Below are 57280 nucleotides of genomic sequence, written 5' to 3'. Positions count from 1 at the left end.
TTTTTCCCGCAGGAACGGAAAAGCGAGCCCGCCGAAGTTGGAGCCACCGCCGGTGCAGCCAACGAGCACGTCCGGGGTGTCGCCGGCCAGTTCGAACTGTTTGAGCGCTTCCTCGCCGATCACCGTCTGGTGCAGCAGCACGTGATTGAGCACGCTGCCCAGCGCGTACCGCGCGCCCGGATCCGCGGCGGCCTGCTCGACGGCCTCGCTGATCGCGATCCCGAGGCTGCCCGTCGACTGCGGGTTCTCCGCCAGGATCGCCCGGCCCGCAGCGGTGCGGTCCGATGGACTCGGGTACACCTGCGCGCCGAAGGTCTCCATCATCAGCTTGCGATACGGCTTCTGGTCGTACGACGCGCGCACCTGCCAGACCTCGCAGGACAGCCCGAACGTCGCGCACGCGAACGCCAGCGCGCTCCCCCACTGCCCGGCGCCGGTTTCGGTGGTGAGCCGCGTGACGCCCTCGGCCGCGTTGTAGAACGCCTGCGGCACAGCGGTGTTCGGCTTGTGCGAGCCGACCGGGCTGACGCCCTCGTACTTGTAATAGATCCGGGCCGGGGTGCCGAGCGCCTTCTCCAGCCGACGGGCGCGGTAGAGCGGGGACGGCCGCCAGAGCCGGTAGACGTCCCGGACTTCCTCGGGAATGTCGATGTAGCGCTCGGTGGTGACTTCCTGCTCGATGAGCGCCTGCGGGAACAGCGGGGCCAGGTCCGCGGGCCCGACGGGCTCGCGGGTTCCCGGGTGCAGCGGCGGGGGCGGTGGCTCGGGCAGGTCCGGCACCACGTTGTACCACTGCGCCGGGAGATCGGCCTCGTCCAGGATGTATTTCGTCCGTTCTGCCATGACGCCTCCTCGGTCGGCGGACCCCAACGTAAGCCGGGCGGCGGGAGAAGCCAAGCGCCGGAGCGCGCGAGGGGACCCCTCGCGCCGTTAAAGCCGCAGGTCCACCCATGTGGGCGACCTGTCCACAATGGAGGGTGTGGCTGATTCCCCGAAAGCCGTTTCCGGCGGGCGCCGGTTTTTGTCGGTGGGTGCCGGTACGTTCGGTGGCATGGCGACATTGGTGACGTTCCACGCCCACCCGGACGATGAGGCGATCATGACCGGCGGCGTGATGCGCAAAGCGGCCGACGAGGGGCACCGGGTGGTGCTCGTGGTGGCCACGCGCGGCGAAAAAGGCGAGATCCCCGAGGGCCTGCTCGACGACGGCGAGCAGCTCGCGGACCGCCGGGTGCAGGAGACGCAGGCGGCGGCCGAGGTGCTGGGCGTCTCGCGAGTGGAGTTCTTGGGATACCAGGACTCCGGGATGATGGGCGACCCTTCCAACGACGGCCCGGAAACATTCTGGAGCGCGCCGGTCGAGGAAGCGGCGAAGCGGCTGGCTGCGATCCTGATCGAGGAGTCGGCCGACGTGCTCACGGTGTACGACGACTTCGGCGTCTACGGCCACCCGGACCACATCCAGGTACACCGGGTCGGCATGCGCGCGGCCGAACTCGCGGGCACGCCGCGGGTTTACCAGGGCTCGACGAACCGCGACCAGATCCGCCGAGCCGCCGAAGCCGCCCGCGCAGCAGGCGAGGAAGGCGGCCCGGACGCGGACATGATCATCGGGAAACCGGAAGCCGAGCTGACGGCCGAAGTGGACGTCACGGCATACCTGAAGGTGAAGCGGGCGGCGATGCGCGCGCATCGGAGCCAGATCAGCGAGGAGTCGTTCTTCCTGGCGCTGCCGGACGACAAGTTCGGCGAGGCCTTCGGGACGGAATGGTTCATCCGGGAAGGACAGGGGCCGGGGGTGACGGAGACGGACCTGATGAAGGGCCTCTGACCGGGCCGGACGAGCCGCGAGGCCTACGACATGTTCGGCATCGGTGCGGGCACACCGCCGGGAGCGCGCGTTGCCGCTGCAAACGGCGGCCCCGCTACAGGCGCGAGCCGAACCTGCGGGCGGATCGCTCGCGCGAGCCCAAGGCCGGGACGGACGAGCCATCGGGTGCGAGGTCGCGCTGGGGACTGCGTGCCTGGGACAGGTGCGGGCTGAACCTGCGGGCGCGGGCTACCAGCGCGAGCCGAGGCCGGATCGGACGAGCCATCGGGCGCGAAGCCGCCGCTGCGAACGGCGGGCCCAAGACAGCCGGGGACCGAGCCCGCGGACGCGGGTCGCCGGCGCGAGCCGAAGATCGGTTCGGGCAACCGCCGGGCGCGAAGTCGACGCTGCGGACCGCAGGCCCGAGACAGCCGGGGACCGAGCCCGCAGACGCGGGTCACCGGCCCGAGCCCAAGGCGGCGACTGACGAACCGTCCGATGCGAGTTTCCGGTGCGGTCCGCAGGCCCGAGACAGACCGGGCCGAGCCCGCGGGTTGCTGGCCCGAGCCCGAGACCGGCACTGGCGCACCCTCGGGCCGAGCCATCTTCGTGGGCCGCAGGGCTGGGGCAGGCTCGGGCGACACACCAAGCAGTGGGGTCTCCGGCACGGACCTGGAGCCTGGGATGGGGCCGCGTGGTCGTTCCCGGCAAGCGGCGAGCCGCCCGTTGGCTAGGTGGACGCGGTCGCCCAGCCTGGGCCGCGGTCCATGGTCGAGGTCGCGATGCGCCTTCCCGTGCAGGGCCGAGCTAGCTCAAGCTGCGCGCAGTCCAGCCTGAGCTAGCTCGGCCCCCGCAGGCTGGCGAGCATCGAGCGGGCAACAAACATCACCCGGGCCCCGCGGCCTCTCCCACTCGGGCCGAGGCCAGGCGGACCGCGTCCAGGATTTTTTCGTATCCGGTGCAGCGGCAGAGGTTCCCGGCCAATGCCTCGCGGATTTCTGGATCCGAAGGGGCATCCACGCGGTGCACCAACTCGTGCGCGGCGACGATCAACCCCGGTGTGCAGAAGCCGCACTGCACGGCGCCGGTGTCGAGGAAGGCTTGTTGTACTGCGTCCAGCTGGTCGCCGTCCGCTAGGCCTTCTACGGTACGGACGTTCCTGCCCTCGGCTTGGCCCGCGGCGACCAGGCACGAGCACACTGGGGTACCGTCCAAATACACTGTGCACGAACCGCATTCGCCTTGTTCGCAGGCGTTTTTCGAGCCTGGCAAACCCAGTTGATCACGCAGCACGGAGAGCAGGCTCTGCCCCTCCCACACCTCGTCGACGGTGCGCGGTTCGTCATTGACAGTGAGGTTCAGGCGCATTTCGGCTGCCCGCCTTTCCGATAGTCTTCCCAGGCCCAGCTCAACGTCCGGCGGGCCAGTACGGCGATCGCGTGGATGCGGTAGTCGGCGCTGCCCCGGACGTCGTCGATCGGAGACGCGGCGCTCGCGGCCAGTTCGCCGAAGCGGCGGACGACCGCGTCCGGCAGCCGAGAGCGGGAGGTCCACGCATCGGACAGGGCGTCGCGGAGGAAGTCCTCGGCGGCGGTCGCTCGGCGCGGGGTCGGGGCGGCCGAACCGATCGCGGCGCCGATCCAGCCGGTTTCCGGGGCCAGGTCCAGGGCGAACGAGCACACTGCGATGACCATCGCGTTGCGGGTGCCGACCTTCGCGAACTGTTGCGGGCCGGTCGCGGCGGGGAGGTGGATGGCGGCGATCAGCTCGTCGGGGGCCAGTGCGTTGCGTTTGACGCCTTGGTAGAACTCCGTCGCCGGGATCATCCGGGTGCCGCGGACGGACGCGACTTCGATGGTCGCGTCGCAGGCCAGGAGCATGGGGTGGGCGTCTCCAGCCGGAGAGGCCGCGCCCAGGTTTCCGCCGACGGTGCCTCGGTTGCGGATTTGCGGGGAGCCGACGGTGCGGCTCGCCATCGCCAAGCCGGGGAGGCGGGTGCCTAGTTCGGTGATGATCCGCGTGTACGAGACGCCTGCGCCCAGGCGGATCCGGCCGTCTCGCTCGGTCCATTCGGTCAGGTCGCCGATCCGGGTGAGGTCCAGCAGCGCGGGCGGGCGGCGGTGGTCGAAGTTGAGTTCGACCAGGACGTCGGTGCCGCCGGCCAGGGGGACGGCGTCCGGGCGGGCGGACTTGGCGGCCAGGGCTTCGGCCCAGGTCGCGGGGGTCAGGAAATCCACGGGGCACCTCCGGGAGGCGGGCTGCCGGTCAGGGGACGGGCAGGAAGGGCAAAGGGGCACGGGCGAGAAGTGGGAGGAAGGCTGGGGGCATGCGGCACGAAGGAAAAATGGGCCGCTGCGAACAGGTCACGCAGGACTGCTGCACACGGGCTACCACGCTCGCGAAACGGACCACTGTGAACAGGTCATGGCGGAACGCTGCACACGGGCCACCGCGCTCGCGAAACGGACCACTGCGGACAGGTCATGGCGGAACGCTGCACACGGGCCACCACGTTCACGAAACGGACCGTTCATGAAACGGACCGCTGCGAACAGGTCACGCCGGACCGCTGCGCACGGGCCACCGCGCTCACGAAAACGGGCCGCTGCGGCCAGGCCACGTCGGACCACTGCACACGAGCGCACACGGGCCACCATCACGAAGCGGCGCGGCGACCGGCCAAGGCGATGTCGTCCGGGCGGATGGGGGCGTTCGGCAGGGGCAGGCCGGTCGCGGAGCGGAGGGCGTTCAGGATCGCGGGGGTCGACGACAGGGTGGGCGGCTCCCCTACGCCGTTCAAGCCGTACGGCGAGTCGGGATGCGGGAATTCGAACAGGCTGATCGGCATCGGCGGGACGTCCAGCACGGTCGGGATCAGGTAGTCCGTGAAGGACGGGTTGCGTACCCGGCCCTCGCGGTCGACCAGGATTTCCTCCATCAAAGCCAAACCCAGGCCCTGTACGCTGCCGCCTTCGATCTGGCCTTCTACGGCTAGCGGGTTCATTGCCTTGCCGACGTCCTGCGCGGTCGCCAGCTCGACTACCTTCACCAAACCCAGGTCGACATCCACGTCCACCACGGCTCGGTGCGCGGCGAAGGCGAACGCGATGTGTGCGTTGCCCTGGCCGGTTTCCGGGTCGATGCCTTGGGTCGGGCGGTGGTGGTATTCGAAGGTGTGCGAGACAGTGTCCGAACCGACGACGCTGGCGATCGGGCACACCGGATGTCCGCCGCTGTCCAGGACGTGGTCGTTGCCCAGCGACAGGGCCGAAGCGGGCAGGCTGTAGGCGTCGGCGGCGCGGCGCAGGAGTTCCCGGGCGAGGTGGCGGCAGGCGCCTTGCACGGCACCGGTCGACATCCACGTCATGCGGGAGGCGGACGCGGAACCGGCGTCGCCGATTTGGGTGTCGGCGGGGAGGACGACTACCCGCGAGACACCCAGTTCCGTGCTCGCTACCTGTGACTGCACCGTGGTGACGCCTTGTCCGCACTCCGCGGCGGCGGTGTGCACCGAGACGACCGGGGCGCCGTTCACTACCGCCAAGGCGACTCGGGCCGTCGAGATGTCGTCGACGCCTCCTGAGTAGCCGATCGCTTTCACCCCGACCGCGTAGCCGACTCCGCGACGCACCCCCTCGCCGTGCGTCGTGTTGGCGGCTCCGCCGGGCAGGGAAAGCAAATCATCAGCGCCAGCCGGCGGCAGCGGACGGTCGCGGAGGGCTTGCAGCAGTTCCGCGACTGGGGCTGGGCCGTCGACGGCTTGGCCGGTGGGCAGGACGGTGCCCGTGGTCATGGCGTTGCGGAGCCGCAATTCCATCGGGTCCATGCCTAGTTCGTGCGCTAGTTTGTCCATATTGGACTCGCAGCCGTAGGCCGATTGGACGGCGCCGAAACCGCGCATTGCGCCGCAGGGCGGGTTGTTCGTGAACACCGCCAGGCCGTCGATTTCGGCATTCGGGACGTCGTAGGCGCCGGTGACGAAGTAGCAAGCGTTGGCGATGACTACGGGTGAAGTTGAGGTATAGGCACCGCCGTCCAAGACCAGGCGGGCTTTGACGTAGACCAGGCGGCCGTCCTTGGTGGCTCCGTGTTCGTAGCGCATCTTGGCCGGGTGGCGGTGCACGTGCCCGAAGAAGGATTCGTAGCGGTTGTACGACATCTTGACCGGACGGCCGAGGCGCAGGGCGAGCATGCAGGCGTGCACGTGGACGGAGAGGTCTTCCCTGCCACCGAAGGCACCGCCGACGCCGGCCAGGGTCAGCCGCACTTTTTCCGGCGGCAAGCCCAGACACGGGGCCAGTTGTTCCAGGTCTTTGTGCAGCCATTGCGAGGAAACGTAAAGCTCGACGCCGCCGTCCTCGGAAGGAATCGCCAAGCCGGATTCCGGGCCCAGGAAAGCCTGGTCCTGCATGCCGACTTCGTACTCGCCGGTGACCACGACGTCCGCTTCGGCGCGCGCCGCGGCCAGATCGCCGTGGCGGATTTTCACGTGCCGGACCAGGTTGCCGTCCGGATGGATGGGACGGACGCCCTCGTCCAGGACCGTCATCGGATCGGTGACCGGGTCGAGCGGTTCGTAGTCGACGATGATCAGTTTCGCCGCCTGCCGGGCGGTTTCCGGGTCGTCGGCGGCGACCAGCGCCACCGGTTCGCCGTGATACCGGACCTCGTCCACCGCGAGGACCGGCTGGTCGGCGGATTTCATTCCGTACGTTTTCGCGCCGGGCACGTCCTCATGGGTGAGCACGGCGTGCACGCCTGGCTGGGCGAGCGCCTTGCTCGTGTCGATGGACCGGATCCGCGCGGCCGCGTACGGGCTGCGCAGCGTGGTCGCCCAGACCGTGCCCTCGATCCACAAATCCGACGAATAGGCGAACCTGCCGGTTACCTTGGCGGCGCCGTCCGGACGGAGGGCGCTTTCGCCCACCCCGGCGGCTCTCCCGGTTTCCGCGGCGCGTACCAGCGAGTCCACAATGACCACCAGCTTTCCTGCGTTGCCGACTGCACGGATTCAACACGTGTAGATCGGGACTGTCAACGGCTCTTCGGGTATCGTCTGGCGCATGCAGCGGGTCACCCGGGACGATGTCGCACGGCTGGCGGGCACCTCGCCGGCCGTGGTCAGTTACGTGCTCAACAACGGCCCGCGTCCGGTCGCGCCCGCCACGCGAGCGCGGGTCGAGCAGGCGATCGCCGAGCTCGGGTACCGGCCGAACCTCGTCGCGCGGGCGTTGCGGTCCACGCGCAGCAATGTGCTCGGGCTGGTCGTGCCGGACAGCAGCGAGGGCTACTTCACCCAGCTCACCCACGCGGTCGAGCGGGCCGCGTTCGCTCGCGGATCGCTTGTCCTGCTCGGGAATTCGGCGTTCTCCCGGGAACAGGAGCTGCGGTACGCCGAATCGCTGGCCAACATGCGCGTGGACGGCCTGCTGCTCGTCCGCGCGGAGATCGCCGGAGCGGCCGCCACCCACTCCACTTTGGACGTTCCGGTCGTCTACCTGCACCACCACGCCCCGGCCGGCACTGCCGCGCCGTCCGTCGTGCTGGACAACAAGGCGGGCGGCCGGTTGACCACCGAGCACCTGCTCGGGCACGGTTACCGCGAGATCGGCTGCCTCACCGGAACCGCACGGTCCGGGCCGGTGGCCGATCGCGCCCGAGGCTGGACGGAGGCGATGCGGGCGGCGAAGCGGAGCGCGGGCAACGTCGTCCGCACCGGACTCGACCGGCATGCCGCGCGAGCCGATATCCGGCGGTGGTTGCAGTCGCCGGAGCGGCCGCGCGCGATCATGGCGACAGCGGACGGGCTGGCGCTCGACACGCTCACAGTCGCAGCGGAACTTGGCTTGAGCGTGCCGAAAGACCTTGCGGTGATCGGTTTCGGCGGGACTGACGCCGCCGCGCACAGCTGGCCCGCGCTGTCCACCGCCGGGCATTCCTTCGACGATTTCGCCGACGCCGCGGTGTCCACTCTGGACCAGCTCCGCGAAAACACCCAGCCGGACGACCGCGTCCTCGACGTCCATCTGACCGCGCGCGCCAGCTGCGGGTGCGACTGACCCCGCAGCCGGCGCGCCAACGGAATCAGGAGTTAGCGGCCTCTGCCCACGCCGAAGGCGTGTAGCCGAGATAATGCGACGCGTGCGTATTCGCCGCGGAAGCCTGCGGAATGTCGCCGCGCAAATACGCCTCGGCTTCCGCCTTGTCCTTCGGCGGCGGCGTCGGCGCGAGGCCGAGCAGCTTGGCCATGTTGTTGCCGAGGTAGCCCTCCAGGTCGTCCTCGGACAGGTTCAGGCCCTGCGGCGGCTGGTGGCACAACACTTCCAGCTCGCGCGCCCACATGCCCGGCTCGTTCGGCGGCGAATCGGTGCCGAAGACCAGGTCGCTCTTCTTCATCTCCTTGGCGAATTCGACGATCCGCGACTGCAGCAGCCAGCCCGATTCGCCGATCACGTTCGGGGAGTCCTGGATCATCCAGAACGCCTCGAAACAGTAGACGCCGCCGGTCTGGATGCCGAAATGGCCGAGAATGAACGTGACGTTCGGGAACTCGCGGATGATCGGGTAGAACTGCGTCGGGATCGAGTACGGCCCGTCCCCGGTGTGGATCAGCACGATCACGCCGAGTTCGTCGCACACCCGCATCACCGGCCGCAGCCAGTCCAGCGCCCGGTCCGGGCGGTAGGAATGCATGTTGGCGTGCAGCTTCAGCATCTTGTAGCCGTATTCCTTCACGTGGAAGGCCAGCTCCGCCGCGCCGTTTTCCGGGCCGAAACGCGGGTTGTACATGAAGTTGCCGACGAACCGGTCCGGGTACTGCTGCACCAGCGAGGTCACGTACGCCTGGTATTCGCGGATGCCCTCGCGGCCGGTTTTGTTGCCCTCGCGCCAGGTCGTGTTCCCCGGCGGCGGCATGATGCAGCTGACGTCCACGCGCCGCGGCTTGCCGTTGATCCAGAATGGACCGTCCATCATTTCCAGCGTGCGCTCGCCGGTGAACGGGGTTCCGGTGTGCCGCCAGGCTTCGTCGACGAGATTCGTCGGATGGACATGGGTATCGATAATCACCGGATGTCTCCTTACGCAAGACTTGAGTAAAGGACTCCCCGGCCGCGCTTCACCGCACCTACGGGACCCGGAAGCGCGATCCGCGCTCCGGCGCAACCGAGTGCAGCACCTCCGCCGCCCGGTGTCAACACATGATCGCCGAATGCCTTGCGCGGCAAGACTTTTCCGGACTCCCCTCTTGACACCGGTCCCGGGAGGGCTTTGCATTGAACGACCCGGCGGCGCTGCCGGGCGCCGGTGACCTCCCGTTTCGGGCCAACCGTTCGGCCAACTGCCTCCAGCCGCGCGCTGGAGACGACCGCCGGGCCGGGTCCGACCCCGCCCGGGGAAGGGCGGCCCGATGTCGGCTGCGGAACCGGAACCCTGCGATCTCCTGCTGACCGGCGGCACCGTGGTGACCGTCGACGACCAGCGCACTGTCCATCAGACGGGCCACGTCGCGATCATCGGCAACCGGATCGCCGGCGTCGGCGAAGGGCCTGGCACCGAACGCTGGCGCGCCGCCGAAATCGTCGACTGCCGCGGCAAAGCTGTGCTCCCCGGCCTGGTGGACGGGCACAACCACCTCTACCAAGCACTCGCCCGAGGGCTCGGCGAAGGCATGTCGATCGTGCCGTGGCTGTGCGAATTCATGTGGCCGTATTCGATCGCGATCACCGGGCCGGAAGCAGTGGCCGGGGCACGGCTCGGTGCGGTCGAAGCGTTGCGCGCCGGCATCACGACGGTGATCGACAACCATTACGCGCCAAGCGATCTTGAAACGACGCTCGCCGTCGCGGACGTCATCGAGGAAGCCGGGCTTCGCGGCGCGGTCGCCCGCGGAATGCTGGGCGAGCGCACCGAAATCGCCGACCGTCGCGGCCAGCCGATCGAACTGTTCCGCTACTCGAGCGAGGACGAATTCGCGATCACCCGCGAGGCGATGCAGCACCGGCCGTCGAGTTCGAAGGTCTCCGTCTGGCCCGCCGCGCTCAACCTCTGTTACGTGGAGCAAAAACTCGTCCGCCAGACGGTCGAACTCGCCCGGGAATACGGCACTCGCTGGCACACCCATTGCTGCGAGAGCAAAACCGATCCGGTCAGCTACCTCGAAACCCACGGGGTGCGGCCGGTCGAGTGGCTCGCGAAGGAAGGCCTGCTCGACGAACGGGCCACGCTCGCGCACGCGATTTGGCTCGACGAAGCCGAAATCGAGCAGGTCGCGGCGGCGGGCGCGGGAGTTTCGCACAACCCGGCGTCCAACGGCTATCTCGCGTCCGGCACCGCGCAGATCGCGAACATGCGGAAACAGCACGTCCCGGTCGCGCTCGGCACCGACGGTCCCAGCTGCGGCCATCGGCAAGATCTTTTCGAGGCGATGAAACTCAGCGTCTTCGGCCAGCGAACGGCCACTTTGGACCCGACCGCGCTGCGGGCCGAGGACGCGCTGGAAATGGCCACCCGCGAGGGGGCCCGTTACGCCGGAATCGACGCGGGAGTGTTGAGCGAGGGCAAACTCGCCGACGTCATCGTGACCGCGCTCGACCGTCCGCACGTGCGCCCGGTGCACCGGGCTGTCGCCGCCCTCGTCTACTCCGCCCGCGGGTCCGATGTGGAGCTGACGATCGTGGGCGGCGAGATCGTCTACCGCGCCGGACAGTGCGTCCGCGTCGACGAAGCGGCCGCCGCCGACGAGGCGGAACGGCACGCGGCCCGGCTGCTGGAACGCAGCGGCATGGGCGGACTGCTCACTCCCTGGGCGCGGTGATCCGCGCTCCCCCCTTCCCCGCTGTGGAGGAAACCATGCGATTCCGTCCGCGCACCACCCGAGCCGAAACCCGCGACGCGGTCGACACCGTCCCCCGGTTCCGGCAGATGCTCCCCCTCGGCATCCAGCACCTGCTGGTCGCCTACTCCGGAATGGTCACCGTCCCGCTGCTGATCGGGCTCGGCGTCGGCCTGTCCACCGCGCAGATCGCCACGCTCATCACGGCGAACGTGCTGGTCAGCGGCATCGCGACGCTGCTGCAGACGCTCGGGATCGGCAACGTCGGGGTCCGGCTGCCGATCGTGATGGGCTCGACCTTCACCGGCATCACCCCGGCGATCATCGTCGGCAAGGAGGCCGGGCTGCCCGCGGTCTTCGGCGCGACGATCGTCGCCGGGCTGCTGACCTGGCTGGTCGCGCCGTGGTTCAGCAAGCTGATCCGGTTCTTCCCGCCGATCGTGACCGGGACGATCATCGCGATCATCGGATTCTCGCTGCTGCCCTCCACCGCGACGCTGATCGCCGGGTCGAACCCGAACGCGGCCGACCACGGTTCGGCCGGACGGCTGATTCTCGGCCTGGGCATCATCGTGCTGACTGTCTGCTTGGAACGGTTCGCCCCGCCCGCGGTGCGCCGCTTCGCGATCCTGATCGCGCTGGCGGTCGGCACCCTCGTCGCGGTTCCGCTCGGCATGGCGGACTTCAGTTCGGTCGGGCAGGCGGACTGGTTCGGCGTGGTGAAGCCGTTCGAATTCGGCATGCCGACGTTCGCGTTGTCCGCCTTGCTGCCCATGATCATCGTGCAATTGGTGAACATGGTGGAATCGACCGGCGACACGCTCGCCATCGGGCAGATCGTCGGCCGCGACGTCGGTCCGCCCGAGATTTCCCGGGCACTGCGCGCGGACGGGCTCGGCACCGCGTTCGCCGGCGTGTTCGGCTCGTTCACCGTCGTCACCTTCGGCGAGAACGTCGGGCTGGTCAGCATCACCCGCGTGATGAGCCGGTTCGTTGTCGCGACCGCGGGCGCGGTGCTGGTGCTCATGAGCCTGGTGCCGAAGCTCGGCGCGGCCGTCGCGTCGCTGCCGGGACCGGTGCTCGGCGGCGTCGGCGTGGTCATGTTCGGCACCGTCGGGGCGGTCGGGCTGCGCATCATGAGCCAGGCGGACCTCAGCAACGGCCGCAATATCCTGATCGTCGCCATCTCGTTCGGCTTCGGCCTTTTGCCGGTCGGCGCGCCAGAGTTTTACCAACATCTGCCCGTTGTGGTGCAGACGGTACTGACGAGCGGCATCGCCGCCGGCGGCATCGCGGCGTTCCTGCTGAACCTCGTGCTCAACCGCCGCGAACGGGCTCCGCGCACCGGAACGGAAGCCGCGCCCGGGTATTGACCCTCGGCGGCTTCCGATGCACCATAGTCGAAACTCCTTGCAGGGAAGGAAAAACCTCGCTCATTCCATAACCCCGTAGGTGCGGCGGCAGGTTCGCGCGCGGCCGGGGGTCCTCGCCGCCGGCAGCCCGTCCGGCTCCGGCGACGCCCCGCGATCCGCCCGGCCCGGCCGTTTCCCGGCCCCGCCGGCCCAACGAGGTGAGGGAATCATGGCCAGTCACCCGTCTCCCCCGTCCCCGGTGGACGAACGTCCCCGGTTCGGTCCGCTGGTGCTGCTGGGTTTGCAGCACGTGCTCGTGATGTACGCCGGCGTCGTCGTGGTGCCGATCGTGGTCGGCGCCGGGCTCGGGCTTCCGCAGTCGCAGATCGCCGACCTGGTCAGCGTCGACCTGGTGCTCGCCGGGATCGGCACCATGCTGCAGGCGTTCGGCGTCTGGAAATTCGGCATCCGGATGCCGCTCGTCGTCGGGGCCGCGTCCAACGGCATCGTCCCGATGGTGCTGATCGGCAGCACCCAGGGGCTGTCCACAGTGTATGGCTCGCTGCTCGTGGTCGGCGTGCTCTGGGTGCTGATCGCGCCGTTGTTCAGCAAACTGCTCAAGCTGTTCCCGGAGGTCGTCACCGGAACCGTCATCACGCTGATCGGGCTGACGCTGATCCCGGTCGGGCTGAAACTCATCGCCGGTTCCACTCCGTCCGCGCACAATTACGGCGCGCCCGCGAATCTCGCGCTCGCCGGGTTCACGCTCGCGCTGATCGCGGTGTTCTACCGGGTGTTCCGCGGTCTGCTCGGCCAGTTGGCGATGCTGATCGCGCTGACCGTCGGCGCGATCGTCGGCTGGCTGACCGGACTGGGCAGTCTCGCCGGGGTCGCCGACGGTCCCGTTTTCGGATTGCTGAAACCACTGCACTACGGAGCGTTGCATTTCGACATCCCGTCGATTCTGCTGTTCCTGGTGATCGTTTTCGTGCTGATGGTCGAGGCGTCCGGACAGGGGCTCGCCGTCGGGCAGGTGGTCGGCAAGAAGGTCGGGCCGCGCGACGTCGCGAACCTGCTGCGGGTGGACGGGCTGCTCACCGCGCTCAGCGGCGTGTTCAACGGTTTCGCCTACACCACCTTCGGCCAGAACATCGGGCTCGTCGCGCTGACCAAGGTGCGCAGCCGGTACCCGGTCGCGGTCGGCGGCATGATCCTCGTCGTTTTCGGCGTGGTGCAACCGGTCGGCCGGGTGATCGCGGCGATCCCGCAGCCGGTGATCGGCGCGGCCGCGGTCGCCACGTTCGCCGCGCTCACCGTGTCCGGCATCCAGCTGCTGTCCCGAGTGGACTTCAACCAGACCGGCAACCTGGTGATCGTCATGCTGTCGCTCGGCGTGGGCCTCATCCCGGCCGGAGCGCCGGACTTCTACAAGCAGTTTCCCTTCGCCGCACAGGTTTTCCTCAAGAGCGGCGTGGCCACCGGAACCGTGCTGGCGGTGCTGCTGAATCTGCTTTTCTTCGCTGCTCGGAAACGGCGGCCAGCAGAGCCGCTCGTGCACCGAGAACCCGCCGCGAAACTTTCCCAGTCCTGAAAGGACGTCATGGGCACCGAACCGCAGCGGCCCCGGCTGATCGTCGGCATCACCGGGGCCAGCGGCCCGCACCTGGCTGTCCACCTGCTGACCGCGCTGCGCAAGCTCGGCACGGTGGAAACGCATCTGGTCATGTCGCGAGCCGCGCACCGCACCGTCGAACTGGAAACCGGGATGCCGCCCGCCGAGGTCGCCGACCTCGCCGACGTCCGCCACGCGCGCGGGGACATCGCCGCGTCGATCGCGTCCGGTTCCTTTCGCACCATGGGCATGGTCGTCGTGCCGTGCTCGATGAAAACCGTCGCCGGGATCGCGCACGGCTACAGCGACGACCTGCTCGTCCGCGCCGCCGACGTCACCCTGAAAGAACGCCGTCCGCTCGTGCTCGTCGCCAGGGAAACCCCGTTGAGCCTCGTGCACCTGCGCAATCTGGTGGCGGTGACCGAGGCGGGCGCGACCGTGCTGCCGCCGATGCCCGCCTTCTACCACCAGCCCGAGTCCATTGAGGACATCCTCGCCCACCTGACCGGCAAGGTGCTCGACCAGTTCGGCATCGAGCACGACCTGTTCGCGCGCTGGCAGGGGCCGCCCGCCTCGCAAGGAGTTTCGCGGTGAACCACCGGCAAGATCCCCACGCTTTCGTTGATCAGTACCGCCACGAGTTTCCCGACGACGTGCTCGTCCTCGACGACCCGGTCCCGGCCGACGAGGGCGTCACCGGGGTGATTTACGAACTCGCCGCGGCCGGACGGCACGAGATGGTGCTGTTCCGGAAGGTGACCGGGCTCGACGTGCCGGTGGTGAGCAACATGTTCGCTTCGCGGCAGCGGATCGCCCGCATGCTCGAAACTGGACCGTCCGGTTTGCACAGTGCCTACCAACAGCGGGCGCTCCGCGCGGTCCCGCCGCGGATGGTGGACAGCGGACCGGTGCTGGATGAGGTGACTTCTGAGGTCGACTTGGCGACCATCCCGATGCTGCGGCACTTCGCCAGCGACCGTTCCCCTTACGTCACCAGCGGGATCATCGTCGCGGAGGATCCGGACACCGGCGTCGGCAACCTCAGCTACCACCGGGCGATGCCGCATTCCCGCACCGAACTGGCGACCAGTCTCCATTCTCGCGGGGATCTGTGGCGGATGCTGCAGAAGTACGCCGAACGCGGCGAACCGATGCCGGTCGCGATGGTGCTCGGCGGGCATCCGCTGTTCATGCTGGCCGCGTCCGCGCGGGTCGGCTACGACGTGGACGAGCGCGCGGTAGCCGGCGGATTGCTTGGCGAGCCACTCGAAGTCGTGCGTACCCCACGGCATGGCATCGGCGTCCCGGCCTGGTCGGACTTCGTGCTGGAAGGCACCATCGACGCGTCCGAGCACGCGGACGAGGGCCCGTTCGGCGAATTCTCCGGCTATTCCTCGAATCGCTCGACCAACAACCTCCTGCGCGTGCACACCGTCCTGCGCCGCTCCGACGCCATGCTCATCGACGTCGTCGGCGGCAACACCGATGAGCACCTGAATCTCGCGCGCGTGCCACGGGAATCGGAAATGGCGGAGAAGCTCAAAGCACGCTTCCCGGACGTCACCGCAGTGCACTATCCGACGTCCGGCACGCACTTCCATTGCTACGTCGCGCTTCGCCAGCGACGGCCCGGTCAAGCCCGGCAGGTGATGCTCGGCCTGCTCGGCTGGGACCCGTATGTCAAGACCGTGATCGCGGTGGACGAGGACGTCGACGTCACCAGCGACAGCGACGTCCTCTGGGCGCTCGCCACGCATTTCCAGCCCCACCAGGACCTGTTCACTGTGGACGGTCTGCCCGGCTCGCCGCTCGACCCGTCCTCGGGCTCCGACGGGACGACGTCCCGGATGGGCCTGGACGCGACCCGCGGCCCGCACTTCGACGGCAACCGCATTGTCGTCTCGGAAGAAGCACGTCAGCACGCTCGCCGGATTCTCGGCGGGAACGTTTAAGGAGGGAAACACCATGGCCAAAATCCCGGTGACCGTACTGACCGGCTTTCTCGGCTCCGGCAAGACCACGCTCGTCAACCACATCCTCACCGCGAACCACGGGCACCGGATCGCGGTGATCGAGAACGAATTCGGCGAAATCCCGATCGACAACGCGCTCGTGCTCGGCGGCGACGAGAAGATCATCGAAATGAGCAACGGCTGCTGCCTGTGCTGCACCGCGCGCACCGACCTGATCGAAATCCTGCAGTCGCTGCTGCGCCGCCGCGAACGCTTCGACCGGATTCTCATCGAGACCAGCGGCATGGCCGACCCGAACCCGGTCGCGCAAACGTTCTTCGTGGACGACGAGGTTTCGTCGGCGTTCGCGCTGGACGCGATCGTGACGCTCGTCGACGCGCGGCACGTCGGCAGCCATCTCGAGGAGGGCGAGCACGACGGCGTCGGCGGCCAGGTGAGCAACCAGATCGCGTTCGCCGACCGGATCGTGCTCAACAAGATCGACCTGGTCACCGAGCCGGAGATCGAGGAACTGCGCACGCAGCTCCGCTCGGTCAACGCGACCGCGGACATCCTCACGTCCAGCTACGGCAGCGTCGACCTGGACGACATCCTCGGCATCAACGCCTTCGACCTGAACCGCACCGTCGCCGACGACCCGGACTGGCTCGAAGACGAATCGCACCACCACGACCCGACGCTCGAATCGGTCTCGATCGAACTCGACTACCCCCTGGACCGCGCCGCGTTCGAACAGTGGCTCACCGCCCTGCTGGCCGAACGCGGCGACGACCTGTACCGGTTCAAGGGAATCCTCGCCTTCGACCGCAAGACGGTGCTGCAAGGCGTGCATCGGATCTACGAACTGACGGACGCCGGCGACTGGGGCACGGCACCGCCGGTCAGCAAGCTCGTCCTCATCGGCCGGAACCTCGACCGTGCGGAGCTGACCGACTCGGTGTCCCGCTGCAGCCTGGCCACGGCTGGGCGGTGATTCAGGCGAGCGCCGCGGTCACGTCCAGCTCGACAAGCTGCCCCGTGAAGCCCAGGCACGTCACGCCGACCAGCGTGCTCGCGGTGGTGAACGCCGCGGCGATCGAGGAGTTCGTGAGCCGCTGCCACACCGCTGAAAGGGTCGGCTGATCGGAGGTGGCCACGTAGATCACCGTGCGCACGACGTCCTCCGGGGTCGCGCCAGCATGCGTCAACGCGATCTCGGTGTTGGCGACGACCTGGTCCACCTGCGCGAGGACGTCGCCGGGGACGACCTCGCCGCCGGGCGTCAGCGGACACTGGCCGGCGAGGTGCACGGTGCGGCGCGCGTCGACGGTGGTCACGTGGTGGTAGCCGGGAGTCGGATGCAAGGCGGGCGGGTTCTGCCGTTCAATGGTCACGAGGCGGATCGTCGCTCACCGCGGCGGCGGTCCGCCACGGGATTTCCGGACGGAGGGCGTATGCGCAGGACCATCGACTGGGCCGACGGGGCAATCGTGATCGTGGACCAGGTCGCGCTTCCGGGCGAGTACCGCACGCTCACGCTGCGCACGGTGCCCGAATTGGTCGACGCGATCCAACGGCTGGCGGTTCGCGGAGCACCGGCGCTCGGCGCGGCGGGCGCGCTGGGGGTCGCGCTGGCGGCTCGCCAGGGCGGGGACGTCCGGGCGGAGGCGGACCGGATCGCGCACGCCCGGCCGACGGCGGTCAACCTGGCCTGGGGCGTTTCCCGGGCACTGGACCGGCTGCCGGACGGTGCCGATGCGGTGCTCGCGGAGGCGCGAGCGATGCTCGACGAGGACGAGCAGCGCAACCGCACGGCGTCGGCGCACGCGGCGGAAGTCGTGCTGGACGCGTGCCCGCGCAGGCCGTTGCGACTGCTCAGCCACTGCAACACCGGGCACCTGGCGACCGTCTCGTGGGGCACGGCACTCGGCGTCGTCTGGCACCTGCACGCGCGCGGCCTGGTCGAGTCGGTGCTGGTGGACGAGACGCGGCCGTTGTTGCAGGGATCCCGGCTCACCGCTTGGGAACTCGAGCAGGCCGGGGTGCCCTACCGCGTGCAACCGGACGGCGCGGCGGCCGCGGCGATGGCACGCGGAATGGTGGACTGCGTGCTCGTCGGCGCGGACCGGATCGCGGCGAACGGCGACGTGGCCAACAAGATCGGCACCTACGGGCTGGCCATCGCCGCCGCGCACCACGGTGTTCCGTTCGTGGTCGTCGCCCCGACGTCCACAGTGGACAAAAGCATCGCCACCGGCGCGGACATCTCCATCGAGGAACGTGCGGCTGTCGAATTAACGGAGTTCGGCGGGGCTCAGGTCGCGCCGCACGGAGCGGCGGTCTTCAACCCGGCCTTCGATGTCACGCCGACCGCGTTGATCACCGCGGTGGTCACCGAGGACGGCGTGTTCGGCTAAGGCCGCGGGCCGACGATCTCCGCACCGTTTCGCACGGTGATCGCCATGGCGGGACAGGAATCCGCCGCGTCCAGCACGGTTTCGTCCGGTTCGACGGTCTCGGCGATCGCCCGGGCGGTGGCGCCGTCCAGCGCGAACGTCTCCGGCATCAGCGACGCGCACATCCCGCTGCCGATGCACGTGCCCCCGTCGACCTCGACCTTCCAGGTCATCCGTCACCACCCAATCGGCATCGACCGCGGTCCGCGGACCAGCATCTGCGTCTTCCACTCAATATCCCCGGCCAGCCGCAGTCCCGGCAACTCGCGGGTCAGCGCCCGCAACGCCTCCTGCAGCTCCAGCCGCGCGAGCGGAGCGCCCAGGCAGTGGTGCACCCCGTGCCCGAAGCCGAGATGGTGGTTGTCCCCGCGGTCCAGCACGAGCTGGTCCGCGGCGCCGAACTGCAGCCGGTCGCGGTTGGCCGCGCCGATCGCCACGAGCACCGGTTCCCCTTGGCGCACCAGGACATCGCCGACCTCGACGTCCTCCGTCGCGTACCGGGCGAACCCGGCCCCGGCGCCGAGCGGCACGAAGCGCAGCAGCTCCTCCACCGCGGTCGGGATGAGCGACGGGTCCGCGCACAGCCGTTCCCAGTGCTCGTGCTGGTCCAGCAGCGCGTAGACGAAATTGGGAATCTGGCTGGCGGTCGTTTCGTGGCCGGCGACCAGAATCCCGACGCACAGGTCCACCAACTCCAGCTCAGTGAGCCGATCCCGCACGTCGCGAGCCTCGATGAGCGCGGTCATCAGGTCGTCCTGCGGCTGGGCGCGGTGCTCGGCGATCAACCCGGCCATGTACGCACGCAGTTCCTCGCGGCTGCGCTCCGACTCCTCCGGCGTGAGCCGCGTGGTCGACAACGCGGCGTCGCTCCACTCGCGGAACTGCGGCCGGTCGCCCACCGGCACGCCGAGCAGCTCGCAGATCACCGCGACCGGGATCGGCAGCGCGTACAGATCGACCAGGTCAGCCGGTTGCCCGTGCTCCCGCAGCTCCTTGATCAGGTCGTCGGCCAGCCGCGCGACCCGAGGGCGCAGCTCCTCGACCCGCCGCGCGGTGAACGCCTTCGCGACGAGGGTGCGCAGCCGGGTGTGGTCGGGCGGGTCCATCGAGAGGATGCCGCCCGGACGCCGGTACTCCGACATCCGCGGTTCGTCGCTTTCCTGCGCCAGCGCGCGGGAAAACCGCCGGTCCCCGAGCACGAGCCGGGCGTCGGCGTAGCGAGTGGCGAGCCAGGCAGCCTCGCCGTGCGGCATTTGGACGCGGATCATCCCGGCGTTCTCGCGAGCGGCGGTGTAGGCCTCGTTGAGCGCGAGGCCCGCCTCCTCGTTGAACGGGTAGGCGAGCGGTTCGGTGTGCGTGGTGGTCATGCCAACGACTCCCCGGGTACCGTTGTAAGCAGGTGCTTACATGCCTACACCCGACGTCGGCCGCGCGTCAATCCGCCAGGAGCTTCCAGGGGCCGGGTGGCACTAGGTTCACCACGAGACCGGGTGCGGGTTTCATGGCACCGTCTTCCGGCGGTGTCCTAGCGTCATGCCATGAAGATTCCAGCCGGGCTGAGCCGCGCGGTCCTCCGGGCGCGGCGGGACACCGGCTTTCTCGCCGCGGGCGTGCTGCCGCACCTGGCGCTGGTGCCCGCATGGGCTTGGGCGGCGGTGACTGCCGCCAGGACGGAGAACTGGCTCCTCACCGGTCCCGTGTCGGCCGCCTTGGTCCTGCTCGGCACCCCGGTGCTGACGGCCGTTCAGCGGGTTCGCTACCGGGCGCTCATCGGCGTGGACGTCCCCCGGCTCGCTCCCCCGCCGGAACAATGGACGTGGTCCTCGACCGCCCGGTGGCTCGCGGCGACGCGTCCTTGGCGCAAGATCGGCTACCACCTCCTGCTGGGCCCGTTGCTCGCACTGCTGGAACTGCTGGTGCTCGCGCTGGCAGCGGCGGGCTTGGCGAGCGCCCTCGCCTACGCCTGGTCCTGGGCGCTGCCAACCGAAATCCGCCAGCACTGGTTCGGCTACCTGACCCAATTACCGGCTTACACAGCGGCTGGGCTCCTCCTCTTGTGCGCCCTGCCCTGGACCGCGCGGGCAGTAGCCCGGGCCGAGACGCGCCTGGCGTTGAGCCTGCTCGGGCCCAGCCGGGCGCAGCGGCTCCAGGAGCGGGTCGATCAGCTGGCCGGGAGCCGGACCGACCTGATCGAGGCCGTCGACGCGGAGCGCCGCCGGATCGAGCGCGACCTGCACGACGGCACCCAGCAACGGTTGGTGTCTCTCGCGGTCAATCTGGGTCTGGCCCTCGCCACCCGCCCGGACCTGCCGAGCGATGCCCGCGAGGTGCTCGCAAAAGCGCGCCTGGAGGCGAAGGAGGCGATCTCCGAACTCGACGACCTGGTGCGGGGGCTGCACCCGGCCGTGCTCGAAGACCGAGGACTGGACGCCGCGTTGTCCGGGCTGGCGGCACGCACGCCCCTCGCGGTGCGGCTGCGGGTCGATCTGGCGGAAAGGGTGGCGCCCAACGTGGAGTCGGTCGCGTACTTCGTGATTTCCGAGGCGCTGACCAATGCGACGAAGCACGCCAACGCGATGCGGGCGGAGGTGACGGTGCGCCAGATCGGCGAGGTGCTGCGCGTTCGCGTTACCGACAACGGGCTGGGCGGTGCCGACGCCGCCAACGGGACGGGTCTGACCGGGCTGGCCAAGCGAGTCGGCTCTCTCGACGGGACCTTCCAAATCAGCAGCCCCGTCGGAGGGCCCACCACTGTCACCGCGGAGCTGCCGTGCGCGCGGTGATCGCCGAGGATTCGGTGCTGTTGCGGGTCGGCCTGATCAAGGTGCTGGAGGCGGGCGGGTTCCAGGTCGTCGCGGAAGCCGGCGACGCGGACGGACTGCTGGCGGCGATGGAAGAGCATCGGCCCGAACTCGCCTTGATCGACGTCCGGATGCCGCCCGGCTTCACCGACGAGGGGGTGCGGGCGGCGATGGAAATCCGCCGCCGCTGGCCGGGGACGCCGGTGGTGCTGCTTTCGCAGTACGTGGAGGAGCGGTACGCGGCCGACCTGCTGTCCGCGAACACCAGCGGGGTGGGCTACCTGCTCAAACAGCGGGTCGCCGATGTCGCCGACTTCGTGGCGGCGGTCCGGCGGGTGGCGGACGGGGGCACCGCCCTGGACCCGCAGGTCGTCGCGCAGTTGCTGCTGCGGCGCGACAGCGACCCGCTCGCGCGGCTGACCCCTCGCGAACGGGACGTGCTCGGGCTGATGGCCGAGGGCCGCTCCAACGCCGGCATCGCACAGGCGCTGGTGGTGAGCGAGAGCGCGGTGGCGAAGCACATCAACAACATCTTCGCCAAGCTCGACCTGCCCGTGGCCGACGCGGACCATCGCCGCGTCCTCGCCGTGCTGCGGTTTCTCGGCGCTTCCCGGGCCTGAGGGCTGCGAGAAAGTTCCAAAGCGGGCGGAGGTGCCGCCGCGGTATTCCCACACCCGATTCCGGTGCTGGGCCCCTGCACGACGCCCAACGCCGGTCACGGCACGAGCTCTTCCGCTCCGCGACCCGGCCGAGGGAAGGCCCTAGTCGCCAGGACCGCGCAGACCACCGCCAGCGGCACCTCGGCGAAGGCCGCCATCAGCATCGCCAGCTGGAAGTCCGGACCCGGGGCAGCCGTCATCGTGTCGAACCAGGCGTCGGCCAGCAGCAGGGCCGAGGTCGCGGCGGAGGTCAGCCCGGCCCGGCAGTCGCCGCGTCGGAGGAGCAGTCCGGTGACGAGCAGGCCGAGCGCCTCAAGGCTGTCCAGCCCGGTCCACGTCCAGGCCCAATGCGAGGCCTGAGCGGTGGCAGGCAGTTCAGTGTGCAGGAAGACCAGCCAGGGAATCATCGCCAGCCCGAGCACGGTGAGAACCGTGGCCAGCAAGGGGAACGTCGAAGCGGCCCCGGCTTTCGGACGAATCCGCGGGACACCGCACGCCATGGCACCTGACTCCCTTCGGTGCCCGCCCCTCGGGCACGAAATCAGCATGTCGTCGCGGCGTGCCCGAGGCAGTAACGCTCCTATCCGACTTGAAGGTGGCAGTAAGTACACCTTCCGGCGCGGCTGGAGCACTAGGCTCGATTCAATGACTTCCGCGTGGACGAACGAAACCGCGATCCAGCAGTGGAACTCCGGGAGCACCCGGGAATCGATGGAAGCGACCGCCGAGCGCGGGGACTTCGCCAAAGAGCATCTGCTCAACCCGGTCCTCCTGCGGCTTCTCGGCGACGTGCGCGGCCGCCGGGTGCTGGACGCGGGCTGCGGCAACGGGTATTTCAGCCGGATGCTCGCCGGACGCGGGGCCCAGGTGACCGGGGTCGAACCGGCCGAGAGCCTGATTTCGTTCGCGCGGGAGAAGGCGGGCGAGGGGATTTCCTACGTACAGGCGGATCTCGCCCGGCTGCCGGAGATGGAGCCGTTCGACGCCGTCGTCTGCAGCATGGTGCTCATGGCGATTCCCGAGTGGAAGCCCGCGATGCGCGCCTGCGTCGAGGCGCTGCGGCCGGGCGGGCTGTTCGTGTTCGCCATCGTGCATCCGGCGTTCGAGGAGTTGCTCGGCACCTGGCGGAAGTACGGCGAGTACCGCCAGACGGAGTATCTGGCCGAGTACGAGATCGCCGGACGCGACGCGTCCGACTTCCATCGGCCGCTTTCCGCGTATCTCAACGAAGTGGCCGCGCTCGGCTGCCGGGTGCGGGAGGTTGCCGAGCCGGGGCTGGATCCTGAGATGGCGGACGGGATCGAGAGTCACGTGCGGATGCCGAACTTCCTGATCGTCGCGGCGGAAACCGGCTGCCCGTTAATGCCATGACCGGTTCCCGAACGACCCGGCCGCGGCCGCGTTGCCGATAGCGTGGTCGCATGCTGGACTACGGCCTGGATCTGTCCGAAATCACCCGCGAAGCCGCGCTGCCCGATTTGCTCGCGGAAGGCGACGACCTCGACGCGGTGGTGTCCGCCGAACCCGACTGGTCGAGACCGACGCCGGCCGAGGGCTGGACGATCGCCCACCAGATCGCGCATCTCGCGGTAGCCGACGCGAACGTCGTCCTCGCCATCCGGACGCCGGAGAAGTTCGCCGCGGTGCTGGGCGAAAACGCCGACGCGGTCGCGGCCGAGGGAGCCGCGCGACCGCGTGCGGAGTTGCTGGACCACTGGCGCGCCGGACGTGCCGAAGTCGCCGCGGCGCTCGGCGAAATCCCCTTGGACCAGGCGTTTCCGTGGTACGGCTCGCAGTCGACCGCGACCCTCGCGGTGGCGCTTCGGCTGATGGAAACGTGGGCGCACGGGCAGGACATCTTCGACACCGTGCGCGTCGAGCACCGCCCGACGGACCGGCTCAAGCACATCGCCGCACTGGGCGTGGCCGGGCGCGGGCTGTCGTTCTACGCCGCCCAGCTGCCACTGCCGACCGAGCCGATCCGGGTCGAACTGACCAGTCCCGAAGGGGTCCTCTGGGGTTGGGGCCCGGACGACGCGGCACAGCGGATCCGGGGCAGCGCAAGGGATTTCTGCCTTCGCATCACCCAGCGCCGCGGCTTGGACGAAACCGGTCTGGCCGCGATCGGCAAGGACGCGAAGGCGTGGCTGGAGAACGCCCGGGTGTTCCTCTAACGCCGCTTGGGCCGCAGCAACGCGACTCCCACCGACAACGCGCTCGTCGACGCGACGTGAATCGCCAGCGCCTTCCGATTCGGCGCCCACACCCCCGTCGCCGGGCCGCCCGACCACATCGCCGCCACGAAACCGCCTGCGGCACAAGCCATTGCCCGCCACAGCGCGGGCGAGCGATCCCGCCCGGCGGCCAAACCGGTGCCCACCGCACCGAACGCGCCCGCGGTGATCAGGGCTTCGCGCGCCATGTGGTACTGCACGTGCCCTTCGCCGTGGCGGACCTCCGGTGCGCGGTAGCTCGGATCGGTGATGTGCGTGACCGTCTGCCACACCGACGGCGCGGCGGCGGCCAGGCCCGCGACGACGGCCGCCGCGCCAAGGGTTTCCCGCTTCATTGCTCGTCCTTTCCTTTGAGGTGGTGCGAAACCCGCCGCAGCGCGTCGTTCACCACGTCGATGGTTTCCGGGTCGAGAGCCTTCGCGATTTCGCGTTCGATCTCCGTCTTGAGCTCGAACGACGCGAGCGCCTGCCGTTTGCCCTCCTCGGTGAGGGACACCAGCACCGAACGCCGGTCGCCCGGGTCCTTGTCGCGGCGGACCCAGCCGCGCGCCTCCAGCCGGGTGATCCGGTGCGTGACCGAACCCGAGGTCAGCTCGACCGCGGCCATCACCTGCCCGGGCGTCAGCCGGTGCCCGGGCGCGCGCTTGAGCGCGGCGAGCATCTCCAGCTCCCACAGCTCGATCCCGTGCGCGGACAGTTCGCGGCGCATGGCCAGTTCCAGCTGGTGCGCGACGCGGCGCAGCCGGTAGGACAGCGACTTCGCGGCCAGCACGCCCTCGTCGCCGCCCCCGCGCCGGACGGCGTCCACCAGATCGTCGACCGCGTCCCGCGGCGCTGTGTTCACCGGCACGGACCTTTCTCTCGACATCAAGACAGTGGGAGAATACCTTGACGTCAAGAGAGTTCGCCACAGGAACTTCGACAAAGGGGGAATAATGGACATCGAGGTCGCAGTGATCGGCGCCGGACCGGTGGGGATGGCGGCGGCTGCGTTCCTGCATCGAGCGGGGGTCGCGGTCCGGGTCTTCGAGGCGGATCCGACCCGCGCGGGGCAGTCGCGGGCGACGACGATCCACCCGCGCACCCTCGAGCTTTTCGACGCGATCCCGGACGAACCGGGTTCGCTGGCCGCGCGCATGGTCGCCGCCGGAAACCCCGTGCCCGCCGCGCATTTCGCGACTCTGCCGAACCGGCTGGACTACCGCGGGCTCGACACCTCGTTCCCGTTCGTGCTCCTGCTGCCGCAGCCGGAAACCGAGCGGCTGCTCGCCGAACACCTCGCCGGACAGGGCGTCGTGATCGAGCCCGGGTGGAAACTCGCCGGCCTGACGCAGGACGAGCAGGGCGTCACCATCGTCTCGGAAACCGGCGACACCCGGCGGGCCGGTTACGTCATCGGCGCGGACGGCGCGCACAGCGCGACCCGGCACGCGCTCGGCCTCGCTTTCCCCGGAACTCCCGCGTCCACCATGGGGTTCCTCGCCGACGTCAAGCTGGAACGCCCGCCGGCCCATCCGCACACCTGGGACTACGAACGCGGTTCGTACAGCGCGTTTCCGCTGCCCGGCGGCATTTACCGGATCTTCGGCCACGAACCCGGCGACACCGGCCTCACCCCGGAGGAAGCCGCGCGCCGCCAAACTCAGATCCCCGACGAAGCCGAACTGCGCGCGACGCTCAAGCGGCTCGCCGACGACGATTTCGGCATCACCGAGGTGCTGTGGGCGTCGCGAACCGGAGACGCCACGCGCCACGCCGAGCAGTACCGCGTCGGCCGGGTGTTCCTCGCGGGCGACGCCGCGCACGTCCACCTGCCGGCGGGCGGGCAGGGGCTCAACGTCGGCGTGCAGGACGCGGCGAACCTCGCGTGGAAACTCGCCGCGGAGGTACAGGGGCGCGCGCCGCGGCGGATCATCGACGGCCCGCAGTCCTACGACGCCGAACGCCGCCCCATCGCGGCCCGGCTCGCGGCGAACACCCTCGCCCAGGCGGCGCTCATGGTCACCTTCACTCCGGGCGGGAAAGCGTTGCGGGACTTGATGTCCGACCTCATCGGCCGCGACGGCGACACCGCGGACGAACTGCGCGGCTGGCTGTCCGGACTGGACGTTTCCTATGCCGAGGACGGCAGCCTCGTCGGCCGTCGCGTACCCAACCTTCCGCTCGCCGACGGCCGCACCCTCCATCGCGCGCTGCGGCCGGACCGGTTCACGCTCGTGGCTTTCGGCGCCACCGCCGCGGAGGGCGAGAATGTCGTGCGCTCAACCCGCGACTGGCACGACTTGGCCGCCGTCCTCGTCCGCCCGGACGGTTACGCCGCCGACGTGTGGGCAGCGGGCGAAGAAATCACCACCGACTGGACGGAGCACTGAATGGGAGCCGACACCGCACGCGGCCGCTTCGGCATTCTCGCCATCCTCTGCTCCAGCATCCTGGTCGTCGCGATGGACAACACCATCGTCAACGTCGCGCTCCCGGTCATCCGCACCGACCTCGGCGCGTCGATCAACGGTCTGCAATGGACGATCGACTCCTACACGCTCGTCATCGCCTGTTTCCTCATGCTCGCCGGGGCCACCGGGGACCGGTTGGGGCGCAAGCGAACCTTCCAGGCCGGGTTGGTCCTTTTCGGACTCGGTTCGCTGCTGTGCAGCGTGGCCCCGTCGATCGGCTGGCTGGTCGCCGCGCGCGTCGTGCAGGCGCTCGGCGGCGCGATGCTGAACCCGGTCGCGATGTCGATCATCACGAACGTCTTCGCCGACCCCGGCGAGCGGGCGCGCGCGATCGGGGTGTGGGGGTCGATCGTCGGGATCTCGCTGGGCGTCGGACCGGTGCTCGGCGGCGTGCTGACCGAGAGCATCGGCTGGCGGGCGATTTTCTGGGTCAACGTGCCGGTGGTCGTCGCGGCGCTCGTGCTGACCGCGCGCTACGTGCCGGAATCGCAGGCCCCGCACCCGCGCCGGCCGGATCCGGTGGGACAGGTGCTGGTCGTGGTCCTGCTCGGCTCAGTGGTGACCGCGGCGATCGAAGGCCAGCGGCTCGGCTGGGGCTCACCAGCGATCCTCGGCATGGCCGGGCTCGGCGTACTCGCCTTGTTCGCGCTGATCCGCTGGGAACTCCGCCGCCGGGAACCGCTGGTCCAGCTGCGGTTCTTCCGGAGCGCGCCGTTCTCGTCGGCCACGATCAGCGCGGTCTGCGGGCTCGCCGCGTTCGGCACGTTCCTGTTCCTGTCGCCGCTGTACCTCCAGGACGTGCGCGGGCTGTCGGCACTGCAATCCGGTCTGATGTTGCTGCCGACCGCCGTGGCCGTGACGATCGCCGCGCCGTTGTCCGGCCGCCTGGTCGCCACGCGCGGCGCGCGGATTCCGCTGCTGACCGCGGGGATCTCGATGACCGTCGTCGCCGTCCTGCTCACCACCGCGTCCGCGACCACGCCGCTGTGGATCCTCGCGATCGCGTACGGCGTGTTCGGCCTCGGCTTCGGGCTGCTGAACCCGCCCATCACCAACGCCGCGGTCAGCGGCATGCCCCGCTCCCAGGCCGGGGTCGCCGCCGCGGTCGCGTCCACCTCCCGGCAGGTCGGGCAGACCCTCGGCGTCGCCGTCGCAGGCACCATCCTCGCCGCCGCGGCCACCCCGCTCACCGGATACGCCACGGCGTGGTGGGCGGTCGCGGGCGGGACCACGCTGATCATCGCGCTCGCCGTCCTCGCCACCACGGCCTGGGCGCAAGCAGGAGCGGAACGGGTCGCCCGCCGTTTCGCCGACGAGCCGCTCGCCGAACCGGTCTAACCGGGCAATGGTGAATCGGGCAGAGGTGTGGTCCTTCCGTCGCCTATCCCGATCAACGGCCCCATGCCGGTGCGGGCGTCTCCAGAGTGGAAGATGCCCGCACTGCCGGAGGAAAGGCGCCATCCGCATGCCCACCCCGTCCGAGACCCCGGCCCTTCCGACCGACCGCCCGGCCGGCTGCCCGTTCGACCCGCCCGCCGAGTACGCCGCGTTGCGGGAGACCTCGCCGGTGTCGCGGATCCGCTGCCCGGCCGGGTTCGAGACCTGGCTGGTCACCCGTTACGACGACGTCCGCGCCGTGCTCGCCGACCCGGCGCTCAGCTCGCGCGGAGCCTCGTCGGCGCACGTCAAAGCCGATCTGGACCCGTACGACGAGGTCGACCCGGGTTCGATCATCCAGCTCGACGGCGCGGAGCATTCCCGGCTGCGCAAGATGGTCGTCGCGGAGTTCACCGTGCGGCGGGTGGAGCGGCTGCGCGAGTACGTCCGCGAGCAGGTCGAACGGCACCTCGACGCGATGCTGGCCAAGCCCGGCCGCGCCGACCTGGTCCAGGACTTCGCACTGCCGATCCCGTCGCTGGCGATCTGCGAACTGCTCGGCGTCCCGTACGCCGACCGCGAGCTGTTCCAGCGCCAGAGCAGCCTGCTGGTCAGCACCGACCAGGACGCGGGCACCACGGACCAGGCGTTCCACGAACTGGCCGGCTACCTGGGCGCGCTGGTCGCCGGCAAGCAGCAAGACCCGCAGGAGGACCTGTTCAGCAAGCTCATCGTCCGCGCCGAGGCGTCCGGGGAAGCGCTCGACCTGGACGAGCTGATCATGCTCGGCCTCAGCCTTCTCGTGGCCGGGCACGAAACCACCGCCAACATGATCGCGCTCAGCGCGCTCGTGCTGATGGAACACCCGGAGCAGCGCGCGCAGGCCCTCGCCGACCCGCCGCGCGCGGTCGAGGAACTGCTCCGGTACCTCTCGGTCGTGCAGTTCGGGGTGCTGCGGTATGCCACCGAAGAGGTCAAGGTCGGCGGCCAGACGATCGCCGCGGGCGACTGGCTGATCGCCGCGCTGAACTCGGCCAACCGCGACGAGGACCGGTACCCGAACGCCGACCGGCTGGACTTCACCCGCGAATCGCCGCGCACGCATGTCGCCTTCGGGTTCGGCGCGCACCAATGCATCGGACAGCAACTCGCCCGGGTCGAAATGCAGGAAGCATTGACCGCGTTGTTCCGCCGCGTGCCCGACCTGCGACTCGCCGTGCCGAAGGAAGCTTTGGCCTACAAGCACAACACGCTCGTCTACGGTCCCGAGGAGCTGCCTGTCGCCTGGTCCGCGTAGTTCGTCCGGCCGATCCGCGGCCACTCGGGTTAACCTCGTCGCGCACACCAGCGCACACCAGGGGGAACCGATGGCCGCGGACCAGCCTTCGCGCAAACGCGACGCGACGGCGACCAAGGCCGCGCTGCTGGACGCCGCGGCCGAACTGTTCGCCGACCGCGGCTTCGACCGCACGACGGTGCGCGACATCGCGCACCGCGCGGGCGTCAACCAGGCGTTGCTGTTCCGGTACTTCGGCAGCAAGGACGCGTTGTTCGAGCACGTGATGGCGCGCGGCGGCCTGGCCCAGGTCGAGACGACCCCGCCCGAACGGCTGTTCACCGCGGCGCTGCGGAGCCTGCTCGAACGCGACGACTCGGCGTCCCGTTCGATCGAGACCTACCTGCGGTCCTCCGGCACCGACCGCGCCGACGAGGCGCTGCGCGCGCAGCTCGACGCTGAGTACACCCGCGCGCTGTCCGGCCTCACCGATGCGCCGGACGCCGAACTGCGCGCCGACCTCGCGATGGCCTGGCTGCTCGGCATCGGGCTGGTCCGCTCGATCACCCGCAAGGACCCGCTCGCCACCGCGCCCGCCCACGAGGTCGAGCGGCTTATCGGCCCGGCCGTGCGCACCCTGCTCGAACGCAGCAAGTAATTCGCTACAGCGGCGGAAGGGGCGCCGATACCGTCGGCGTATGTTCCCGTCCGCCACCGAGCCCGACCAGCTGACCCGCGAAGGCCTGCTGCCCGCGGTACGAGACCTTCTCCGCTCGCTGGGCGAACCCGGCGAACCCGTGCCCTTCGACGACGGTTCCCTGCCGGTGTACGCCGTCGGCGACCAGCTCGTCCTGAAGCTCTATCCGCCGGTGCACCTGGACGAGCTGACCACCGAACGCACCATGCTGGAAGTCCTGCACGGCAAGCTTCCCGTCCCGACCCCGGGCGTCGTGCACGCCGGAACCCGCGACGACTGGGGTTACGTCGTGATGGAACGGCTGCGCGGGCGCCCGCTGAAGCAGGTCTGGCCCGAACTGTCCACAGCGGACAAACTCGCGCTCGCCCCGAAGATCGGCGAAGCCCTGTCCACCTTGCACTCGGTGAACGACCCGGTGTTGTCCGTGCTCGCTCCCCCGGACTGGGCCGCGTTCCTTGCCGGGCAACGCGAAAAACTGGTCGACCACCACCGCAAGACCACATTGGACGAACACTGGCTGGCCCAGCTCCCGGACTTCGTCGACTCGGTCGATCTGGGCACGCCGCAAACGGTGCCGTTGCACACCGAAGTCATGCGCGACCATCTGATGGTCACCCGCGAAGGGGATGGCTGGCAGCTGTCCGGCCTGTTCGATTTCGAACCCGCGATGCGCGGCGCGCCGGAATACGAGTTCGCGGCGGTCGGCTTGTTCGTTTCGAGCGGCGACTCGGCATTTCTGCGGAGTCTTCTGCTCGCTTACGGTTACCATCCGGCAGAGCTCGGCCCGGACTTCTCCCGCCGTTGCCTCGCGTACACGCTTCTGCACGTGTACAGCGACTTTCGCTGGTACCTCGACGTGCTCCCGGCGCCGCGAGAACCTACTTTCGTCTCCCTCGCCGACGCATGGTGGGGCGTATGAGGGGTACCCCCGGACTACCCCGCGACATACCCCCGTAAAAAGGAGTGAAATACGCGACAACCCGGCAATCGCGACGGACACTGGAACCGTTCCCGGGGTACACCAGGGGCCGGGACAGAAGGAGGAACCGCCGTGACTGCCGAGTTGAACCATCGGGAGCGGGCAACCCTGCGTGCCGTCGCCGAGGGGCACGCGGAAATCAGCTGCAGCTGTGAACCGGACCTGTTCGTCGACGGGCTGAGCCTCTGCGACCAGGGCACGGTCCGCGACCTCGTCCGCAAGGGCCTGATCGAACCCGCCGAGGACGGAGCGTGCGGCGCGCGGGTGCGCGCGGTGCTCACCGAGGCCGGGGCGCGGGCGCTGGACGGAAAGCCCGTCGCAGCTTGATCTTCGGGGCCTGAGCCGGGGGCTACCCGCGCACCCACTCCTCCCCCAGCTCGGCCGCGACAGCCTCGCCGCCGGTGAGGTCGGCGAGCCAGCCGCTGAACCGGTCTTCCTCGCCGGGAGCGAGCCCGACCTCGAAGTGCGCCGCCGCTTCGAAGCGTGTCCCGTGCAGCACGTACGGCGACGCGCGGAGATCGTTTTCGAAGCGGCCCGCCCGGGTGTAGTCCATAGTTACGTCGAACAGCCGCAATCGCCGGTACTCCACCAGGCCTACCACGTCGAGCGCGTCCGACACCGCTTGGCCGTACGCGCGGATCAACCCGCCCGCGCCGAGCAGCACTCCGCCGAAATGCCGCGACACCACCGCGACCGTGTCGGTGACCTCGCGGCGGCGCAAGACCTCCAGCATCGGCACCCCGGCCGTCCCGGCGGGCTCGCCGTCGTCGCTGGAGCGCTGAGTACGGCCGTCCGGGCCGAGGACGAACGCGTGACAGTGGTGCCGCGCCGCGGGCTCCGCGCGCCGGCGGGCCGAAATGATCTCCCGCGCGGCCGCTTCGTCGCCCACCGGAGCGAGCGCGCACAGGAACCGTGAACGCCGTATTTCGATCTCGTGCAGCCCGGTCACTGCCACGGACAGATAACGATCAGTCATCGGCGCTCCCCCTCATGACCCCCAGTCAACCAGCCTTGAACGCGGGGTTGACACCCGGCAGGCAGACAGGTTTACGCAGGTCAACGGCTTCGCTGACCGCGTGGCGGGAGAGACGGCCCGACATATGGGAGTACCCCGGAGGGCGTCAACGTATGCGTGGCCTTTCCCACGAGAGCGCGATGACGTATGTCGATCACAGCGAATTCACACTATCGTCATAAGACCCGGCGAACCCGGGAGTCACCACCACGCGCCCCGGCTGGCCCCCACCACACAGGCTGACCGACCCCGGCGCGTGTGCCTGTACAGCGACGTGCAGAACTTTTTCCGCCGCCCATCGCCGTGCGGTGACAAACCATCCGGCACCCGGCCCGGTCGTCGACCGGCCGCGGTCAGCCACGCATCGCGACGCAGTGCCGCGCCTCGCGACAGCGGAGGCACCGGATGGTTTCCCTTCTCGACTGACCATCGCGGTTTCGGACCACTTCGTTAACCGGTTCAGTGATGAACCCCCTTTCGGAGTGAAAGAACCCGCGCCAACGCCTTGGGAGGCGGCCAGCCGTGACCCACCGTTCGAGCACCCCGGCCACCGACGGCCTGTACGACCCCGCCTACGAGCACGATGCCTGCGGGGTGGCGTTCGTCGCGGACCTGACCGGTCGCCGAGACCATCAGATCGTGGCGAAAGCCCTTGTCGCGCTGAAAAATCTGGAACATCGCGGGGCACGCGGGGCGGAACCGGACACCGGGGACGGCGCGGGCCTGCTCATCCAGGTGCCGGACGCGTTCTACCGCGAGGTCGCCGGGTTCGAGCTGCCGGCCGAAGGCAGCTACGCCGTCGGCACCGCGTTCCTGCCGCAGGACGAAAAGAGCCGCGGCCGCGCCATGACCACCATCGAGCGGATCGCCGCCGAGGAGGACATGCGCGTGGTGGGCTGGCGCGAGCTGCCGGTCGACACCGCGCACTGCGGCCCGACCGCGGCGCAGACCATGCCGCACTTCACCCAGCTGTTCCTGGCCGGGCACAAGGACAACCTCGACGGCCTCGCCCTCGAGCGCGCCGCCTTCTGCGTGCGCAAGCGCGCCGAGCACGAGCTGGTCGAGGACGACGTTTACTTCCCGTCGCTGTCCTCGCGCACGATCGTCTACAAGGGAATGCTGACCGAGCCGCAGGTCGAGAAGTTCTTCCTCGACCTCACCGACGAGCGCGTGACGAGCGCCATCGGCCTGGTGCACTCCCGCTTCTCCACCAACACTTTCCCGTCGTGGCCGCTCGCGCACCCGTACCGCTACGTGGCGCACAACGGCGAGATCAACACGCTCAAGGGCAACCGCAACTGGATGGACGCCCGCGAGGCGCTGCTCGAGACCGACCTGATCCCGGGCGACCTCAAGCGGATCTACCCGGTCATCACGCGCGGCGCGAGCGACTCGGCCTCCTTCGACGAGGTGCTGGAGCTGCTCCACCTCGGCGGCCGTTCGCTGCCGCATTCGGTGCTGATGATGATCCCGGAGGCCTGGGAGAACCATCAGGAAATGGACCCCGCGCGCCGCGCCTTCTACGAGTTCCACTCCACGCTCATGGAGCCGTGGGACGGGCCGGCGCTGGTGGCGTTCACCGACGGCGCGCAGATCGGCGCGGTGCTGGACCGCAACGGCCTGCGCCCGGGCCGCTACTGGGTCACCGACGACGGACTCGTGGTGCTCGCCAGCGAGGTCGGCGTGCTGGAGCTGGACCAGGCGAAGATCGTCCGCAAGGGACGGCTGGAGCCGGGCCGGATGTTCCTCGTGGACACCGTCGCGGGCCGGATCGTCGAGGACGAGGAGATCAAGGGCCAGCTCGCTTCCGAGCACCCGTACGACGAATGGGTCGACGCCGGGCTGCTGCGCCTGGAGCAGCTGCCCGAACGCGACCGCGAGGTCCCGCTGCACGCCGCGCTCGTGCGCCGCCAGCAGGCGTTCGGCTACACCGAGGAAGAGCTGGAGACCATCCTCGAGCCGATGGCCCGCACCGGCGCGGAGCCGATCGGGTCGATGGGCAACGATTCGCCCCTGGCGTCCCTTTCGTCCGGTTCGCGCCCGTTGTTCGACTACTTCATCCAGCTTTTCGCCCAGGTGACCAACCCGCCGCTGGACGCGATCCGCGAGGAGCTGGTGACCGCGCTCGGCACGCAGATCGGCGCGGAGCCGAACCTGCTGGCCGCGGACGCGTCGTCCTGCCGCCGGATCGTGCTGCCGTTCCCGGTGCTGGACAACGACCAGCTCGCGAAGCTGGTGCACGTCAACGACGACGGCGACCTGCCGGAGTTCCAGGCGGTCACCGTCATGGGCCGGTACAAGGTCAACGGCGGCGGGGACGCCCTGGTGCAGCGGCTCGACGAGATCCGCGCCGAGGTGTCCGAGGCTATCGAGGACGGCGCGCGGCTGATCGTGCTATCCGACCGCGGGGTCGACGCCGACCACGCGCCGATCCCGTCGCTGCTGCTCACCGGCGCGGTGCACCACCACCTGGTGCGGGAGAAGACGCGCACGCAGGTCGGCCTCATCGTCGAGGCGGGCGACGCGCGCGAGGTGCACCACATCGCGCTGCTCGTCGGCTACGGCGTGGCCGCGGTGAACCCGTACCTGGCGATGGCGACGGTCGAGGAGATGGCGCACCGGGGCCTCATCCCGGGCGTGACTCCCAAGCAGGCCACCACGAACCTGATCAAGGCGCTCGGCAAGGGTGTCCGCAAGACCATGTCCAAGATGGGCGTGTCCACTGTGGCCTCCTACACCGGCGCGCAGATCTTCGAGGCGGTCGGCCTCGGCGCCGAGGTGATCGACACCTGTTTCACCGGAACCACTTCCCGGCTCGGCGGCGTCGGCTTCGACACGCTCGCCGAGGAGGTTTCGCAGCGCCACGTGCGGGCCTTCCCGGTCGACGGCGTCCGGGCCAGCCACCGCGAGCTGGAAACCGGCGCGGACTACCAGTGGCGGCGCGAAGGCGAACCGCACCTGTTCAACCCGCAGACGGTGTTCAAGCTGCAGCACTCCACGCGGTCCGGGAAGTACGACATCTTCAAGGAGTACACGAAGGCGGTCAACGACCAGGCCGAGAAGCTGCTGACGCTGCGCGGGCTGTTCGACTTCAAGTTCGGCGACCGCACGCCGGTGCCGATCGAGGAGGTCGAGCCGGTTTCGGAGATCGTGAAGCGGTTCGCCACCGGGGCCATCTCGTACGGCTCGATCTCGATGGAAATGCACCAGACGCTGGCGATCGCGATGAACCGCCTCGGCGGCAAGTCGAACACCGGCGAGGGCGGCGAGGACCCGGAGCGGCTGTACGACCCGGAGCGCCGCTCCGCGGTCAAGCAGGTCGCGAGCGGCCGGTTCGGCGTCACCAGCGAGTACCTGGTGAACTCCGACGACATCCAGATCAAGATGGCGCAGGGCGCGAAGCCCGGCGAGGGCGGGCAGCTGCCCGGCGGCAAGGTGTACCCGTGGATCGCGAAGACGCGGCACTCCACGCCGGGCGTCGGGCTGATTTCCCCGCCGCCGCACCACGACATCTATTCCATTGAGGACCTGGCGCAGCTGATCCACGACCTCAAGAACGCCAACCCGGACGCGCGCATCCACGTGAAGCTGGTGTCCGAGGTCGGCGTCGGCACGGTCGCGGCGGGCGTGTCCAAGGCGCACGCGGACGTCGTGCTGATCTCGGGCCACGACGGCGGCACCGGCGCCTCGCCGCTGTCCTCGATCAAGCACGCGGGCGGACCGTGGGAGCTGGGCCTGGCCGAAACGCAGCAGACGCTGCTGGCCAACCGGCTGCGCGACCGGATCGTGGTGCAGACCGACGGCCAGCTCAAGACCGGCCGCGACGTCATGATCGCGATGCTGCTCGGCGCCGAGGAGTTCGGTTTCGCGACCGCGCCGCTGGTGGTGTCGGGCTGCATCATGATGCGCGTCTGTCACCTCGACACCTGTCCGGTGGGCGTCGCGACGCAGAACCCGAAGCTGCGCGAGAAGTTCAGCGGCAAGGCGGAGTACGTGGTGAACTTCTTCGAGTTCATCGCCCAGGAGGTCCGGGAGTACCTGGCGGAGCTGGGTTTCCGGTCCGTCGAGGAGGCCGTGGGCCACGCCGAGCTGCTCGACAAGCGCAAGGCGGTCGACCACTGGAAGGCCGCCGGGCTCGACCTGTCGCCGATCTTCCACGTGCCCGAGCTGCCGCCGCGCGCGGTGCGGCACCAGACCGTCAAGCAGGACCACGGGCTGGACAAGGCGCTCGACAACACGCTGATCCAGCTCGCCGAGGGCGCGCTGGCGGCGGGCGACAAGGTGCGGCTGGAACTGCCGGTGCGCAACGTGAACCGCACCGTCGGCACCATGCTCGGGTCCGAGCTGACCAAGAAGTGGGGCGGCGAGGGCCTTCCCGACGACACCATCGACGTCACCTTCACCGGCACCGCGGGCCAGTCGTTCGGCGCGTTCGTGCCGAAGGGCATCACGCTGCGGCTCTACGGCGACGGCAACGACTACGTCGGCAAGGGCCTCTCCGGCGGGCGGATCGTCGTGCGGCCGCCGAAGGAATCGCCGATCGTCGCGGAAGACCACATCATCGCGGGCAACGTGATCGCGTACGGGGCCACGAGCGGCGAGATCTTCATCCGCGGCCAGGTCGGCGAGCGGTTCTGCGTGCGCAACTCGGGCGCACTGGCGGTCGTCGAGGGCGTGGGCGACCACGGCGGCGAGTACATGACCGGCGGCCGGATGGTCGTGCTGGGCAAGGTCGGCCGCAACTTCGCGGCAGGCATGTCCGGCGGCGTCGCGTACGTGCTGGACCTGCCGGCGCACCGGGTCAACCCGGAGATGGTCGACATCGACCCGCTGGACACCGCGGACGTGGACTTCCTCCGCGAAACCATCGAAAAGCACTACAACGAAACGGAATCCGCCGTCGCGCGGGCCTTGCTGGCGGACTGGGACAGTGCGGTCGACCGGTTCGGCAAGGTCATGCCGAAGGACTACAAGCGCGTGCTCGCCGCTCAGGTGGCAGCCGAACGCGACGGGCGGGACGTGAACGAGGCGATCATGGAGGCCGCACATGGCTGACCCCAAGGGCTTTCTGACCACCACGCGCGAGGAACCGAAGCGGCGTCCGGTGGACCTGCGGCTGATGGACTGGCGCGAGGTCTACGAGGACTTCGCGACGACCAAGCTGGAGAAGCAGGCCGGCCGCTGCATGGACTGCGGGATCCCGTTCTGTCACCAGGGCTGTCCGCTCGGGAACCTGATCCCGGAGTGGAACACGCTGGTGTGGCGGGAGGACTGGCAGCAGGCCGCGGACCGGCTGCACGCCACGAACAACTTCCCGGAGTTCACCGGCACGCTGTGCCCGGCGCCGTGCGAAACCGCGTGCGTGCTCGGCATCAACGACGACCCGGTGTCGATCAAGCGGGTCGAGATCTCGATCATCGACCGGGCCTTCGAGGAAGGCTGGGTCACGCCGCAGGTCCCGGTCGCCAAGACGGGCAAGAAGGTCGCCGTCGTCGGGTCCGGTCCGTCCGGGCTGGCCGCGGCGCAGCAGCTGACCCGCGCGGGCCACACCGTCGTGGTCTACGAGCGCGCGGACAAGATCGGCGGGCTGCTGCGGTACGGCATTCCCGAGTTCAAGATGGAGAAGTTCCGCCTCGACCGCCGCCTCGACCAGATGCGCGCCGAGGGCACGGAATTCCGGACGTCGGTGAACGTCGGCGTGGACGTCACCGTCGAGGAGCTTCGGGAGAACCACGACGCGGTGGTGCTGGCGGGCGGCGCGACGGCGTGGCGCGACCTGCCGATCGAGGGCCGTTCGGCCGAGGGCATCCACCAGGCGATGGAGTTCCTGCCGCCGGCCAACCGGGTCGCGGCGGGCGAGCTCGAGGAGTCGCCGTACTCGGCCAAGGGCCTCGACGTCGTGGTCATCGGCGGCGGCGACACCGGCGCGGACTGCGTCGGCACGTCGCACCGGCAGGGCGCGAAGTCGGTGACCCAGCTGGAGATCATGCCGAAGCCGCCGGAGTCGCGAACGGATGCGCACCCGTGGCCGACGTACCCGATGATCTACCGGGTCACGTCCGCCCACGAGGAGGGCGGCGAGCGGCTGTACTCGGTCAACACGCAGGAGTTCCTGGCCGACGAGAACGGCCGGGTGCGTGCGCTGAAGCTGGTCGAGGTGCGCAACGAGGGCGGCAAGTTCGTCCCGGTCGAGGGCACCGAGACCGAGCTGCCCGCGCAGCTGGTGCTGCTGGCGATGGGCTTCCTCGGCCCGCAGCGCGAGGGCCTGCTGACCGACTTGGGCGTGGAGCTGGACCAGCGCGGCAACGTCGTGCGGGACAAGGACTTCAAGACCACTGTGGACAATGTGTTCGTGGCGGGCGACATGGGCCGCGGGCAGTCGCTGATCGTGTGGGCGATCGCGGAGGGCCGCTCGTGCGCGGCCGGCGTGGACGCCTTCCTGACCGGCCGGGGCGTGCTCCCGGCCCCGATCGCGCCGACGGACCGGCCGATCTCCTGAGGACTCGGAGCAGGCGCGTCAACGTCGCCGCGCCTGCTCCGTTCAGACTCGGGGCCAAGCGCGGCAGCGTCGCCGCGCTTCGCCCCGTTCAGTTTCGGGGTTGACGCGTCACTGCCGCCGCGCTGGCCCCGGCTGTCGGACGGGTGCGACAACGGCGTCGCACCCGTCCTTTTTAGCGCGCGGCCCCGTCGTTGTACGCGACCTCGCCGCCCACGACTGTTGCGCCGATGGTGATCTCACCGATCTTCGCTGGGGCGACCGTCAGCAGATCATCGCTCAACACCGTGAAGTCAGCCAGCTTCCCCCGGCTCAACGTGCCCTTGACCTTCTCCTCGTGCACCGCATACGCCGAACCCACCGTGTACGCCCGCAACGCTTCCTCGGCGGTCACCGCTTCCTCCAGCCCGATCGGCTGCCCAGCCGCAGTCCGGCGGTTGACCATGTCGTGGATGCTCAGCAACGGCGACGCCGCGACCACCGGAGCGTCCGTGCTGCCCGGCAGAACCACACCGGCGTCGAGGAAACTCCGCATCCGATACGCCAGCCGACTGCGTTCCGGGCCGAGCGCGGCGAGCAGTCCGTCGCCGATCTCGGACAGGAATCGGCCCTGTGGCACGGGGATCACCCCCAGCTCCGCGATCCGCGCGACAGCGGCATCGTCGGCGACCGCGCAGTGTTCGATGCGGTGCCGGACGTCCTCGCGCGGATACTTCTGCTGAGCTTCCTCATACGCATCCAGGACCGCTCCGAGAGCCGCGTCGCCGATCGCGTGCGTGGCGATCTGCCAGTGGCACCGGTGCGCTTCGAGGATGTAGCGGCGCAGTTCGTCCGGCTCGAACAGCATCAGCCCCTGGTTGCCGGGGGCGTCCTCGTAGTCGCAGCACATCGCGGCGGACCGGCCGATCAGCGAGCCGTCGGAGAGGATTTTGACCGGGCCGATGCGCAGCCGGTCGTCGCCGGCTCCGGTGCGCACGCCGAGGTCGAGCCCGAACCACTCGCCGCCGGGTTCGAACAGGCCGCAGTCGCGCAGGGCGGTGATGTAGGGCATCACCGTCATCCGCACGCCCAGCAGCCCGCGTTCGCGGGTGCGCAGGAAGGAATCGAAATCGGCGCGGCCGTGGCCGATGCCGTCGACGGTGCCGATACCAGGCTCGGTGACGCTGGTCAGGCCGTCTTTGAGCGCGGCGTGCGCACCCGCGGCGATGTTGGCGATGACCTCTTCGGTCGCCTCGGGACGCAGCAGGCGGTCGACCAGGACAGTCGCGCGTTCCTGCAGCAAGCCGGTGGCGCGGCCGTCTTCGTCGCGCACCACGGTGCCGCCGGGAACGTCCGGCACACCCAGCCGATCCGGATATCCGGCCAGGGCAAAGGCTTCGGTGCTCGCCACGGCCATGTGCCGCGACGTGTGCGTGAGCCAGACCGGCCGTCCTCCGGCGGCGCGGTGCAGGACTTCGGCGGTGGGGTGCGCGCCGATCTTGTTCTGGTCGTAGCCCGCGCCGGTCACCCACGCGTCGGCGGGCAGCGTCGCGGCTCGCTCCGCCACGGCCTGGTAGAGCGCGTCGAGCGTCGGCGCGGCTTCGGCGGAGACGTCCAGCCCGCGGATCAGCTTGCCGCGCATGCTCAAGTGCTGGTGCGCGTCGTTGAGGCCGGGGACGACCGGCGCGCCGCCGAGGTCGATCACCGTGTCCGCGGCGAGACTGCGGACCTCGTCGTCGAATCCGACGATCCGGCCGCCGATCACGCCGAGCGCGGTCGCTTGTGGACGGTCCCGGTCCAGCGTGGTGAAACGTCCATTGTGGAATAACGCATCGAGACGCACTGAGCTCATCCTTGTCGGGTCAGGGTTTTTGCGGATTCGGCGACGGCCGCGGTCCGGCGGGCGAGCGCCAGGACGCAGGTGAGGGTCAGCGTGAGCAGCACGACGTGGTAGATGACGACCGGCCAGATCGCACCGTGCGTCGCGTTGAGCAGCGCCTGCGCGATGAACGGCGTGGTGCCGCCGAAGATGGTGCTGCACAGCTGATAGGACAGGGAGATTCCGGTGTACCGCAGGTGAATCGGGAAGCCGCGGGTGAGGAATCCGGCGAGCACCGCGTAGTAGCCGGAGCCGCACACGGTCGCGACTGCGATGCCGACAAACGCCAGTCCCGGATTGCCGGACGCGATCAGCAGGTACATCGGCACGGTCACCACGATGTTGCAGCCCAGCGAAACCGCCATGAACCGCGTTTCGCCGACGCGTTCGGCCAGCCGCGCCGCGACCGGCTGCCAGCAGAACTGCACCACCGACGCGCCGAGCAGCACGTACAGCATGGTCTGGCGGCCGATGCCGAGTTCGTTCGTGGACCAGGCGAGGACGAACGTGTTGCTGAAGTACGCGGCGGCGATGCCCATGATGCTCGCGCCGATGCCGAGCAGCACGGTCCGCCAAGCAGTCCGCAGGACCTCGACCAGCGGCACCTTCGCGACGGCGGCTTTCGCCTTGGCCCGCACGAACTCCGCCGGTTCCTCGACCTTCAGCCGGATCAGCAGGCCCAGCGCGACCAGCACCCCGGACAGCAGGAACGGCACCCGCCAGCCCCAGGTCAGGAACTGCTCGTCCGGCAACGCGCTCACGGCGAGAAAGACCACTGTGGACAGAATCGACCCGGCGGGCGAGCCCTGCTGGGCGAACATCGCGAAGTACGACCCGCGTCCGGCGGGCGCGTTCTCCGCGGCGAGCACGACCGCGCCGCCCCACTCCCCGCCGACCGCGACGCCCTGCACCGCGCGCAGTGCGACGAGCAGCAACGGCGCGGCGATGCCGATCTTGGCGTACGTCGGCAGCAGCCCGACCGCGAAGGTCGCGAACCCCATCAGCAGCAGCGTGACGACCAGCGTGTTCTTGCGCCCGACCCGGTCGCCGAGGTGCCCGAACACGATCCCGCCCAGCGGCCGGGCGAGAAAGCCGACCCAGAACGTGCCGAACGCGGCGAGCACGCCGGTCGCCGGGTTCAATTCGGGGAAGAACAGCTTCCCGAAGACCAGCGCGGACGCGGTCCCGTATAGGTAGAAGTCGTACCACTCGATCGCCGTCCCGGCGAAGGAGGCGAGCGCGGCCCGGCGGCCGGTGGCGGTTTCGTGGTTCACGGGCAACTCCCTGGCGGCGGTGTTCCCCAGAGTCTTCGTCCCGCGACCTATGCTGTCCAATACCTGTCCGGACCCATTCCGATACCTCGGAGGCATAGGCGTGGAACTGCGTGTGGTGCGTTATTTCCTGGCCGTCGTGCGGGAAGGCTCGGTCACCGCCGCGGCGCGCGCCGTCCGGGTCGCGCAACCGTCGCTGTCGCGGCAGCTTCGCGCGCTGGAAACCGAACTCGGGGTGGCGTTGTTCTCGCGATCGCCGGGTTCGCTCACCCTCAGCGCGGCAGGCACCCGGTTCGTGCCGATCGCCCAGGACCTGGTGCGCCGCGCGGAGGAGGCGGGCGCGGTGATGGCCGCGATCGGCCGCACCGAGGACACCCCGCTGACGCTCGTCGCGCCGCCGAGCACAGTGGACAGCCTGCTGGCGCCGTTCATGGCCACCGGCAAGGCCGGACCGGTGCTGCGAGACGCGTTCCCGGTCCCGCCGGACCAGGTTTTCGACCGGCTCCTGCACAGCAGCGCCGACCTCGGCATCTCGACGTCCCCGCCGCCCGCGCAGCTGGAAACCGCGGCGCTGGGCCGGGTCCTGGTCAGCGCACAGGTCCGGCCCGGCCACCGCTGGTACGACGCGGAGTCGATCCCGCTGGCCGAGCTGGCCACCGAACCGTTGCTGGTGATGAACCGCAGCAACGCCGCGCGCCTGGTCGTGGACGAGGCGTTCCACCGAGTCGGACTCGTCCCGGCCGAACTGAACGAAACCGGCTCCCCCAGCGTCGCCCAGGCCCGCGCCGCCGGCCGCGGCGAGGTGTGCCTGGTAACCGACCTGGTCCGGTTCGGCCTGCGCTCCATCCCGATCGAAACCCCCGACGGGATGCTGACGGTGCCGCTGTACGCCGGATGGCGGCGGGATCACTACGCCCGGCCGTCGATTCTGGCGCTGGTCGAGGGGTTGCGGGAGTTTCGTGGCGCGTTGAGCGAATGATCAGCACTCGGTGAGAAATTTTCGTTGCGGCGCAACGGGTTTGACTACTTCGTCGCGGCGCCGACCTCCCTTACCCGCCGGACCACCGCAGCAGGCCACCACCTCTGCTGCACGATCTCGCGGTAACACTTCACCCGACTCGGTGACCCGGCGGGCCGATCCGTGCTAAACAGTGCGGCGATGGGAAAACTGACCCGCCGGGCCCGGGCCACGGCCGACTATCTCGTCTTCGTCGGAGCCGGGGAATGGCCGGTCGCCGTGTCCGCACTCGGGGTCGTGCTCGGCGCCGTCACGATCCTGCCGAGCGCGTTCGGCGTCGTCGTGTCGATCGTCGCGCTCCTGCTCGGCCTGCTGACCCTCGTGCGGGACATCCGCCTGCTGCGGAAACGGTGGGCCGGTTACGAGTTCACCGCGATCGTCGCGCCGTTTCCGATCGCCGACACCCCGCCGCCGCAGGCCTATCCCGACGCGCAGTACCTGGCGGTTCCCTCCCGCGGCACCGCATTGGTCAGCGACGCCATCGACGCGGCGCTCGCCGAAACCACCTTCAGCATCACCGTCGCCGAGGATCCCTACCGGCTGCCCGCGAAGCTGAAGGCGACCGCGCCGCACGTGCTGCCGTTGCGGGCTCGCGGCCGGTTGCTGTTCAACGGCCCGATCGTCGGCATGCGCGGCGAACCGCTGCCGGTAGCCGGGGCGCGGCCGGCGCCGATCGTCCTGCATCGCGCCCGGTTCTTCGACGCGGTCTGCAGCAACGAACTGGCGTCGCTGCGCATCACGAACTCCGCCGACGGCCACGAGTACGACCTGCGCAACGAGGAACTGACCGACTCGTCCGGCGCGCTGCGGACCCTCGGCGCGAGCACGCTCGCCGACCTCGTCGGCGTGTCCACGATCGCGTTCACCTCGGACGGCCTGCTCGTCGTGGTCCGCCAGTCGGCCCGCAACTCGGCCAGCGGGCTCCTGCTCGCCCCGTCCGGAAGCGGCAGCCTGGAACCGCGGGATCTCCTTACCCCGCAAGGAGGAACCCGCCGGACCCTGCACACCGCGGTGTGTGCGGGGATGGAACGCGAACTGTGCGAAGAGGCGGCCGTCCGGCCCAACGAGATCTCCGAGACGCGGCTGACCGGTTTCGCACGCTGGCTCGAACGCGGCGCGAAACCGGAGTTCTTCGGCGTGACCCGGCTGTCCGTCGACAGCACCGAACTGACCAGCCGCCGCGCGAAGGGCGCGGAACGGCTTTACAGCGCCGGAGTCACCGTCCTGGAAATCGATCTGGCCGCGCTGGGCGAGGAACTGGCCGACGGCGTACCGGTGGCCGAAGCGAACGCCTTGCCGCCGAGGCTGCGCGACGACAGTTCCCTGCCGCTGCTGCTGTGCCTGCGCAGCGCCGCGCTGCGGGTCAGTACGCGTTCTTGATGACGAAGTAGGACCCGCGGATCGTCCCGGCGAGCTTCGACTTCTGGCGCGCGAACTTGAACTTGTCGGCGAGTTCCTCCGGGACGTCCATCCCGTCGGACAGCTTGAACCCGACGGCCCGCTTGCCGCCCTCTTCGAGGGTGTACATGACGTTGATCGACAGGCCGCTCTCGTAGAACACGTAGGACATCCGGATGCCGTCGACCTCGAATTCGGTCGCCTCGAGCGGCCGCGAGGCGATGACGAGATCGCGTTCTTCCTTGAGGATCCGGTGCACCCAGTCGATGATCTCCGGGACCTCGGCCGCGGGCTCGACGGTGAAGACGTGGTCGTACTTGTTCTTGAAGTAGCGCGCCTCGTTCGCCCGCAGCCCGGCGAGCGCGTCCGCGACCGGGGAGGACTCCAGGCCGACAGTCGACACGGCGGTGAAATCGACGGCGTAGGACATGATCCGCACTCCCGGGCTGGGTTTGATCGCGACGCTCGGCAGAATACCCGGGGAAAACCCTTCGGCAACCGGAGCGGCCGCCGGACCCCGGTTTCCCTCGAAGACGCCCAGTGGGGGAATTTCGTGCAGGGCTTACGGTGGCGGAGTGCGCAACCACCTGATCGACCTGGCCGTGGCGCTCGCCGTGCTCGGCCTGACGCTGGCCGGCGACCTGCCGGACGCGGACCACCCGTGGTTCTGGCCGGTCGCGGTCGCGGTGATGTTCCTGGCAGTCCTGCTGCGCCGCCGGTTCCCCTTGCCCGCGATGCTGGTCTCGGTCGGCGTCGCGCTGGCCACGCCGCCGTTGTGGGGCACCTCCGTCACTCTTTACACCGTCGCTTCGCTGCGCGGGCTCCGCTGGCCGACCGCGGTCGCCGTGCTCGCGGAAACCGGGCTGCTGGTGTCGTTCGTCCGGCCGGCGAACCTGCCGGACTGGAAGACGTTCGGGCTCGCCCTCGTCATGGAGGTCGTCGTCCCGGCGCTGGCCGGGCTGTGGATGCACCAGCGCGCGGCCTTGCTCGCGGCCCTGCGCGACCGCGCGGAGCAGGCCGAACGCGAGCGCGATCTGCTCGGCGAGCGGGCCGTGACGGCCGAGCGGCGGCGGATCGCGCGCGAGATGCACGACGTCGTCGCGCACCGGGTCAGCATCGTCGCGCTGCAGGCGGGCGCGCTTTCCGTGCGGGCCAAGGACGACGAGACCGCGCAGCTCGCCGAGGTGATCCGCGAATCGAGTTCCGCCGCGCTCAACGAATTGCGCGACATCCTGAAGGTGCTCCGCGACGACGGTCCGGAACCGCGTTCGCTGCCGGATCCGACACTGGGCGGGGTCCGCCAGCTCGCCGACGACCTCGCCGCCGCCGGTGCGCAGGTGCGTGCCAGCCTGCCGGAGCCGATGCCGGACGTGCCCGACCCGATCGGACGCGCGGCGTACCGGATCGTGCAGGAAGCGCTCACGAACGCGGCGAAACACGCGCCGGGAACGACTATCGACGTGCGACTGTCCACTTCCGACGACGACCTGGTGGTCGAAGTCGCCAACCCGCTCGCCGATTCGTCCGGGCTGCCGGGCGCGGGCTACGGAGTGATCGGCATGCGCGAACGCGTCACGCTGACCGGCGGAACACTCCGCGCCGGCCCGGACGGCACAGGCAGCTACCGGGTGCGGGCCGCGTTCCCGCTGCGAGCGGAGGAATCGTGCTGAAAATCCTGCTGATCGACGACGAGGTGCTCGTGCGCAGCGGCATCCGGATGATCCTGGAGTCCGACCCGGGGATCGAGGTGGTCGCGGAAGCGGGCGACGGCCGCGAAGCGCTCGCACTCGTCCGCGAACACCGACCCGACCTCGTGCTCACCGACGTGCAGATGCCCGAGGTCGACGGCCTGGAGGTGACCCGCCTGGTGACCGCCGAACCGGACGCGCCCGCGGTGGTCGTGCTGACGACGTTCGACCTGGACGAGTACGTGCACGAGGCGCTTCGCCACGGTGCCACCGGTTTCCTGCTGAAAGACACGCCGCCGCGCGAACTGATCAAGGCGATGCACGTGGTGGGCAGCGGCGAGGCGATGCTGTCACCGTCGATCACCCGGCGACTGCTGACGCACTTCGCCACCGCCGCCACGCCGACACCCGCCCGCGCCCGGCTCGAACCCCTGACACCCCGCGAACGCGAAGTCGCGGTGGCCGTCGGACAGGGTTCGAGCAACGCCGAGATCGCCCGTGCGCTGGGGCTCAGTGAGGCGACCGTGAAGGTCCACTTGGGACGGATTATGGCCAAGACCGAAGCCGCGAACCGCACCCAGGTCGCGATCCTGGTGCACGACGCCGGACTCGCCTGAGCCTTCCAGTCAGCGCTGCTGGCGACTGCTCACGGACTCCGCCGCCACGCCGAAGCCCGCCCCGCGAACGCGAGGTCGCGGTCGCCGTCGGGCAGGGTTCGAGCAACGCCGAAATCGCCCGCGCGCTCGGGCTCAGCGAGGCGACCGTGAAAGTCCACTTGGGACGGATCATGGCCAAGACCGAAGCCGCGAACCGCACGCAGGTCGCGATCCTGGTGCGCGACGCCGGACTCGCCTGAACCGTCCGGTCAGGGAGCTCCCGGCGGCACGAACGGCAACCCGCCCGGCGCGCCCGCCTCCGCCAGCGCCATCAGCATTCCGGTGTCCACTTCGGACTGGATCGCGTCGGCCAGCCGGTCCAGCATGTCCTCGCGCAGGTCCGCGAACCCCGGCGCGCCCTCGGCCGCCCGCCATTCGATGCCCGCCTGCGCCGCGGCTTCGGCAAGCCAAGCGCGCCGGAACCCGTCGTTCTCCAAGGCACCGTGCCACGTCGTGCCCCAGACCGAACCGACGCGGTAACCGTCCAAAAACGACTCCGCGTCCGCCGGGCCGGCGCTGCCGTGGTGGATTTCGTAAGCGTCCACGCGATGCCCGCGCCATTCGCCGACCGGACGGCCGAGCACCTTCTCCCCCGCGAACGTCACTCGCGTCGGCAAGAGCCCGAGCCCGTCCACCAGACCAGCGCCGGATTCGACGTCGTCCTCAATGGACTCCGCGAGCATCTGGTACCCGCCGCAGATCCCCAGCACTGGACGCCCCGCCGCGGCCCGTGCCGTCACCGCGTCCGCCAAACCCCTGCTGCGCAACCACTTCAGATCGTCCACAGTGGCCCTCGACCCCGGCAGCACGACCAAGTCCGCCGCGGCGACGGTGTCCGGATCGGCGGTCAGGCTCACCATCACGCCGGGCTCCGCCGCGAGCGCGTCCACGTCGGTCGCGTTGGACGCCCGCGGGAACCGCACCACCGCGACGCGCAATCCGCGTTGCGCGGCTTCGTGCCGCCATCCGGCCGCGGCGAGAGCGTCCTCCGAGTCGATCCACACCCGGTCCAGCCACGGCAGCACGCCGAGCACCGGCCGCCCGGTGACCTTCTCCAGGCTGTTCAGACCAGGCTGCAGCAGTCCGACGTCACCGCGGAATTTGTTCACCAGCCAGCCCGCGACCAGCGCCTGGTCCTCGGCCGACAGCAACGCGAGCGTGCCGTACATCGCCGCCAGCACCCCGCCGCGGTCGATGTCGCCGACCACCAGCACCGGCAGCGAAAACCGCCGGGCCAGGCCCATGTTGACGTAGTCGCCGGAACGCAGGTTGATCTCCGCCGGACTGCCCGCGCCCTCGCAGACGACGAGGTCAAACCGTTGCTGCAGCTCGGAAAACGCCCCGAAGGCGATCTCCGCGAGCCCGGCCCGGCCAGTGGCGTACTCCCCGGCTTCGAGGGTGCCGTACGGCTTGCCGAGCGCGATGACGTGACTGCGCCGGTCGCTGCCCGGCTTGAGCAGCACCGGGTTCATCGCCGCTTCCGGCTCCACCCGCGCGGCCCGCGCCTGCAGCCACTGCGCGCGGCCGATCTCCGCGCCGTCCGCGCAGACCATCGAGTTGTTCGACATGTTCTGCGCCTTGAACGGTGCGACCCGCACGCCGCGCCGCGCGAACCAGCGGCAGATTCCGGCGGTGACCAGGCTTTTCCCGGCGTCGGAGGTGGTCCCGGCGATCAGCAGCCCGCTCATCCCGCCACCGTAATGCGTGCGGCGGCCGGTCCGGTGAACCGCCCCGCACTCCGCGACCTGCTCACCGCGATCCCGGCCGCGACCGCCAGCGCCGCCGCCCCGACCAGCCGCGACAACCGCACCGCCCGGCGCAGATCGCTCGCCCCCGGCGGACGTCCGTCGCCCAGCGTGCTCCGGCGCTCGACCTCGCCGTGATACGTGTTCGTCCCGCCGAGCCGGATGTCCAGCGCCCCGGCGAAAGCCGCCTCGACCTGTCCCGCGTTCGGGCTCGGATGCGCGTTCCCGTCGCGTCGCCAAGCCCGCCAGGCCGACCGGGCGTGGCCGCCGGCGAGCGGCGCGGTCACCGCCGTCAGCACTGCGCCGACGCGTGCCGGCACCAGATTGGCCCAGTCATCGGTGCGCGCGGCGAACCAGCCGAAGTTGCGGTGCCGCGGCGAGCGGTAGCCGACCATCGCGTCGAGGGTGTTCACCGCGCGGTACCCGAGCAGCCCCGGCACGCCCGCGACCGCGCCCCACAGGAGCGGCGCGACGACCGCGTCGGAGGTGTTCTCGGCGATCGATTCGGTGGCCGCGCGGGTCAGTTCGGCCGGGCCGAGACCGGTGGCGTCGCGCGCGCAGAGGTGGCTGAGCCGCTGCCGGGCGGCGGGCAATTCACCCGATTCGAGTAATCGCGCCATTTCGCGCCCCTCCGCGGCGAGCCCGCGGCCGCCCAGGACGGCCCACGTCGCCGCGACGGTCAGGACAAATCGGACACCCGGCCGGTTCCGGGCGGCTCGTTCCGCGAGGATGCCGAGCCCGGCGGCCGATCCCGCGCAGACCGCCGCGTACGCCGCCCCGCGCGGCTTGGAATCGGCCCACCACCAGCGTTCCAGCTGGCCAGCGGCGGTGCCGAAGGCCGCGACCGGATGTCCCCGGCGCGGGTCGCCGAAGCAGGCGTCGGCGGCGTATCCGGCGATCAGCCCGGCCGCGGTGACGGCTTGTCGGAGTGGCACGTGGCGAACCGTAGCGCTAGGGAGAGAATGCCGGGTATGACCAAGCTGACGCACCGGCTCGCCGGGTCTCTCGAAACCCTGGCGCAGGCCCTCCGCCGGTACGGACGCGACGACGGCAAGGTGCTCGTTCTCGGCGGGGTCCGCTCGGGCAAGTCGAGGCACGCGGAGCGGCTCGTCGCGCACCACCCCCACCTCGTGTACGTCGCTCCCGGGCTGCCCCCGTCGGCCGAGGACCCGGAATGGGCCGCCCGGGTCGAGGCGCACCGGGCCCGCCGCCCGCGCCACTGGACGACGGTCGAGACCACCGACCTGGCGACCGTGCTGCGCAACGCGACGAGCCCGTTGCTGATCGACTGTCTCGGCACCTGGCTCTCGCGGGTCCTCGACGAGGTGGGCGCGTGGTCGGGCAAAACGGGCTGGGAGCGCAGACTGGACGACCGGCTCGAGGATTTCCTCGCCGCGTGGAGCCAGGCCCGGGTGCCGATCGTCGCGGTCAGCAACGAGGTCGGCAGCGGTGTGGTGCCCGCAACGGTGTCCGGACGGCTGTTCCGTGATGTGCTGGGCGCACTCAACAACCGGGTGTCCGCCGACAGCGACCGGGTGTCGCTCATCGTCGCCGGGCGGGCGCTCGACCTTCCGTGAGGAGCCAGCCGTGCCGAGTTTCGCCATCCCCGTCCCGGACGCCGCCGCCCGCGCCGCCGCCTTGGAGCGCCTGGACGGCCTGGTCAAACCGGTCGGCTCGCTCGGTCGGCTGGAAGAACTCGCGGCCTGGCTGAGCGCCGCGCACGGGGCGGTCCCGCCGCGCCCGCTGGACGACGTCCGCGTGGTCGTCTTCGCCGGCGACCACGGGGTGTCGGCGCAGTCGGCGTACCCCCGCGAGGTCACCGCGGCGATGGTGCGCGTCTTCCTCGCCGGGCGAAGCGGGGTAACGGTCCTCGCGGCACAGGTCGGTGCTTCCGTGCGGGTAGCAGACATCGCGGTCGACTGGGACGCCTCGGACGTTCCCGCCGAAGTCACCGCCCACAAGATCCGCCGCGGTTCGGGTGCCATCGACGTCGAGGACGCGTTGGCTCCCGGCGAGGCACTTGCCGCGTTTGAGGCGGGTCGTGCCATCGCTGCTTCGGAGTCCACTGCGGACGTTCTCATTCCCGGCGACATGGGCATCGGCAACACGACCGTCTGCGCCGCGGTCGTGGCTTCTGCGCTGGGCCTTCCCGCAGCTGAGGTGGTGGGCACCGGCACCGGGGTGTCCGGGGAGGCCTTGGAACGCAAGACCGCTGTCGTCGCCACTGCCCTGTCACGACGCCCCGTGACCGACCCCTTCGACCGCCTGACCGCCCTCGGCAGCGCCTGCCTCGCCGCGACGGCCGGTTTCCTGGTGGAAGCGGCCGTCCGGGGAATCCCGGTGGTGCTGGACGGAATCTTCTCGGCGACAGCGGCCTTGGTGGCCCGGGACATCGCGTCCGGGGCTGAGCAGTGGTGGCTGGCCGGGCATCGTTCGACGGAGCCCGCGCAAGCGTTTGCGTTGAAGGCGCTGGGGTTGACGCCGATCCTCGACCTGGGCTTGCGGCTCGGCGAGGGCAGCGGGGCGGTGCAAGCCGTGCCGACCCTGCGCGCGGCGCGCGCGGTGATCGCGGAGATGGGTTTGCTGGCGGACCTCGGGTGACCGGGGTGCGTCGCGAGTGGACGCTGCCCGGTGTTCAGTTCGCCGGGGTGCGTCCCGACGGGGTGCGGTGCCGGAGAGCGAGGCGGAGGTCCGTGAGGGGAACCCTGAGGGAATCTGATTCCCTCAGGGTTCCCCTCACGGCCATCTCGGTCGTGCAGCAGGTGAGCGGGTTCAGCGCGCCTGTCGACACTGCCCCCGCTACCGAGAAAACCGCATTGGGGCGCGCCTCGTGACCCGGCTCAGCGACGGGATCCGCCTCGCCGTCGGCACCCTCACCACCGTCCCGGTGCCTGCGCCGCGCGTGATCGATCGGCGGGTCGCGGGTGTGGCGATGGCGCTCGGCCCGCTTGCCGCGCTTCCCCTCGCCGCAGTGGCTGGGCTCATTGTCGCGGGCGGGACTGCGATCGGGCTCCCCGCGCTGGCCGTAGCCGCACTGGCGCTGGGGGCGGTAGCCCTGGGCAGCCGCGGACTGCACCTCGACGGGCTGGCCGACACCGCCGACGGACTCGGTGCCTCCTACGACCGCGCGAAAGCCCTCGACGTCATGCGCCGCGGCGACTCCGGGCCCACCGGTGTCGCAACGTTGCTCTTCATCCTGCTCGTCCAGACCGGCGCGCTGACCGGCGCGATCGCACACGGACACGGCATCGCCGCCGCCGTCCTTTCCGTCCTCTGTGGACGGTGCGTGCTCTCGCTGTGCTGCGCACGAGGGGTCCCCTCGGCCCGGCCGGAGGGCTTGGGCGCGACGGTCGCCGGATCGGTTCCGGTCCTGGCGGCCGTACTGGTGTTCGTACTCGCGGCGGGGTGCGCCGCGTTGACGCCGGGTTTGCCGTGGTGGCGAGGGGGTCTCGCGGTAGCGCTCGGGTACGCGGCCGCGGCGGTGCTGCTGGCCCGGTGCGTCCAGCGCATCGGCGGAGTGACCGGCGACGTCCTCGGCGGGTGCGTCGAAGTGGCGGTGGCGGCGGCGTTGCTGGCGACCGCCTAGGTCACATACCAGGCGTCGTCCAAACCGGACAGGTGACCCACACAAGGATTTCGCCGACGTCCGCCACGAAAACGCGCCGCTCACATCGCCGTCCGAGACGCCGCCGGGCGCGGTGAAATCGACGCTCAGGCTGCGACGCGAGCTCCACTCGTGTTACCAAGGAAGAGTCCGCGACGCATGACCGAGGGGACCTCGTGGCATCCAGCTCGCCCGCATCCGCGCACTTTACCCGGCGTCGGCTGTTCCAGTTGTCCGCCGGTTTTTCGGTTTTCGCCACGGCTGCCTGCAGTTCGACGCCCGATGCCCCGGCCCCGAACACCGCGGTGCCCAAGCCGGACGGAGCGCTCGGGGCGAATTTCAACGCCGATCCGGACACCATGGGCTGGGACGAGCTTCAGCGGTCCGGCGCGAAGTGGGTGCGCGGGTTCACCGCGATGCCCGACCTGGACAAGCACGGCGCCACCGAAAACCCGACGATCAAGACCTTGCTGCAAGCGGCCGATCGCCAGTACGGCACTGTTCTGTCGCTCAAGTTTCCGTATTTTCCCGACTCCCACAAGCCGATTCCACGGCCCGGGACCCCGGAGATGCAGGCCGATCTCGCGCGGGTCGACAAAGTGCTTCCCGCGGTCATGGACAAGGTCGACATCCTGGTGATCGGCAACGAGCCGTTCATCGAATGCCCGCGGGCGGACTGGAACAACGGCGCGCTCAACGAATTCTACGAGACCGTCGCCGCCCACGTGATCAAGCAGCGCAAGGGAAAGACCGCCCTCTATATGGGCGCGCTCAACAATCTCGAGGATCCCAAGTGGACTGGCGCGGGCACGGAACGCTGGCTGAAGTACGTCCGCGACACGCCGGAGATCGCAGGCACCGACCTTCATCCGCACGTCGGCGCGCCGGACGAGGTTCAGGCGTTTCTCGATTACACCCTGCCCAAGCTGGGCGGCAAGAAGTTCCTCGTCACTGAGTTCTCCCTGGTCCAACTGTGGAAGAAGCATCTCGCCGACCGGATCTCGACCGAGTACGCGGGCAAGTACCACGTGCCGCAGGACACCAAGGTCTGGCAGGTTATCCGCAACGCGCTGCACCAGCCGTTCCCCAAGGCGCGGTGGGACGATTTCCTCCGCACCAGCCCGTGGTTCGAGAACAACAAGAACTTCCTCACCGACCAGATGACGAAGTTCCGCGCGACCGGAAAGCTCGCCGTCGCCGCGTACGGCATCGATCAGGGCATCGCCGCGCTCAAGGGCGGGGACTTCGGACCGGATACTCCGCCGTGGCTGCTCAACAGCGTGTTCGCACGGGCGACCGTGCAGAAGAATCCCGACGGCACGGTTGCGCCGAATTACGCTTGGCTTGACGAATTCACCGCGCTCCAGAAGCATTAGCCAGCGCAGCAAGGAAAGCGTCCGTCGTCGCGCGGTCTCGGACCGCGAGGCGAAGGTGGTCGGGGCCAAGGCCGGGGAAAGTGTCGCCGCGACGGACGGCGTAGCCTGCTTCGCGCAGTCTCAATCGGACATCCGCGCCGCCGGGGACTCGGATCAGCACGAACGGGCCGCGCGGGGTGCCGAGTACGGGAATTCCCTGGGCGGCCAAGCCGGATTCCAGGTAGTCGCGGTCGGCTTCCGCGGCGGCGGCCAGTTTTTCAGCTTCTTCCAGGGCGGCGGGACGGCAGCAGGCAACCGTCGCTACAGCGGCCAAAGTGGACACTGACCAGGGTGGCTGTACCGCGCGCAATCGGGCGATCAATGACGGTTCGGCGAGGACGTATCCGGCTCGCAGGCCCGCCAAGCCCCAGGTCTTGGTGAGGCTTCGCACCACCACTACGCCGGGGATTCGTTCTCCGGCAAGGCTTTCGACCTCCCCGGGGACGGCGTCAAGGAAAGCTTCGTCCACCACGAGGACTCGTCCGGGGCGTGCCAAGGCCCGCAGCGAATCGGCGGGGTGCAGGACCGAGGTCGGGTTGGTCGGGTTGCCGACGAAGACCAGGTCGGCTGAATCAGGGACCGCGGCGGGATCTAGGCGGTAATCGTCCACTTCGGACAGGGTGACCCGGTCGACGGTGTGTCCGGCGGCGCGCAGAGCGGCTTCCGGTTCGGTGAATTGCGGGTGGACCACCACTGCGTGCTCAGCGGGAAGCGCGGCCAGCAGCGTGAACGCTTCCGCGGCACCGGCAGTCACCAGGACGTCGGCGAAATCCCGGCCATGGCGGGCAGCGACGGCTTCCGCGGCGCGGGTCGGGTCCGGGTAGGCTGCCAGGTCGTCCAGGGCGGCGGCGAGTTCCGCGCGCAGCCACGAAGGCGGAGCCGGGAGCCGGACGTTCACGGCCAGGTCGACAAGTCCCTCGCCGACTTCGCGATCGCCGTGGTGGTGGAGGTCGTACTCAGCCATGGACTGCTGCCAGGGAATGGGCGCGCGCCTGCGAGGCGAAACGGTCCGCCAGTTCGGGATGCCCGGCCCAGTGAACGTGCAGGTAAGACGCGTGCAGCGAAGCCGAGGCGAACCCGTCCAGGCTGCGATCCCAGCCCCACGCGGCGGTTTCCCCGTGTGCGGGAGTGATTTCGGTGCGGTGGAATTCATGTCCGGTGACCCGTTGCCCGGCCGCTGCGAGCACGTTGTCCACGACCGAGACCGCCCGACGGTAACCGAGTTTCCCCCGCGACGTCATGGTCGCGTCCGCGGCGACCGCGCCGACCATCGGCAATCCGTCCAAGGAACGACACAGGTACAGCAAGCCCGCGCATTCCGCACTCACCGGCATTCCGGCGTCGATAGCCTCACCGACTGCCGTCCGGAGTTCCACATTGGACGACAGCTCGGCGGCATGCACTTCCGGGAATCCGCCGCCGAAGTACAACCCGGCGCACCCGGCGGGCAGGGCCTTGTCTCGCAAGGGGTCGATGTCCACGACGTCGATTCCGCGAGCGGCCAGCAATTCGATGTTCTCGGCGTAGCGGAAGGTGAACGCCGGACCGCCCGCAGCGGCGAGGGTCGCACGCGGACCGTCCCACTCGGGACCGGCATTCCACAAAGGACCAGTCAGTGCGGGGGCGCTTCGGGCCACCCGCACGATGCCTTCGAGATCGACCCCAGCGGCAACCCATTCCGCCAGTTCCGGCAGCAGCCGCTGCGACTCCGCGGCTCGTTCGGCGGCCGGAACCAACCCGAGATGCCGACTCGGCGCGTGTACGTTTTCGTTACGCCGCAAGGCACCCAGCAACGGGACGCCGGTCGCTTCCAGCGCGGTGACAATCTCGTCTTCGTGCCGTTGCGAGCCCAGTTTGTTCAGGATCACCCCGGCCAGCCGGACGCGGGTGTCGTACTGCGCGAACCCCAGCACGGTCGCCGCGACGCTGCGCGAAGCCGCCGAAGCGTCGACCACCAGCACGACCGGCGCGTCGAGCAGCCGCGCGACATGGGCGGTCGACGCGTAGCCTTCGGTGCCCAAAGCGCCGTCGAAAAGGCCCATCACGCCTTCGATGACCGCGATGTCCGCGCCCGCGGAACCGTGGCGCAGCAACGGAACCAGCGTGTCCTCGCCTTGCAGGAACGGGTCCAGGTTCCGTGCGGGGCGACCGGTGGCGAGCGAATGGTAGCTGGGGTCGATGAAATCCGGACCGACCTTGTGCCCGGACACGACGTGCCCGGCGGTGCGCAACGCGGCCATCAGACCGGCCGCGATGGTGGTTTTGCCGTGCCCGGAACCGGGTGCGGCAATGACGACCCGTGCTACCACTCGATCCCCCGCTGGCCCTTCTGCCCGGCGTCCATCGGGTGCTTCACCTTCGTCATTTCCGCGACCAGGTCCGCGGCCTCGATCAATTCCGGCGGCGCGTAACGGCCGGTGATCACGACGTGCTGGTGCCCGGGCCGCGCGGCCAAAGTGGACACGACGTCGTCGACCTCGAGCCAGCCCCATTTGAGCAGGTAGCTGAATTCGTCCAGCACATAGAAATCGTGCGTTTCGGCGGCGAGCCGGCGCTTGATTTCCGCCCAGCCCTCCTGGGCGTTGGCGGCATGGTCCTCTTCGGACCCTTGCTTGCGCGACCAGCTCCAGCCCTCGCCCATTTTGTGCCACTCGACCGGACCGCCCTGTCCGGTGTCGTCGTGCAGCTTCCCGAGCGCCTTGAACGCGGCTTCCTCGCCGACGCGCCACTTCGCCGACTTCACGAACTGGAACACGCCGATCGACCAGCCCTGGTTCCACGCGCGCAAAGCCATGCCGAACGCCGCGGTGGATTTCCCTTTCATCTCGCCGGTGTGCACGGCGAGCAGCGGGCGGTTGCGGCGCTGCCGCGTGGTGAGCCCGTCCTTCGGCACGACAGCCGGTTTTCCCTGCGGCATCAGGCAGCCCTCCCCGTCCGTTCGCGCACGGCCGAGGCCAGCGATTCAGCGGCCACCTCGGACAGTGGCACGTGCTCGGCACCCAAGTGCCCGGCCAGTTCCGTGGCCAGGCCGAGACGCATCCGGCCGGTCTCGCAGTCCATCACGATCGTCGTCACGTCAGTCAGCAAACCCGCGGCGGCCTTGGCTCGCGCGACCGCGTCGGAACCGCTCGTGGCGCGGCCGTCGGTGACGAGCACCAGCAGCGGCCGACGGCGCGGATCCCGGATCGCCTCGACGCGCAGCACCCGCGCGGCTTCCAGCAATCCCTCAGCCAGCGGCGTGCGGCCGCCGGTCGGCAAGCCTTCCAGCCGGGCCGCTGCGGCTTCGACACTGATCGTCGGCGGGAGCGCCAGCTCGGCGTCCGCGCCACGGAACGTGACGAGACCGACCTTGTCTCGCCGTTGGTAGGCGTCCAACAGCAGCGACAGCACCGCGGTCTTCACTTCCCGCATCCGCGCCCGCGCGCCCATCGAGCCCGACGCGTCCACACAGAACAGCACCAGATTGCCTTCGCGGCCTTCGCGCAGCGCGAACCGCAGATCCGCGGACCGCACTTCGAGACCCGCCCCGGACCGGCCCCGCGCCTGCTGATGCGGTGCGGCAGCACGGATCGTCGCGACCAGGTGCGGCCGTCCCTCCCGCACGCTGGGCGGCTGCACGCCGATCGTCCGGCCGGTGTCGGTGATCGCGCGCGACCGACGACCCCGCTCGCCCTCGCCGGTGCCCTTCACCCGGAAGACCCGCGCCCGAAAGGTATCCCCGGCACTGACCGTCTTCTGCGGCGAAGACCCATTGCCCGACGGGGCCGGGGTTTCGCCGCTGTCCGCGGGCGGAGGACCGTCCGAACCGGACGGGCCTCCGTCCGGCGGCGGGCCGCCGTTATCCGGACCGGGGCCGCCCTCGCCGGGACCGTCGTCGTCCGGCCCCTCGGGCGGCGGCTGCGAATCCTCCAACGCCTGCTCCAGCTGCTCCTCGGAAATCCCCGGCGCGTCAAACGGATTCCGCCGCCGCCGGTGCGGCAGCGCGAGCCGCGCCGCGACCCGGATGTCCTCGGTGGTGACCTCGGCGCGCCCGGCCCACGCCGCGTGCGCGACCGCCGTCCGCGCCGTCACGATGTCCGCGCGCATGCCGTCGACCTCGAACGACGCGCACACCTCGGCGATCTGCCGCAGCGCCTCGTCCGGCAGCTTCACCGACGGCAGAAGCCGTTGCGCCGCCTCGATCTTCGCCGCCAGGTCCGCGTCCGCCGAGGCGTAGCCGTCGGCGAAACCGTCCGGGTCCGCTTCGTAGGCCAGCCGCCGCCGGACGACCTCGACGCGCTGCTCCGGATCCCGGCTCGACGCGACCTCGACGGTCAGGCCGAACCGGTCGAGCAGCTGCGGCCGCAGTTCGCCCTCCTCCGGGTTCATCGTCCCGATCAGCACGAACCGCGCCGCGTGCGAAACCGAAACGCCCTCGCGCTCGACCGTCGCCCGGCCCATCGCCGCCGCGTCGAGCAGCGTGTCCACCAGGTGGTCGTGCAGCAGGTTGACCTCGTCGACGTACAGCAGCCCGCGATGCGCGGCGGCCAGCAGACCGGGCTGGTAGTCGGTGACGCCCTCGGCCAGCGCCTTCTCCAGGTTCAGCGAGCCGACGACCCGGTCCTCCGCCGCGCCGACCGGCAGTT

51 protein-coding genes (2 of these 51 only partly in view) are annotated in these 57280 nt (G+C 69.9%); 30 read left to right on the top strand and 21 right to left on the bottom strand.

Annotation, left to right across the window (positions count from 1 at the left end):
* Positions 1-843 carry the 5' portion of a TrpB-like pyridoxal phosphate-dependent enzyme gene (locus EIZ44_RS20475; RefSeq protein WP_134730500.1) on the bottom strand. It extends 510 nt beyond the left edge of the window, so the window shows 843 of its 1353 coding nt (coding positions 1-843); its start codon is at positions 841-843; its stop codon lies off the left edge, out of view.
* A 208-nt stretch (positions 844-1051) separates the two neighbouring features.
* Between EIZ44_RS20475 and EIZ44_RS20470 the strand changes: the two genes are divergently transcribed.
* On the top strand, positions 1052-1831 hold the full coding sequence (locus EIZ44_RS20470) for a PIG-L family deacetylase (RefSeq protein WP_134662526.1): 780 nt from the start codon (positions 1052-1054) through the stop codon (positions 1829-1831).
* A gap of 864 nt (positions 1832-2695) precedes the next feature.
* On the opposite strand, the gene EIZ44_RS20465 is transcribed toward EIZ44_RS20470, so the two are convergent.
* The 3 genes from EIZ44_RS20465 to pucD form a co-directional block, all read right to left on the bottom strand.
* Positions 2696-3178, bottom strand: coding sequence for a (2Fe-2S)-binding protein (locus EIZ44_RS20465; RefSeq protein ID WP_134730498.1), 483 nt, complete (start codon positions 3176-3178; stop codon positions 2696-2698).
* Positions 3169-4047: an FAD binding domain-containing protein gene (locus EIZ44_RS20460; protein ID WP_134730496.1), complete on the bottom strand. Its 879-nt coding sequence runs from the start codon at positions 4045-4047 to the stop codon at positions 3169-3171. Before EIZ44_RS20460 ends, EIZ44_RS20465 begins: the two co-directional genes overlap by 10 nt.
* A gap of 419 nt (positions 4048-4466) precedes the next feature.
* Complete coding sequence (pucD, locus tag EIZ44_RS20455; RefSeq protein ID WP_167754217.1) at positions 4467-6791, bottom strand: xanthine dehydrogenase subunit D; 2325 nt, start codon at positions 6789-6791, stop codon at positions 4467-4469.
* Positions 6792-6873: 82 nt separating this feature from the next.
* On the opposite strand from pucD, the gene EIZ44_RS20450 reads away from it, so the two are divergent.
* Entirely contained in the window at positions 6874-7869 is a 996-nt protein-coding gene (locus EIZ44_RS20450) for a LacI family DNA-binding transcriptional regulator (RefSeq protein ID WP_134730492.1), read from the top strand.
* 25 nt (positions 7870-7894) lie between these two features.
* Here the strand turns inward: EIZ44_RS20450 and EIZ44_RS20445 are convergent, their stop codons facing one another.
* Positions 7895-8878, bottom strand: a complete 984-nt coding sequence (locus EIZ44_RS20445) for an amidohydrolase family protein (protein WP_009081542.1) — start codon at positions 8876-8878, stop codon at positions 7895-7897.
* Between the two features lie 340 nt (positions 8879-9218).
* On the opposite strand from EIZ44_RS20445, the gene EIZ44_RS20440 reads away from it, so the two are divergent.
* The 6 genes from EIZ44_RS20440 (at position 9219) to EIZ44_RS20415 (ending at position 16553) form a co-directional block, all read left to right on the top strand.
* On the top strand, positions 9219-10625 hold the full coding sequence (locus tag EIZ44_RS20440) for an amidohydrolase family protein (RefSeq protein ID WP_134730490.1): 1407 nt from the start codon (positions 9219-9221) through the stop codon (positions 10623-10625).
* Between the two features lie 35 nt (positions 10626-10660).
* Complete coding sequence (locus EIZ44_RS20435) at positions 10661-12016, top strand: nucleobase:cation symporter-2 family protein (RefSeq protein WP_205673240.1); 1356 nt, start codon at positions 10661-10663, stop codon at positions 12014-12016.
* A gap of 208 nt (positions 12017-12224) precedes the next feature.
* Positions 12225-13586: a nucleobase:cation symporter-2 family protein gene (locus EIZ44_RS20430; protein ID WP_134730488.1), complete on the top strand. Its 1362-nt coding sequence runs from the start codon at positions 12225-12227 to the stop codon at positions 13584-13586.
* 9 nt (positions 13587-13595) lie between these two features.
* The gene (locus EIZ44_RS20425; protein WP_037817523.1) at positions 13596-14201 is read left to right on the top strand and encodes a UbiX family flavin prenyltransferase; all 606 of its coding nucleotides are present in this window, start codon (positions 13596-13598) and stop codon (positions 14199-14201) included.
* Complete coding sequence (locus EIZ44_RS20420; RefSeq protein WP_167754216.1) at positions 14198-15559, top strand: UbiD family decarboxylase; 1362 nt, start codon at positions 14198-14200, stop codon at positions 15557-15559. The genes EIZ44_RS20425 and EIZ44_RS20420 overlap by 4 nt, the downstream gene beginning before the upstream one ends.
* Positions 15560-15572: 13 nt before the next feature.
* On the top strand, positions 15573-16553 hold the full coding sequence (locus EIZ44_RS20415; protein ID WP_134730484.1) for a CobW family GTP-binding protein: 981 nt from the start codon (positions 15573-15575) through the stop codon (positions 16551-16553).
* A 1-nt stretch (position 16554) separates the two neighbouring features.
* On the opposite strand, the gene EIZ44_RS20410 is transcribed toward EIZ44_RS20415, so the two are convergent.
* A complete protein-coding gene (locus EIZ44_RS20410) occupies positions 16555-16953 on the bottom strand; it encodes a RidA family protein (protein WP_134730482.1) in 399 nt (132 codons plus the stop codon).
* A gap of 60 nt (positions 16954-17013) precedes the next feature.
* On the opposite strand from EIZ44_RS20410, the gene mtnA reads away from it, so the two are divergent.
* Entirely contained in the window at positions 17014-17976 is a 963-nt protein-coding gene (mtnA, locus tag EIZ44_RS20405) for an S-methyl-5-thioribose-1-phosphate isomerase (protein ID WP_134730480.1), read from the top strand.
* On the opposite strand, the gene EIZ44_RS20400 is transcribed toward mtnA, so the two are convergent.
* Together EIZ44_RS20400 and EIZ44_RS20395 are read right to left on the bottom strand one after the other, a co-directional pair.
* Positions 17973-18188: a ferredoxin gene (locus EIZ44_RS20400; protein WP_037817535.1), complete on the bottom strand. Its 216-nt coding sequence runs from the start codon at positions 18186-18188 to the stop codon at positions 17973-17975. The two genes, mtnA and EIZ44_RS20400, sit on opposite strands and share 4 nt — an antisense overlap.
* Before the next feature lie 3 nt (positions 18189-18191).
* Positions 18192-19382: a cytochrome P450 gene (locus EIZ44_RS20395; protein WP_134730478.1), complete on the bottom strand. Its 1191-nt coding sequence runs from the start codon at positions 19380-19382 to the stop codon at positions 18192-18194.
* Positions 19383-19553: 171 nt separating this feature from the next.
* Here EIZ44_RS20395 and EIZ44_RS20390 point away from each other — a divergent pair, with 171 nt between their 5' ends.
* Together EIZ44_RS20390 and EIZ44_RS20385 are read left to right on the top strand one after the other, a co-directional pair.
* The gene (locus EIZ44_RS20390; RefSeq protein WP_134730476.1) at positions 19554-20798 is read left to right on the top strand and encodes a sensor histidine kinase; all 1245 of its coding nucleotides are present in this window, start codon (positions 19554-19556) and stop codon (positions 20796-20798) included.
* On the top strand, positions 20786-21436 hold the full coding sequence (locus tag EIZ44_RS20385; RefSeq protein ID WP_134730474.1) for a response regulator: 651 nt from the start codon (positions 20786-20788) through the stop codon (positions 21434-21436). The genes EIZ44_RS20390 and EIZ44_RS20385 overlap by 13 nt, the downstream gene beginning before the upstream one ends.
* A 95-nt stretch (positions 21437-21531) precedes the next feature.
* Here the strand turns inward: EIZ44_RS20385 and EIZ44_RS20380 are convergent, their stop codons facing one another.
* Positions 21532-21975 carry a hypothetical protein gene (locus EIZ44_RS20380; protein WP_240691359.1) on the bottom strand — a complete coding sequence of 148 codons (444 nt, stop codon included), beginning with the start codon at positions 21973-21975 and terminating at the stop codon, positions 21532-21534.
* Between the two features lie 145 nt (positions 21976-22120).
* On the opposite strand from EIZ44_RS20380, the gene EIZ44_RS20375 reads away from it, so the two are divergent.
* The gene (locus EIZ44_RS20375; protein ID WP_134730470.1) at positions 22121-22846 is read left to right on the top strand and encodes a class I SAM-dependent methyltransferase; all 726 of its coding nucleotides are present in this window, start codon (positions 22121-22123) and stop codon (positions 22844-22846) included.
* Between the two features lie 50 nt (positions 22847-22896).
* The gene (locus EIZ44_RS20370; protein WP_134730468.1) at positions 22897-23649 is read left to right on the top strand and encodes a maleylpyruvate isomerase family mycothiol-dependent enzyme; all 753 of its coding nucleotides are present in this window, start codon (positions 22897-22899) and stop codon (positions 23647-23649) included.
* Here EIZ44_RS20370 and EIZ44_RS20365 read toward each other — a convergent pair.
* Complete coding sequence (locus EIZ44_RS20365; RefSeq protein WP_134730466.1) at positions 23646-24044, bottom strand: hypothetical protein; 399 nt, start codon at positions 24042-24044, stop codon at positions 23646-23648. The genes EIZ44_RS20370 and EIZ44_RS20365 overlap by 4 nt on opposite strands.
* Complete coding sequence (locus tag EIZ44_RS20360; protein ID WP_205669868.1) at positions 24041-24553, bottom strand: MarR family winged helix-turn-helix transcriptional regulator; 513 nt, start codon at positions 24551-24553, stop codon at positions 24041-24043. The genes EIZ44_RS20365 and EIZ44_RS20360 overlap by 4 nt, the downstream gene beginning before the upstream one ends.
* Positions 24554-24644: 91 nt before the next feature.
* Here EIZ44_RS20360 and EIZ44_RS20355 point away from each other — a divergent pair, with 91 nt between their 5' ends.
* The 6 genes from EIZ44_RS20355 (at position 24645) to EIZ44_RS20330 (ending at position 30818) form a co-directional block, all read left to right on the top strand.
* Complete coding sequence (locus EIZ44_RS20355; RefSeq protein ID WP_205673239.1) at positions 24645-26081, top strand: FAD-dependent monooxygenase; 1437 nt, start codon at positions 24645-24647, stop codon at positions 26079-26081.
* Positions 26082-27500, top strand: a complete 1419-nt coding sequence (locus EIZ44_RS20350) for an MFS transporter (protein ID WP_134730462.1) — start codon at positions 26082-26084, stop codon at positions 27498-27500. It begins immediately after the preceding gene.
* Positions 27501-27627: 127 nt separating this feature from the next.
* A complete protein-coding gene (locus tag EIZ44_RS20345; RefSeq protein ID WP_134730460.1) occupies positions 27628-28836 on the top strand; it encodes a cytochrome P450 in 1209 nt (402 codons plus the stop codon).
* Between the two features lie 70 nt (positions 28837-28906).
* Entirely contained in the window at positions 28907-29473 is a 567-nt protein-coding gene (locus tag EIZ44_RS20340) for a TetR family transcriptional regulator (RefSeq protein ID WP_037817562.1), read from the top strand.
* A 40-nt stretch (positions 29474-29513) separates the two neighbouring features.
* Complete coding sequence (locus EIZ44_RS20335) at positions 29514-30431, top strand: aminoglycoside phosphotransferase family protein (protein ID WP_134730458.1); 918 nt, start codon at positions 29514-29516, stop codon at positions 30429-30431.
* Positions 30432-30563: 132 nt separating this feature from the next.
* Positions 30564-30818, top strand: a complete 255-nt coding sequence (locus EIZ44_RS20330) for a hypothetical protein (RefSeq protein WP_134730456.1) — start codon at positions 30564-30566, stop codon at positions 30816-30818.
* A 22-nt stretch (positions 30819-30840) separates the two neighbouring features.
* Here the strand turns inward: EIZ44_RS20330 and EIZ44_RS20325 are convergent, their stop codons facing one another.
* Entirely contained in the window at positions 30841-31467 is a 627-nt protein-coding gene (locus EIZ44_RS20325; RefSeq protein ID WP_134730454.1) for a YigZ family protein, read from the bottom strand.
* Between the two features lie 561 nt (positions 31468-32028).
* Here EIZ44_RS20325 and gltB point away from each other — a divergent pair.
* Positions 32029-36561, top strand: coding sequence for a glutamate synthase large subunit (gene gltB, locus EIZ44_RS20320; protein ID WP_134730451.1), 4533 nt, complete (start codon positions 32029-32031; stop codon positions 36559-36561).
* The gene (locus EIZ44_RS20315; RefSeq protein WP_134730449.1) at positions 36554-38005 is read left to right on the top strand and encodes a glutamate synthase subunit beta; all 1452 of its coding nucleotides are present in this window, start codon (positions 36554-36556) and stop codon (positions 38003-38005) included. Before gltB ends, EIZ44_RS20315 begins: the two co-directional genes overlap by 8 nt.
* 172 nt (positions 38006-38177) lie before the next feature.
* Here the strand turns inward: EIZ44_RS20315 and EIZ44_RS20310 are convergent, their stop codons facing one another.
* Positions 38178-39833, bottom strand: a complete 1656-nt coding sequence (locus EIZ44_RS20310) for an amidohydrolase (protein WP_439098610.1) — start codon at positions 39831-39833, stop codon at positions 38178-38180.
* Positions 39830-41134, bottom strand: coding sequence for an MFS transporter (locus tag EIZ44_RS20305; protein WP_134730447.1), 1305 nt, complete (start codon positions 41132-41134; stop codon positions 39830-39832). The genes EIZ44_RS20310 and EIZ44_RS20305 overlap by 4 nt, the downstream gene beginning before the upstream one ends.
* 100 nt (positions 41135-41234) lie before the next feature.
* Between EIZ44_RS20305 and EIZ44_RS20300 the strand changes: the two genes are divergently transcribed.
* Both EIZ44_RS20300 and EIZ44_RS20295 read left to right on the top strand, forming a co-directional pair.
* The gene (locus tag EIZ44_RS20300; RefSeq protein ID WP_205673238.1) at positions 41235-42110 is read left to right on the top strand and encodes a LysR family transcriptional regulator; all 876 of its coding nucleotides are present in this window, start codon (positions 41235-41237) and stop codon (positions 42108-42110) included.
* A gap of 180 nt (positions 42111-42290) precedes the next feature.
* Positions 42291-43529 carry a hypothetical protein gene (locus EIZ44_RS20295; protein WP_134730445.1) on the top strand — a complete coding sequence of 413 codons (1239 nt, stop codon included), beginning with the start codon at positions 42291-42293 and terminating at the stop codon, positions 43527-43529.
* Here EIZ44_RS20295 and EIZ44_RS20290 read toward each other — a convergent pair.
* Positions 43513-43977, bottom strand: a complete 465-nt coding sequence (locus tag EIZ44_RS20290) for a DUF8821 family protein (protein ID WP_134662565.1) — start codon at positions 43975-43977, stop codon at positions 43513-43515. The genes EIZ44_RS20295 and EIZ44_RS20290 overlap by 17 nt on opposite strands.
* Before the next feature lie 145 nt (positions 43978-44122).
* Here EIZ44_RS20290 and EIZ44_RS20285 point away from each other — a divergent pair, with 145 nt between their 5' ends.
* Genes EIZ44_RS20285 through EIZ44_RS45940 form a run of 3 tightly spaced genes read left to right on the top strand, consistent with a single transcriptional unit; the run spans position 44123 to position 46091 of the window.
* Entirely contained in the window at positions 44123-45217 is a 1095-nt protein-coding gene (locus EIZ44_RS20285) for a sensor histidine kinase (RefSeq protein ID WP_240691358.1), read from the top strand.
* Positions 45211-45852, top strand: coding sequence for a response regulator (locus EIZ44_RS20280; RefSeq protein ID WP_037817585.1), 642 nt, complete (start codon positions 45211-45213; stop codon positions 45850-45852). The genes EIZ44_RS20285 and EIZ44_RS20280 overlap by 7 nt, the downstream gene beginning before the upstream one ends.
* The gene (locus EIZ44_RS45940) at positions 45849-46091 is read left to right on the top strand and encodes a response regulator transcription factor (protein WP_134730441.1); all 243 of its coding nucleotides are present in this window, start codon (positions 45849-45851) and stop codon (positions 46089-46091) included. Before EIZ44_RS20280 ends, EIZ44_RS45940 begins: the two co-directional genes overlap by 4 nt.
* Before the next feature lie 9 nt (positions 46092-46100).
* On the opposite strand, the gene EIZ44_RS20270 is transcribed toward EIZ44_RS45940, so the two are convergent.
* On the bottom strand, positions 46101-47579 hold the full coding sequence (locus EIZ44_RS20270; RefSeq protein WP_134730439.1) for a cobyric acid synthase: 1479 nt from the start codon (positions 47577-47579) through the stop codon (positions 46101-46103).
* Entirely contained in the window at positions 47576-48571 is a 996-nt protein-coding gene (locus tag EIZ44_RS20265) for a cobalamin biosynthesis protein (RefSeq protein WP_134730437.1), read from the bottom strand. The genes EIZ44_RS20270 and EIZ44_RS20265 overlap by 4 nt, the downstream gene beginning before the upstream one ends.
* Before the next feature lie 36 nt (positions 48572-48607).
* Here EIZ44_RS20265 and EIZ44_RS20260 point away from each other — a divergent pair, with 36 nt between their 5' ends.
* The 4 genes from EIZ44_RS20260 (at position 48608) to EIZ44_RS20245 (ending at position 52616) form a co-directional block, all read left to right on the top strand.
* A complete protein-coding gene (locus EIZ44_RS20260) occupies positions 48608-49213 on the top strand; it encodes a bifunctional adenosylcobinamide kinase/adenosylcobinamide-phosphate guanylyltransferase (RefSeq protein ID WP_037817588.1) in 606 nt (201 codons plus the stop codon).
* Positions 49214-49223: 10 nt separating this feature from the next.
* On the top strand, positions 49224-50237 hold the full coding sequence (gene cobT, locus EIZ44_RS20255; protein WP_167754214.1) for a nicotinate-nucleotide--dimethylbenzimidazole phosphoribosyltransferase: 1014 nt from the start codon (positions 49224-49226) through the stop codon (positions 50235-50237).
* A 229-nt stretch (positions 50238-50466) separates the two neighbouring features.
* On the top strand, positions 50467-51222 hold the full coding sequence (locus EIZ44_RS20250) for an adenosylcobinamide-GDP ribazoletransferase (protein WP_167754213.1): 756 nt from the start codon (positions 50467-50469) through the stop codon (positions 51220-51222).
* 194 nt (positions 51223-51416) lie between these two features.
* The gene (locus EIZ44_RS20245; protein ID WP_205673237.1) at positions 51417-52616 is read left to right on the top strand and encodes a hypothetical protein; all 1200 of its coding nucleotides are present in this window, start codon (positions 51417-51419) and stop codon (positions 52614-52616) included.
* Here the strand turns inward: EIZ44_RS20245 and cobC are convergent.
* The 4 genes in view from cobC to EIZ44_RS20225 are tightly spaced (each overlapping or abutting the next) and all read right to left on the bottom strand, a layout consistent with a single transcriptional unit that may run on beyond the window.
* Positions 52594-53619 (bottom strand): Rv2231c family histidinol phosphate aminotransferase CobC, encoded by a 1026-nt coding sequence (gene cobC / locus EIZ44_RS20240; protein ID WP_240691357.1) that lies wholly within the window; start codon positions 53617-53619, stop codon positions 52594-52596. The two genes, EIZ44_RS20245 and cobC, sit on opposite strands and share 23 nt — an antisense overlap.
* Positions 53612-54964, bottom strand: a complete 1353-nt coding sequence (locus EIZ44_RS20235) for a cobyrinic acid a,c-diamide synthase CobB (RefSeq protein ID WP_134730435.1) — start codon at positions 54962-54964, stop codon at positions 53612-53614. Before EIZ44_RS20235 ends, cobC begins: the two co-directional genes overlap by 8 nt.
* A complete protein-coding gene (gene cobO, locus EIZ44_RS20230) occupies positions 54958-55572 on the bottom strand; it encodes a cob(I)yrinic acid a,c-diamide adenosyltransferase (RefSeq protein WP_134730433.1) in 615 nt (204 codons plus the stop codon). Before cobO ends, EIZ44_RS20235 begins: the two co-directional genes overlap by 7 nt.
* Positions 55572-57280, bottom strand: partial view of a putative cobaltochelatase gene (locus tag EIZ44_RS20225; protein WP_134730431.1) — the 3' portion only. Its footprint extends 280 nt past the window's final position; only the last 1709 of its 1989 coding nucleotides appear in the window; its start codon lies off the right edge, out of view; it ends in the stop codon at positions 55572-55574. The genes cobO and EIZ44_RS20225 overlap by 1 nt, the downstream gene beginning before the upstream one ends.

Source organism: Amycolatopsis nivea, from assembly GCF_004522235.1.
Taxonomy (GTDB): domain Bacteria; phylum Actinomycetota; class Actinomycetes; order Mycobacteriales; family Pseudonocardiaceae; genus Amycolatopsis; species Amycolatopsis nivea.
This window is presented reverse-complemented; position numbering and strand designations above follow the sequence as displayed.

Excerpts from the sequence above, each read along its gene's own strand:
- EIZ44_RS20470 (WP_134662526.1), top strand. The coding sequence starts at position 1,052 with ATGGCGACATTGGTGACGTTCCACGCCCACCCGGACGATGAGGCGATC.
- EIZ44_RS20465 (WP_134730498.1), bottom strand. The coding sequence starts at position 3,178 with ATGCGCCTGAACCTCACTGTCAATGACGAACCGCGCACCGTCGACGAG.
- EIZ44_RS20450 (WP_134730492.1), top strand. The coding sequence starts at position 6,874 with ATGCAGCGGGTCACCCGGGACGATGTCGCACGGCTGGCGGGCACCTCG.
- EIZ44_RS20440 (WP_134730490.1), top strand. The coding sequence starts at position 9,219 with ATGTCGGCTGCGGAACCGGAACCCTGCGATCTCCTGCTGACCGGCGGC.
- EIZ44_RS20435 (WP_205673240.1), top strand. The coding sequence starts at position 10,661 with ATGCGATTCCGTCCGCGCACCACCCGAGCCGAAACCCGCGACGCGGTC.
- EIZ44_RS20430 (WP_134730488.1), top strand. The coding sequence starts at position 12,225 with ATGGCCAGTCACCCGTCTCCCCCGTCCCCGGTGGACGAACGTCCCCGG.
- EIZ44_RS20425 (WP_037817523.1), top strand. The coding sequence starts at position 13,596 with ATGGGCACCGAACCGCAGCGGCCCCGGCTGATCGTCGGCATCACCGGG.
- EIZ44_RS20415 (WP_134730484.1), top strand. The coding sequence starts at position 15,573 with ATGGCCAAAATCCCGGTGACCGTACTGACCGGCTTTCTCGGCTCCGGC.
- mtnA (WP_134730480.1), top strand. The coding sequence starts at position 17,014 with ATGCGCAGGACCATCGACTGGGCCGACGGGGCAATCGTGATCGTGGAC.
- EIZ44_RS20400 (WP_037817535.1), bottom strand. The coding sequence starts at position 18,188 with ATGACCTGGAAGGTCGAGGTCGACGGGGGCACGTGCATCGGCAGCGGG.
- EIZ44_RS20395 (WP_134730478.1), bottom strand. The coding sequence starts at position 19,382 with ATGACCACCACGCACACCGAACCGCTCGCCTACCCGTTCAACGAGGAG.
- EIZ44_RS20390 (WP_134730476.1), top strand. The coding sequence starts at position 19,554 with ATGAAGATTCCAGCCGGGCTGAGCCGCGCGGTCCTCCGGGCGCGGCGG.
- EIZ44_RS20380 (WP_240691359.1), bottom strand. The coding sequence starts at position 21,975 with ATGGCGTGCGGTGTCCCGCGGATTCGTCCGAAAGCCGGGGCCGCTTCG.
- EIZ44_RS20375 (WP_134730470.1), top strand. The coding sequence starts at position 22,121 with ATGACTTCCGCGTGGACGAACGAAACCGCGATCCAGCAGTGGAACTCC.
- EIZ44_RS20370 (WP_134730468.1), top strand. The coding sequence starts at position 22,897 with ATGCTGGACTACGGCCTGGATCTGTCCGAAATCACCCGCGAAGCCGCG.
- EIZ44_RS20365 (WP_134730466.1), bottom strand. The coding sequence starts at position 24,044 with ATGAAGCGGGAAACCCTTGGCGCGGCGGCCGTCGTCGCGGGCCTGGCC.
- EIZ44_RS20355 (WP_205673239.1), top strand. The coding sequence starts at position 24,645 with ATGGACATCGAGGTCGCAGTGATCGGCGCCGGACCGGTGGGGATGGCG.
- EIZ44_RS20350 (WP_134730462.1), top strand. The coding sequence starts at position 26,082 with ATGGGAGCCGACACCGCACGCGGCCGCTTCGGCATTCTCGCCATCCTC.
- EIZ44_RS20345 (WP_134730460.1), top strand. The coding sequence starts at position 27,628 with ATGCCCACCCCGTCCGAGACCCCGGCCCTTCCGACCGACCGCCCGGCC.
- EIZ44_RS20340 (WP_037817562.1), top strand. The coding sequence starts at position 28,907 with ATGGCCGCGGACCAGCCTTCGCGCAAACGCGACGCGACGGCGACCAAG.
- EIZ44_RS20335 (WP_134730458.1), top strand. The coding sequence starts at position 29,514 with ATGTTCCCGTCCGCCACCGAGCCCGACCAGCTGACCCGCGAAGGCCTG.
- EIZ44_RS20325 (WP_134730454.1), bottom strand. The coding sequence starts at position 31,467 with ATGACTGATCGTTATCTGTCCGTGGCAGTGACCGGGCTGCACGAGATC.
- EIZ44_RS20315 (WP_134730449.1), top strand. The coding sequence starts at position 36,554 with ATGGCTGACCCCAAGGGCTTTCTGACCACCACGCGCGAGGAACCGAAG.
- EIZ44_RS20310 (WP_439098610.1), bottom strand. The coding sequence starts at position 39,833 with ATGAGCTCAGTGCGTCTCGATGCGTTATTCCACAATGGACGTTTCACC.
- EIZ44_RS20295 (WP_134730445.1), top strand. The coding sequence starts at position 42,291 with ATGGGAAAACTGACCCGCCGGGCCCGGGCCACGGCCGACTATCTCGTC.
- EIZ44_RS20290 (WP_134662565.1), bottom strand. The coding sequence starts at position 43,977 with ATGTCCTACGCCGTCGATTTCACCGCCGTGTCGACTGTCGGCCTGGAG.
- EIZ44_RS20270 (WP_134730439.1), bottom strand. The coding sequence starts at position 47,579 with ATGAGCGGGCTGCTGATCGCCGGGACCACCTCCGACGCCGGGAAAAGC.
- EIZ44_RS20260 (WP_037817588.1), top strand. The coding sequence starts at position 48,608 with ATGACCAAGCTGACGCACCGGCTCGCCGGGTCTCTCGAAACCCTGGCG.
- cobC (WP_240691357.1), bottom strand. The coding sequence starts at position 53,619 with ATGGCTGAGTACGACCTCCACCACCACGGCGATCGCGAAGTCGGCGAG.
- cobO (WP_134730433.1), bottom strand. The coding sequence starts at position 55,572 with ATGCCGCAGGGAAAACCGGCTGTCGTGCCGAAGGACGGGCTCACCACG.